A 57,671-nucleotide genomic window follows, 5' to 3' on the forward strand; every position below is an offset into this window, starting at 1 on the left:
CCATAACCAGTTGTTGATAATGTGGAACTGGGTCATTTGTGGGCGGCTCTCTTTTAACGCGATAGCGCCTTTCCAGGGCCAGCAAACCACACGTAACCGTTCCAGCGAGGCCTGCAGACGAAGAAAATGCGCCTGCGGGGTTTCTTGCCCACAGCACGCGCCAGCGCAGCGCTTCAGAGCGAAACGAAAACAGGCGCGCCCACGGCTTACCGGTTCAAGCCCCAGCAGGCCATAACACAATTTTTGTTCATCGGCGAGGTTCTGTAAGCTTTGCAGCGCCGCCCGACGGTTGGCGAAGAGGCCAAACAGGTTTGGCTCATGGGAAAAATCGACGCTGCGGGCGGAAACGACCTCAATCTTTTGTTCGCTCAACTGTAGAGAGCAAAGCTGGCGATTACGACGTAACCGCTTGTTAAACAGCGGCTGTTGTTCTTTGATCAGCCGTGCCTCCAGCAGCAACGCGCCCATTTCCCCAGCGGTGCAGATCCAGCTTATCCGCCGCGCCTGTCGCAGCATAGTGGCCTCGTCAGGCGTTCGCAGATGTGAAAGCACCCGGCTGCGAATATTCACGCTTTTACCGATATAAAGCGGCAGCGTATCGCTTTCGCTATAAAATACATAGACGCCCGGGAAGGCTGGCAATTCGCTGAGGAAAGGACGTAAATGTTCTGGATATTCGTAAATGGCCGCCGCTTCAAACTCAAGGCGGGGGGCTGATTGACGCCGTACCACAGTGATCTCCGTTAACTGGTTATTCATCCAGTATAACAGCGGATGGGTGATTAAAAAAGAGGCTGGGAAGAGAGGAGGCCGGATAGACGAGCGATATCCGGCACAACAGTAGAAGTACGCTTACCTTTTCCAAAAGTCGTCGAATACCGTAATCGGTAAACGGCGCTTATGTTCAGTTTTTACATACCAGCCTTCGATAGTTTTAGCGATGGCGGGGTCCAGCGTTTTGCCTTCCAGGTAATCGTCAATATTGTCATACGTTACGCCCAGCGCGGCTTCATCAGGCAGTGAAGGGCGGTCGTCTTCCAAATCGGCAGTGGGGACTTTTTTATACAGATGCTCAGGACAGCCCAGCGCTGCGAGAAGCTGTTTGCCCTGGCGTTTGTTAAGGCGATGAAGCGGGTTAATATCGGTACCGCCGTCGCCATATTTGGTGAAGAACCCGGTTATCGCTTCCGCCGCATGGTCGGTGCCCACCACGACGCCGTGAGTCATACCGGCGATGCTATATTGCGCTTTCATTCGCTCACGCGCTTTTTCATTGCCGCGAACAAAATCGCTCAGCTCAATTCCCGCTTCGCGCAGCGCCTGTTCGCTGGCGAGGACGGCGCCTTTAATATTGACGGTGAGTACTCTGTCCGGCTGAATAAAAGCAATGGCGTCCTGGCAATCCTGTTCATCGGCCTGTACGCCATAAGGCAGACGAACGGCGATAAACTGCAGCGCATTATCACCGGTCTCTTCTCGCAATTCGGCGATAGCCATCTGGCTGAGTTTCCCGGCCAGCGTCGAATCCTGCCCGCCGCTGATGCCTAACACCAGCGATTTCAAAAAGGGATAGGTTTTCAGGTACGCTTTAAGAAAATCCACGCTGCGGCGAATTTCTTCTTCAGGGTTGATATGCGGTTTCGCGCCAAGCGCCTGGATTATCTCTTGCTGCAGAGTCATTTAACCCCCTTCGACATTAAAAAAATGAATCTTTACCCTGTTAAAGCTAACCCTTCGCCGCTGAAACGACAAGGTTTGGCGGGCTAAGCGGTGTTTAAAACAACATATCGCTGCGTTAGAGAATTTTCCGAAAGACTTTTTGTGGCGAGGCGCGGCTTGAAAAATGTTCTGATGTATTCCAGGCTTACATAACACGCTGATAAACAAGAGGACGGAAAATGAACAAGAACGTAGCAGGAATTTTAAGCGCAGCGGCGGTAATGACTATGCTGGCAGGCTGTACGGCGTATGATCGTACAAAAGACCAATTTGTTGAGCCTGTCGTTAAAGATGTTAAAAAAGGAATGAGCAGGGCGCAAGTTGCGCAGATTGCGGGCAAACCGTCATCTGAAGTGAGCATGATTCATGCGCGCGGTACTTGTCAGACCTACATCCTGGGTCAACGTGATGGTAAAGCGGAAACCTACTTTGTTGCGCTGGATGATACTGGGCACGTGATTAACTCCGGCTATCAGACCTGTGCGGAGTACGACACTGACCCACAGGCGCCGAAGCAGTAACAACTGTACATTGCCTGAACATTCAAGGAAACCGGCCTGCGAGCCGGTTTTTTTGTGCCTGCCATAACCTTATTTATTATCGCGAATTATTTGCCCGAAATGTGAGGGGGGTCATAACGCCAGGTCAATGAGAGACAATTTAGTGGGTCAAGGAAATACCATCCGGCGGTCCGATCCCGTATACTCATTTCAGCCACCTAAAAAAGTAAATCCGGTTACGCAAGTCGCCCAGAGTATGGATGCAGGTTGAGGCTTGCGGCGTATCTGGTTGACAGATAATCGCACATGAGGAAGGTTTTTATGGAAAAGAAACACATTTATCTGTTTTGTTCTGCGGGCATGTCAACATCGTTACTGGTATCAAAAATGCGCGCTCAGGCTGAAAAATATGAAGTGCCGGTGATTATTGAAGCATTCCCTGAAACCCTGGCCGGTGAAAAAGGCCCGGCAGCGGACGTCGTGTTATTAGGCCCGCAAATTGCTTATATGCTCCCCGAAATTCAGCGTTTATTACCCGGTAAACCGGTAGAAGTCATTGATTCAATGTTGTACGGCAAGGTAGATGGCTTAGGCGTGCTTAAAGCTGCGGTAGCGGCAATTAAAAAAGCCGCCGCGAATTAATTATTTTTTAATTTTTCCCGTCAAAGAGTTATTTCATACACTAACCGCAATATTTTATTGCGGTATTTAAGGGTATTTTTCTATGAGTAACGTTATTGCTTCACTTGAAAAGGTACTCCTTCCTTTTGCTGTAAAAATAGGAAAGCAGCCACACGTTAATGCAATCAAGAACGGCTTTATTCGTTTAATGCCATTAACCCTTGCGGGGGCGATGTTTGTATTAATTAATAACGTTTTCCTGAGCTTTGGGGAGGGGGCGTTTTTTTATTCCATGGGCATTCGGCTTGATGCCTCAACCATTGAAACTCTTAATGGATTGAAAGGTATCGGCGGGAACGTCTATAACGGCACATTGGGCATTATGTCGCTCATGGCGCCATTTTTTATCGGCATGGCGCTGGCGGAAGAGCGTAAGGTTGATGCGCTGGCCGCCGGACTGCTCTCCGTGGCGGCATTTATGACCGTAACGCCGTATAGTGTCGGCGAGGCCTATGCCGTAGGCGCTAACTGGCTGGGCGGCGCGAATATTATCTCCGGTATTATTATTGGCCTGGTGGTCGCGGAGATGTTTACATTTGTTGTCCGGCGTAACTGGGTGATTAAGCTACCGGACAGCGTACCGGCTTCGGTGTCTCGTTCATTCTCAGCATTAATTCCCGGCTTTATTATTCTCTCTATTATGGGGATTATTGCCTGGGCGCTGTCTAATTACGGTTCTAACTTCCATCAGATTATTATGGACACTATCTCTACGCCGCTGGCATCGCTGGGTAGCGTGGTAGGGTGGGCATATGTCATTTTTGTACCGCTGCTGTGGTTCTTTGGTATTCATGGTTCGCTGGCGCTGACCGCGCTGGACAGCGGCATCATGACGCCCTGGGCGCTGGAAAACATCTCTATTTACCAACAGTATGGCTCCGTCGATGCGGCGCTGGAAGCCGGTAAAACGTTCCATATCTGGGCGAAACCGATGCTGGATTCTTATATCTTCCTCGGTGGTAGCGGCGCAACGCTGGGTCTGATCATCGCTATCTTCCTGGCATCCCGTCGCGCGGACTATCGCCAGGTGGCAAAACTGGCGCTGCCGTCAGGTATCTTCCAGATTAACGAACCCATCCTGTTTGGCCTGCCGATTATTATGAACCCGGTGATGTTTATCCCCTTCATTCTGGTTCAGCCGATTCTGGCGGCGATTACGCTGGTGGCTTACTATTTGGGTATTATTCCACCGATTACCAATATTGCGCCGTGGACCATGCCAACCGGGTTGGGGGCGTTCTTTAACACCAACGGCAGTGTCGCCGCGTTGCTGGTTGCGCTATTTAACCTGGCGGTCGCTACCCTGATTTATCTCCCCTTCGTGGTGGTGGCTAACAAAGCGCAGAACGCCATCGAGCAGGAAGAAAGCGAAGAAGATATCGCTAACGCACTGAAATTCTAAACTCCGCGTCGGCATGGGATGCCATGCCGGGCTGAATCAGAGGAAAGACTATGTTTGATCTTGAAAATGTTGTAGATAACCAGACAGCGGCTGAGGAACTCGAAGAAGTCGTTATGGGGCTTATCATCAATTCTGGTCAGGCGCGCAGCCTGGCATATGGCGCGCTCAGAAAAGCGAAAGAAGGCGATTTTGAGGCGGCGAAAGCGATGATGGACCAGTCGCGCATAGCGCTCAATGAAGCGCATCTTGTGCAGACAAAACTCATCGAAGGCGATCAGGGCGAAGGTAAAATGAAAGTCAGTCTGGTCCTGGTTCACGCTCAGGATCATTTGATGACATCAATGCTGGCTCGTGAACTGATCGCTGAGTTGATTGAGCTCCATGAGAAACTGAAATAACAGGGGGCGGATGATGCAGCTACAGGTTAACGCAACGGAAATCAAAACGGTTTATGAGCAGCAGCTCTTCAATGGCAAAAATTTCCATGTGTTTATCTATAACAAGACGGAAAGCGTCACCGGGCTGCATCAGCACGACTACTATGAATTTACCCTGGTATTAACCGGACGTTATTACCAGGAGATCAACGGGAAGCGTGTGCTGCTGGAACGTGGAGATTTTGTTTTTATCCCGGTGGGGTCGAATCACCAAAGTTTCTATGAGTTTGGCGCAACGCGTATTCTGAACGTAGGAATTAGTAAACGTTTTTTTGAACAGCATTATCTTCCGTTACTGCCGTTTTGTTTTGTGGCATCGCAGGTATACAGGGCGAATAGCACCTTCCTTACCTATATTGAAACGGTGATTGCGTCGTTGAATTTTCGCGGCAATGGGCTCGACGAATTTATCGAAGTGGTGACATTTTATATTATAAACCGCTTACGTCATTACCGCGAAGAGCAGGTTTATGATGATATTCCACAATGGCTGAAAGCAACCGTGGAGATAATGCATGATAAAACGCAGTTTGGCGAACATGCGCTGGAAAATATGGTGCGCCTGTCGGCAAAATCCCAGGAGTATCTGACGCGCGCCACCCGACGTTATTACAGCAAAACGCCGATGCAAATCATTAATGAGATTCGCATTAATTTTGCCAAGAAACAGTTGGAAATGACCAACTATTCGGTTACGGATATTGCTTATGAAGCCGGGTATAGCAGTCCAAGTCTGTTTATTAAAACGTTTAAGAAGATGACCTCATTTACGCCGAATAGTTATCGGAAGCGATTGACGGAAATTAATGAGTAACGGTTTACATTGCTCGATTAGTTACATTTCACGCTTGCCCCAATAGCGCGGGGAACGTCACGCTATTTCTTACGAGCGGGCATAGCGTAATACATATCAGTGTCATACACTGAAGGGAGATATTATGAGCCAGAAATTAAAAGTCGTCACTATTGGTGGCGGGAGCAGCTACACCCCTGAATTACTTGAAGGCTTTATTAAGCGCTACCATGAATTACCTGTCACCGAATTATGGCTGGTTGACGTTGAAGACGGGAAAGAGAAGCTGGGCATTATTTATGATCTCTGCCAGCGAATGATTGATAAAGCAGGCGTTCCGCTAAAATTGTATAAAACGCTGGATCGCCGGGAAGCGCTGAAAGGCGCTAATTTTGTCACTACCCAGCTACGCGTTGGTCAACTCAAAGCCCGTGAGCTGGACGAGCGTATCCCGCTTAGCCACGGCTATCTGGGGCAAGAAACCAACGGCGCTGGCGGTTTATTTAAAGGGTTGCGTACCATTCCGGTTATTTTTGACATCATTAAGGATGTTGAAGAATTATGTCCGAATGCGTGGGTCATTAACTTTACTAACCCGGCGGGGATGGTGACGGAAGCGGTTTATCGTCATACCAACTTTAAAAAGTTCATTGGCGTATGTAATATTCCTGTCGGCATGAAAATGTTTATTCATGACGTGCTGGCGCTGAATGAGAATGACGATCTCTCCATTGACCTGTTTGGTCTAAACCATATGGTCTTTATTAAAGACGTGCTGGTGAATGGCACCTCACGGTTCGCAGAATTACTGGATGGCGTGGCGTCCGGTCAGTTGAAAGCGTCAACCGTAAAAAATATCTTTGATCTGCCGTTTAGTGAAGGATTGATTCGCTCGCTGAACATGCTGCCGTGCTCTTATTTGTTGTATTACTTCAAGCAAAAAGAGATGCTGGCGATTGAAATGGGCGAATATTACAAAGGCGGCGCGCGCGCTCAGGTCGTACAAAAAGTGGAGAAACAACTCTTCGACTTGTACAAAAATCCTGAGCTAAACGTGAAGCCGAAAGAGCTTGAGCAACGCGGCGGCGCTTATTATTCCGATGCCGCTTGTGAAGTCATTAACGCTATTTATAATGACAAGCAGACTGAGCATTACGTTAATATTCCACATCATGGGCATGTCGAGAATATCCCGGCGGACTGGGCGGTGGAAATGACCTGCATTCTGGGACGCAATGGCGCGACGCCGCACCCGCGTATCACCCGTTTTGACGAAAAAGTGCTGGGGCTTATCCACACTATTAAAGGATTTGAGGTCGCGGCCAGCAATGCGGCGCTGAGCGGAAACTTTAATGATGTGCTGCTGGCGCTTAACCTGAGTCCGCTGGTGCATTCCGACCGCGACGCAGAAGTCCTGGCGCGTGAGCTCATTCTGGCGCATGAAAAATGGCTGCCTAATTTTGCCGCTTGCATCGAAGCGCTTAAAGGTAAGCACCACTGACAGAGGTAGGCTATGGAACGCGTGTTGATTGTGAATGCCGATGATTTTGGCCTGAGTAAAGGGCAAAATTACGGCATTGTTGAAGCATATCGCAACGGCGTTGTGACCTCCACGACGGCGCTGGTCAATGGCGAGGCTATTGACCATGCGGCGCAGCTTAGCCGCGAGCTGCCTGCGCTTGGGGTGGGAATGCATTTTGTTTTGACGTTAGGCAAACCGGTGTCAGAGATGCCGGGCCTGACGCGAGACGGCCTGTTGGGGAAATGGATCTGGCAAATGGCGGAGGAGGATACGCTTCCGCTGGATGAAATTGCGCATGAACTGGCGTGTCAGTATCAGCGTTTCATCGACGTATTTGGCCGCGAGCCAACGCATCTCGACAGTCACCATCATGTGCATATGTTCCCGCAAATTTTCCCCATCGTCGCCCGCTTTGCGGCGCAGCGCGGGATTGCGTTACGTATTGACCGCCAGACGGTGTTGAACGCCGACGATCTGCCGTCGGATTTGCGCAGCACTCAAGGATTTAGTAGTGAATTTTACGGCGAGGAGATCACCGAAGCGTGCTTTTTACGCATTCTGGATGCCTCGGCGCATCGAGGAGAAGCCTCTCTGGAGGTGATGTGTCATCCGGCGTTTGTGGACAACATTATTCGCCAGAGCGCCTATTGTTACCCCCGCTTAACTGAACTGGAGGTGTTGACGTCTGCGTCACTCAAGGCAGGGATTGCGGAACGTGGATATCGTCCTGGCAGTTTTCTTGATATTTAGCTCCTGAGTTTGCGGCGCAAGAATGCGCCGCATTTTTTGCCGTTTATGCAGGAATCGCGTTAATTTTCCCCGCACGCGACCAGACACGGTGTGCCGCCATCAGCGTCAGCAGAGTGTCCATAAAGTGGTGGTCAACGTTATCGGCCTCAACAAGTCCTTCTTCCCCCTGGCTATCAATGTTTAAAAGCGCCTTAAACCGTCGGGCGTCGCCTGCCAGTGCGATGGGCTTCAGATGTTTGTAGGCTTCCAGAAGGTAGTAACGGGCATCGCCGCAACTCTCGATATCGGCAATATTGCCGCACGGTACTATTACCGCATCGACCGTTAGCGACGGCGCGCCGGCAAAGGTTGCCGCAATAGTTAATGTTGAACCGTCATCAGCCGTTACTTCACCCATCCGTGAATAGAGCAGTTTTGCGTGGACGCCTTTGGCTTTTAAAGCCTGCAAAATGGTCAACAGTTCGGCGGCGTTAACCTTGTCGTTCAGCAGGATAGCGACCACGCGGCCTTTAACATCGCCGTCCGGCACCGCATACAGGCTGAGCGCCGGATCTTTTTTCAGACCGTTGACATCAGGAGGCGGGGCAATTTGCGTTTGCTCATGGGTGAGTGCAAAACCGAGATTATGCGCGACGCCCTCAGCCAGCGTAACATCAATATGCGCTAACTGATCGACCACCCGCTCCCGAATATACGCGCGGGCGACTTTACCCAGTTCAAAGCTGAACGCGTCAATAATATGCTGCTGTTCTATCGGCGTCTGACTGAGCCAGAACAGGCGAGGATGCGAGTAATATTCACCGAAAGAGGGGCTGCGTTCGCGGATTTTATTGCCATCCACGCGTTCCTGGTATGATTCGAAGCCGCCGCGTTTTGGCGCTGGCGGCGTTTCGCGCGGCCAGTTGTCATTAATGGAGTTTGGTTCATAGTTCGCCGGATTGGTGTCGATATCCATCCGGTGCATACCGTCACGCTGGAAGTTATGGTAGGGGCAGGTAGGGCGGTTAATCGGAATTTCGTGGAAGTTTGGCCCGCCCAGACGACTGATTTGCGTGTCGGTATAAGAGAACAGACGCCCCTGTAACAGCGGATCGTTGGTAAAATCAATGCCGGGAACAATATGTCCTGGATGAAATGCCGCCTGTTCGTTTTCAGCGAAAAAGTTATCCGGATTACGGTTTAACACCATTTTGCCGACGCGTTGTACTGGCACCAACTCTTCCGGAATCAGTTTGGTCGGATCGAGCAGATCAAAATCGAATTTAAATTCATCCTCTTCGGCAATGAGTTGTAGGCCCAGCTCGTATTCCGGGAAATCGCCCGCTTCGATGGCCTCCCACAGATCCCGGCGGTGAAAATCCGGATCGCGACCGGTCAGTTTTTGTGACTCATCCCATACCAGCGAGGCTTTACCTGCCAACGGTTTCCAGTGGAAACGGACAAAGGTCGCTTTCCCTTGTGCATTGATCAGACGGAAGGTGTGAATGCCGAACCCTTCCATCGTCCGATAACTCCGTGGAATACCGCGATCCGACATTGCCCACATGACGTTGTGCAGCGTCTCAGGCTGTAAGGAAACATAGTCCCAGAAGGTGTCGTGCGCGCTCTGCCCTTGCGGAATAGCCCAATGTGGTTCGGGCTTAACGGCGTGCACAAAATCCGGAAACTTATGCGCATCCTGGATAAAAAAGATCGGCGTGTTATTACCGACGAGATCGAAAATTCCCTCTTCGGTATAAAATTTGGTCGCAAAACCGCGGATATCACGTACGGTATCAGCAGACCCCGCGCCGCCCTGTACTGTCGAAAAGCGAACAAAGACCGGGGTAATTTTCTGTGGATCGCACAGAAACGCGGCTTTCGTGATGTCGCTCAGGTCTTTATATGGCTGGAAATAGCCGTGCGCTGCAGATCCGCGGGCGTGAACGATCCTCTCCGGGATGCGCTCATGGTCAAAGTGGGTAATTTTCTCGCGCAGGATAAAATCTTCCAACAGCGTAGGGCCGCGGCTGCCGGCGCGAAGAGAATTTTGATCGTCGGCGATGCGCACGCCCTGATTGGTGGTCAGCGCATAATTTTCGCTGCCTTTACGAAAGGCGTCGAGGGCAGTGAGCTTATCATTCGCGGTCTCGGGCGCTTTTAAGCTGCCGGGGGCCGTTGGTTGCGCGCCCGGCGGCGTCGGTTCTGGCGTGGGGCGATGTGAACCGTCTGACGGCGCCAGGGAGTCCAGGCCGGGCTGTGATTCACGGGTATCATGCACGGGGGACTGATGGGGGGATTTCTCATTATGCGACATTGAACTCGTCTCCTGCTTTCATCACTGAAATGGGCGTGGTAGTAGTCAAAATCACTCTAACTATAGAACATTTCAGCAATTATGCCGGGGGAGAGCGGAACGGCAGACAAGGCTCAATAGGGAAATCGCACGCGCGGAACAGGACGTCGGGGGCGAAGATCGGCTAAAATAGTGTTTTTCTGATTTTTAGCCTTAGAGCCTATCCCAGTAGGCGTTATTGGCGCAGCCAGTTTGGACACGGACAGCGCGCAAAAACCGGAGCGTACACGTAGTACGTGAGGATTTTGAGCACTGCCCAGGACCAAAATGGCAAGTAAAATAGCCCTAATGGGATAGGCTCTTAGCCTCTTTTAGTGAAGCATTAATGATGAAACCTCTTCGCCAGCAAAATCGCCAGATTATTAGCTATATTCCGCGTGTTGAACCCGCGCCGCCGGAACATGCGATAAAAATGGATACGTTTCGCGACGTCTGGATACTGCGCGGTAAATATGTTGCCTTTGTTCTGACGGGGGAGTCATTTCAACGGTCGCCCGCCTTTAGCGTGCCAGAATCGGCGCAACGTTGGGCGAATCAGGTTCGCCAGGAAAACGAAATCGCTGACTAAGAAAAAACAAAACGCCGGTACTGGAGACCGGCGTTTTTAGTGACAGACATTTTGAGTTGCTGATCGTCATGTCTCAGACGATGTGAACGCCCGATAATGTATTATCGATGCGCCAGTTCAGCGTCTTCTTCGCTATCGAGAATGGTTTTATCGGTCTGCTTCAGCCACTGGCTGGTCAGCGTACCAGCGGTCATTGAGCCACTCACGTTCAGCGCGGTACGGCCCATATCAATCAACGGTTCGACGGAGATTAACAGCGCGACCAGCGTGACCGGTAAGCCCATGGCAGGCAGCACAATCAGCGCGGCGAAGGTCGCGCCGCCGCCAACGCCGGCAACACCCGCCGAACTTACAGTAACGATACCCACCAGCGTGGCTATCCATACGGGGTCTAAGGGGTTGATGCCGACCGTCGGCGCAACCATTACCGCCAACATCGCAGGATAAAGACCGGCACAACCGTTTTGGCCGATGGTCGCGCCAAAAGAGGCAGCAAAGCTGGCGATGGACTCCGGCACGCCCAGGCGGCGGGTTTGCGCTTCGACATTAAGTGGAATGGAGGCGGCGCTGGAGCGGCTGGTAAAGGCAAATGTCAGCACCGGCCACACCTTGCGGAAATATTTCAGCGGGCTAATCCCGTTCACGCCCAATAGTATGCCGTGAACCACAAACATTATCGCCAGACCAAGATATGACGCTACCACGAAGCTTCCAAGCTTAATGATGTCCTGCAAATTAGAGCCGGCAACCACTTTCGTCATCAGCGCCAGTACGCCGTAAGGCGTAAGTTGCATCACCAGACGCACCAGCTTCATCACCCAGCTTTGCAGGGTATCGATAGCAACAAGCACACGCTCGCCTTTTGGCGCATCATCTTTCAGCAGTTTAAGCGCGGCCACGCCCAGGAATGCGGCGAAAATCACCACGCTGATAATAGACGTAGGATTTGCGCCAGTCAGATCCGCAAACGGATTTTTCGGTACAAAAGATAGCACCAGTTGCGGCACGCTGAGATCGGCCACTTTGCCGACATAGCTCGTCTCAATGGCATTCAGACGCGCGGTTTCCGCGCCGCCCTGAACCAGACCTTCCGCCGTCAGTCCGAACAGATTGGTGACCAGCACGCCCACCAGCGCTGCGATAAGGGTAGTAAACAGCAGCGTGCCGATAGTCAGAAAACTGATTTTCCCCAATTGAGAGGCGTTATGCAGTCGTGCCACGGCGCTTAAAATAGAGGCGAATACCAGCGGCATCACAATCATTTGTAGCAATTGCACATAGCCGTTGCCGACAATATTGAACCACTGAATGGAGTCTTTTAACACCTGACTGTCAGCGCCATAAATGGTGTGCAGGGCCAGACCAAAGACCACGCCCATCACAAGGCCGACAAGCACTTTTTTAGCCAGACTCCACTGTTTATGACGGGCCTGCGCCAGTACAAACAGCAGAATGACGAACACCGCAATGTTCGCAATTAATGGAAAATTCATCCCCGTTCTCCTGATTTTTTTATTATGAAGCGCTGTGTTTTAGCGATTCTGTTCGCGCAAGATTAGCAGAACTGTGAGCTGGCTCTTATATTCAAATGGAATGGTTTATACCAAAAATGATTTTGGCGTTGATTTACTAATCAATCTGGTGATTTATAAAACGATTGAACTGCATTTGCAGGATAGTAATCATCTGCGAAGACCAGCGTATGACGTTGTTTTCCGGCATGGACTGTGGCATCCACACCGCCCAGGCAAACAACGCCATGCATAAAAATCGCTCCAGTTGATTGCCTTTGCGCGGCGCCAGAATAGGCAGGCGGAAACGCCAGCGGCACGGCCACAGTAAGGGAACGCCTGCGGGGGTGAGCATATCCGCGACGATATGGCTTAAATAGCCAAGTACCATGCCTTGCAGCGCATCCGCCGGGATAATCCACGTATCCGGTACCTTGAGATAAAAGGTCGCCAGTAGGGCAAAGACCGCCAGCAGACTATGGGTAAACCCCCGGTGACCAAACGCGCGGGCGATCGGTTTCGATACCCATTTCAGGCGCTGGCCAAGAAAAGATTTGGGGTGGTCGATATCCGGCAGCAGACAGGTCAAAATAGCCGAAGGAATAATATGCCACCAGTCGCCGTGCGCAAGGACGGGCGTTAACTCGGCATTCTTGGCGAAAACCGCGCTGGCTATAGAAAAAAGAAGATGTCCTTCCGCCGTCATGATAAAACCCATTAAACTGTCAATTCATACAGTATAGGGTTTTTATACAGTAGGCGGAAGTGGTGACGTTGTAACTCTTTGTCTCTGTCAAAGCCGCTTGCCGTCTGGCTCAGCGGCTAATTGCCCGTTGACTTTGTTTCGGAAACATCTTAACCGAGTAGATGCGCCGCCGTCAGCTCTGTCAGTGAGTTAAGTTTGACATTCGCCAGCGCAAAGCGCGGATCATGCTGGTTTTCTTCTGCTGGCACCACAATGGCGCGCATTCGCGCCGCCTTTGCCGCGATTAGACCATTCACCGAATCCTCCAGCGCCACGCAGGTTAATGGATCAACACCTAATTTGGCCGCACAATCCAGATAGACCTGCGGGTGCGGTTTGCTGTAGGGCAATTTTTCTGCAGAAGCCAGCGCGTCAAAACTGTCGCGCAGTTCGAACATGGTGAGCACTTTTTCCAGCATATGCAGCGGCGATGCCGAGGCAAGCCCCACTAATAGCCCCTGCGCTTTACACAGCGCCACAGCTTCGCGCACACCCGGCAAAAGAGGGCGCGTCTCTTCGATAAGCGTAATCGCGCGGGCAATAACACGGTTTGTCACTTCCTGGCGATCGGGGCCGCTCCACGGTTGCTGCGCGAACCAGAGATCGACAACCATATCAATGCGTAGCCCAAGCGTGTCTGGCAGTTCATGGCGCCGAGTAATATCTACGCCTAAACTTGCCATCACGTCCAGTTCAGCGCGATCCCAGAGCGGTTCGGAATCGATCAGTAGTCCATCCATATCGAAAATTGCAGCAAGAATTTGACGTGGGGTTGACATCACAACCTCTCCTGTTGAGATTAAAAAATAACGAATTAAGCGTTCATTATGACCATGTTCTTAGTATATCGCCCTTAAAGATCAGGCGAAAACGGGAATCAACAGGTAGACTTAGGCCAAAACGACGCGTCTTTATCAAGGGGAACTCATGACGTATCAACAAGCTGGACGCATTGCAATCCTAAAAAGAGTTGTTGGGTGGGTTATTTTTATTCCGGCACTGCTTTCCACGCTCATCTCAGTCCTTAAATTTATGTATGCGCACAGTGAAAAGCAGGAGGGGATAAATGCGGTAATGCTGGATTTTACCCACGTAATGATAGACATGATGCGCGTGAATACGCCGTTTCTGAATGTTTTTTGGTACAACTCGCCGACGCCGAATTTTCAGGGAAGCCTGAATATCGGTTTCTGGCTCATTTTTATTCTGATTTTTGTCGGGCTGGCGATGCAGGATTCCGGCGCCAGAATGAGCCGCCAGTCACGTTTTTTGCGTGAAGGCGTGGAAGATCAGTTGATCCTGGAAAAAGCAAAAGGCGCGGAAGGGCTAACGCGTGAGCAGATAGAGTCACGTATCGTGGTGCCGCACCATACCATCTTTTTACAGTTTTTCCCGCTCTATATTTTGCCGGTCATTATTATCGTGCTCGGCTACTTTTTCTTTTCCTTGTTAGGCTTCATGTAAACTGAAAAATGCCGGATAGTCCGTATCCGGCATGGGCTGTACCTATACCGCAAGCAGCCGATCCATCGCTTTTTGCGCAGTAGCCAGGTGCTGACCGCCAAACAGCCTTGCCCGATTAAGCAGGGTGTAGAGCTGGTAAATCGGCTGCCTGTCGAGAAAATCCAGCGGTAGCGGCGAAACGGACTGATAGCCATCATAAATCTGCGGTGGCTGATCGGTATGCAGCGGTAGCATCGCCAGATCGCATTCTCTGTCGCCCCAATAGCAGGCTGGATCGAAGATATAGGGGCCGTCAGGGCCAAGCGCGCAGTTCGCCGACCATAGATCGCCATGCAAAAGAGAAGGCTGCGGTTGATGCGACGCCAGACGTTGCTGAACATGTTCAACAATGGCGTCAATATTACCAAAAGTAATGCCTTTTTCCGCGGCGAGTTCAAGCTGCCAGCCAATGCGCTGTTCGGCGAAAAAAGTCGACCAACGGCGTTGCCAGGTATTCGGCTGCGGCGTGGTAGAGAGCGCGTTATCAAAATCGAGGCCGAATTGAGGTTGGTCGCTCCATTGGTGCAGGCGCGCCAGCTGTTGCCCAAGAATAAACGCATTATGGGCATCCAGCGGGCGGGGCGAGAGGTAGTCCATGACTAAAAAGCTGTAATCCCGATCCGAACCTACCGCCCATACCTTAGGCACAACAACGGTTTTACTGCGGGAGAGCAGCTCCAGCTGATCGGCTTCTGCGGTAAAACCGCGGAGCATTTCTCGTTCATCGCACTTCACGAAAAAATCATGGCCTGCATAACGTAAATGCCATGCGGCATGAACTTCTCCGCCTGGCAGTTCATTACGCAGTTCGATTTCGCCTTCACCGACTTGCTCGCTTAAAAGACGACTGATAGCTTGCCACATAATGTCTCTCCCCACGTTGTCTGCCAGATCATAAGGTTAGCGCAAAAATGCGGTTAAAAAATACGAACTAACGCACATCGCGGACGCGCCGCGGCGGGAATGGCACTTATTGTGCGTTTTTACTCCACGCCTCCCAGGTCGCCACGGTAATGTCGACATCCTTATCTAACGCGCTTTTCGCAAGTCCGGCGACAAGCGCTTTGATTTCATCAGCGCTCTGAGCGCTAACAAAGCCAAACGTATTGGTGCCGAGCTCATGCACATTCCCTTCATCGTCCGTTAATGTCAGCAAAAAACCGCTGCGCGTCAGATGGTTATTGAGTTCGTTAATCTCGGTCAGGGAATCTTCATGGAAGGTTACGGTAATAACATAACGGGTAATATCGCCACTGGCCATCGTTCACCTCGTTGGGAGCAACTGTGTTTTTAACAGCGGCGGATGCGCCGCCCGTTAACCGATTTTCCGGTATCCCCCTCGGCGAGGGGGAAACGATTATTGCGCGGAAAGATAGGCGTATATTTTTTGGGTATCGTCATGAGAACACAGACGCGTACCTTGATTGAGCGTAGCGGCGCTGCCTGCCGCCACACCGAAGCGCACCATCTCTTCCAGCGACGCGTCTTGCGCCAGTTTTAACGTCATCGCGCCTACCATACTGTCGCCTGCGCCGACAGTACTTTGACTTTTCACCGGGGGAGGAACAACCTGGATGCAATTCTCACTATCTATGCCCAGCGCCCCTTGCGGCCCCAGAGAGACCACTACCCGGCGAGCTTTGCCGCTTTGCACTAATTCCTGGGCCGCTTTACGCACATCATCAGGCTGCGTCAGATCGCGATTGACCAACGCGCTCAATTCTTTCAGGTTAGGTTTTACCAGTTCGATATCGCCAAGCGCCAGCGCGGCGGTGAGCGCCTCGCCAGAGCTATCAATAATGCAGTGAATGCCTTGCTTCTGTGCGGCGGAAATCAGTTGCGTGAGTTTCTCGACCTTAACGCCGGGCGGAAGGCTGCCGCTGATAACCAGAATTGCCCCGGATTCAATTTCCAGTACCTGTTCTTCAAGCTGGCGAAATTCGTCATCGTCCAGCGTGGCGCCGGGCATAACAAAACGATACTGTTCGCCGCTGGACTCGACGTGGACGTGCAGGTTCTGACGCGTCCAGTCCTTCGCATCGACGGTAGACACGGGGACATTTTCGTCAGCCAGTAGTGCGACCAGATGTTCGCCGGTAGCGCCGCCAGCCGGGAAAATTGCGGTCGCGGTGCCGCCAAGATGCGCAATGGCGCGAGCGACATTAATACCCCCGCCGCCGGGTTCGAATACCGGCGCGGAGCACCGCAGTTTACCTTCGGGATAAATTTGCGGCGTGATTGTTGCGCTATCGAGAGAGGGCGCAAGCGTCAACGTATAGATACGTACCATCGTTACCTCCTGTTAGGCTGATTTCAGTCTGGCACTTAATCCCCGGAAAGTGAAGGAATTAACAATATGATTTTCCGGATCTTTATTTAAAGAAGTGCGATGTAAAGTTATATAAATAAATGAATGCTTCGGGAGGGTTCTTATTCAAAAAATGAAATAGTAATTGATTGCTATGTTATTCGGGGCTTCTTATAATTCGCTACCTTTCCAGGGGCGTTTGTCATTGATCCCTATGAAAGTTTCCGGGACCGTCGTGGTCTCTTTTTTAGTTGTACGGACTCTATATAAATGAAGCTTTTGAAGGCAGTACCCGCTGTAGTTATGCTGGCGGGTGGCGTGTTCGCGTCTCTGTATGCCGCCGCCGATGATTCCGTTTTTACTGTCATGGATGATCCCTCCACCGCGAAAAAACCTTTTGAAGGTAATCTGAATGCGGGCTACCTTGCTCAGTCAGGCAATACTAAAAGTTCTTCCTTAACGGCTGACACGGCGATGACCTGGTATGGACAACGTACCGCCTGGTCATTATGGGGCAATGCCAGCAATACCTCCTCTAATGATGAACGCTCTTCAGAAAAATATGCGGTAGGCGCGCGTAACCGTTTTAATATGACGGATTATGATTATACCTTTGGCCAGGCCAGTTGGCTGACAGACCGTTTCAACGGTTATCGTCAGCGCGACGTACTGACCGCCGGTTACGGGCGGCAGTTCCTTAATGGTCCAGTGCACAGCTTCCGTTTTGAATTCGGTCCTGGGGTTCGCTATGACGAACATACGGACGATACCACTGAAACGCAGCCGTTGGGTTATGCTTCCGGCAGCTATGCCTGGCAGTTAACTGACAATGCTAAGTTTACACAGGGGGTGTCAGTATTTGGCGCAGAAGACACCACACTAAATTCGGAAACAGCCCTCAATGTCGCCATTAACGAACATTTTGGTCTAAAGGTGGGGTATAATTTAACGTGGAACTCGCAGCCGCCTGAATCTGCGCCTGAACATACCGATCGTCGCACTACGGTAACGCTGGGCTATAAGATGTAATATTGTACCGGGTTACGTTACGTAACCCGGTTATTCCGTGGTGACGCCTCAGAAGAAGAAGGTGATGTCTCCGTTGATATAAGAATAGTCGTCTCCGGTGCGAAATTCCGACGTGACTTTGTTTAAAGAAAGAGAAAATGCGACGGGAGAATAGCCGATGGTGGCACCGACGCGATATTCATCCACGGTTTTATTAATATCCACCGTTTCCATTTTTGTTTGCAGCGTTTTCCCCTGTAACGTGTAGTTTTTATCAACTTCCCTGCGCTCAACGCCAGCAAATACCTTATAGATCAATCCCTCTTTTTGAGTGTGTATTAACCCTCGGCGGGACAGTAACCCAAACCCATTATCAGAGTTGAAGGTCTTATCATTTCCCAGCGCAACGGTTGCGCCGTACCCTAAATACTGGAAGAGATTGCCGCCGACAGCAGAGACTTCTGGATAGAAGCCCACATTGACGCCCAGAATATCAATAGCTGGCGTAAGGGACACCATTCCTTTTGCTGTATAACCATAACGGTTTTCAATTTGATCCTGCCAGGCAGGGTATTTTTCTGCGCCTATTATTCGATGCGCCCGATTCTGAACCTCCTGACCACCTGCGTCAGGACCAATAACACCGATATCGGTACCTAAACGATAACGTAACCAATTGGTGGCTAATGAATTCCACTCCAGTCCGGTATGAAGAAAGGCGCTGAACGCGCGGTCGCCTTTGACGGCTTCAGGCTTTCTCTTATTGGCACCTGATGGAGAATAAATATCTTGCGCGATATGAAAAGAGAGTTGACTGGCGTCAGTGAGATCGTGGCTGTAGCCTAAAAAGAGCCCGGCAGTATAATCACCCCGGTCTGCAGCCGGGTGCCCATAAAGGGCATTTAAGGATGGTTGAAATATACCTGCATCATCATTCGCCACTGAAATAGCAAGGCTACTGGCATTGGCCATTGTGGTCGTACTGAGTATGGCGGCAATCATCGTTGCGCAATAGCTGTATTTGTTCACTTTTTACCCCTGAATATGAAAGTGAATACTCTTATTTTTACAAAGTAATAAGCACAGCAGCATGATGCGCAGTGCCTATTAAACCTTTAAATATAACTAAACTCCTGCCAGCAGCGAGTCATTGAGAGGATACGTTGCCTTAATGTTGAAAAATGGTGTTAAAAAACATGCGCCAGATATTATTGAATATCCATTTTTCATTCGCTATCTGAGTGCGAGAAATTATTGGCTTCACGATTATGCATATAATACGATGTTTTTTGGTATCAATATGAATATCACGTTGTATTCTTTTGAGCTCATTTTCTATGATGGCTTCGATGTTTATCTGTTATTAATTTTTACCGTGATAGTGTTGTCTTTAATGATGAGCGCATCTAACGGCTGGCAGGGTAATATAACCAAATTATTGCTACCTGAATTATCAGGGCAGTTATTATTAAGAAAGAAAAAATGAATAAAACCATTAATCTGCTAAAATTACTGCCCGTAGTATTATTAAGCGCATGTACTACATCGTATCCTCCCCAGGATACAACATCGGCACCCGAGTTACCCCATCGTAACGTACTCGTTCAGCAACCTGATAACTGTAGCGTTGGCTGTCCTCAAGGAGGAAGTCAACAAACAATCTATCGCCATGTCTATACGCTCAATAATAATAGCGCCACGAAATTTGCCAACTGGGTTGCCTATAGCGTGACAAAGACCAGCCAGGCAAGCGGTCGCCCGCGGAACTGGGCGCAGGACCCCGATTTACCGCCCTCGGATACGTTGGCCCCTTCGGCCTATAAAAATGCCCATACGCTATTAAAAGTCGACAGGGGACACCAGGCGCCGTTGGCAGGATTGGGCGGCGTTTCGGACTGGCCGTCGTTAAATTATTTATCGAATATTACGCCGCAGAAATCCGCCCTGAACCAGGGAGCATGGGCTGCACTGGAAAACCGGGTGCGCGAACTTGCCAAACAGGCTGATGTATCTGTAGTGCACGTAGTGACCGGCCCCCTTTTTGAGCGGCATATCGCCACATTGCCAGAAGATGCGACGGTAGAAATTCCCAGCGGGTACTGGAAGGTTTTATTCACCGGAACGGCGCCGTCAAAAAGTGAAGGAAATTACGCTGCGTTTATTATGGATCAGAATACACCCCGTTCGGCGAATTTTTGCGACTATCAGGTTACCGTGGAGGCTATCGAACATAAAACGAAGCCAGTGCTGACGCTGTGGTCTGCCTTGCCTGAAGCGGTAGCCAGCGAGGTGAAAACGACAAAGGGGAGTCTGGCGCAGAAGTTAGGTTGTCGATGAGAAGCGCTATACGGCGCGTGGAAAGATAATGGAGAAACTCTGTCAAGGGCCTTGATTTGCTACAGAGTGATGCAATCTCCCTTTTTTTAGTGTTACCATCGTCATGCCGGACGAAAATAGCGATTTTCGTCTGTGTCGAAGGTTGTGCGCCAATTTAGCAATGGTTGGCTAGATGGATACACAACTCACTGTCAATAAATTCATTTTCTCTTTGTATGTGATCTTGCGTATGGGTCACCACTGCAAATAAGGATATTACATGCCTGTTATTACTCTTCCTGATGGCAGCCAACGCCATTATGACCACCCTGTAAGCCCGATGGATGTTGCTCTGGACATTGGTCCTGGCCTGGCGAAAGCCACCATTGCGGGCCGTGTGAATGGCGAGCTGGTTGATGCTTCCGATCTGATTGAAAATGATGCGACGCTTGCCATCATCACCGCAAAAGATGAAGAGGGTCTGGAGATCATTCGTCACTCTTGCGCGCATCTGTTAGGTCACGCAATCAAGCAACTTTGGCCGCACACGAAAATGGCGATCGGCCCGGTTGTCGACAACGGTTTTTACTATGACGTTGATCTTGACCGCACGCTAACTCAGGAAGATGTCGAAGCGCTCGAAAAGCGGATGCATGAGCTCGCCGAGAAAAATTACGACGTTATCAAGAAAAAGGTGAGCTGGCATGACGCGCGCGAAACCTTCGTGAAGCGCGGCGAGACTTACAAAGTCGCTATTCTTGATGAAAATATCGCCCATGATGATAAGCCAGGCTTGTACCATCATGAAGAATATGTCGACATGTGTCGTGGTCCGCACGTGCCGAATATGCGTTTCTGCCATCACTTTAAACTGATGAAAACTGCCGGCGCATACTGGCGCGGTGACAGCAATAATAAGATGCTGCAGCGTATTTACGGTACGGCATGGGCAGATAAAAAAGCCCTGAACGCTTATCTGCAGCGCCTGGAAGAGGCCGCAAAACGCGACCACCGTAAAATTGGTAAGCAGCTCGACCTGTATCATATGCAGGAAGAAGCGCCGGGCATGGTGTTCTGGCATAACGACGGCTGGACTATCTTCCGCGAGCTGGAGGTCTTTGTTCGTTCTAAACTCAAAGAGTACCAGTATCAAGAAGTTAAAGGCCCGTTCATGATGGACCGTGTGCTGTGGGAAAAAACCGGGCACTGGGACAACTATAAAGATGCGATGTTCACCACATCCTCAGAAAACCGCGAATATTGCATCAAGCCGATGAACTGCCCGGGCCACGTTCAGATCTTTAACCAGGGTCTGAAATCCTATCGTGATTTGCCGCTGCGTATGGCGGAATTCGGTAGCTGCCACCGTAACGAGCCATCAGGCGCGCTGCATGGTCTGATGCGCGTACGCGGCTTTACGCAGGATGATGCGCATATCTTCTGCACCGAAGAGCAGATCCGCGATGAAGTTAACGCTTGTATTCGTATGGTCTACGATATGTACAGCACCTTTGGCTTCGAGAAGATCGTCGTCAAGCTTTCCACTCGTCCTGACAAGCGTATCGGCAGCGATGAGATGTGGGATCGTGCTGAGGCGGATCTGGCGGTTGCGCTGGAAGAAAATAATATCCCGTTTGAGTATCAACTGGGTGAAGGCGCATTCTACGGTCCGAAAATTGAATTTACCTTATATGACTGCCTCGATCGTGCATGGCAGTGCGGTACAGTACAGCTGGACTTCTCCTTACCGTCTCGTCTGAGCGCCTCCTATGTAGGCGAAGACAACGAGCGTAAGGTGCCGGTAATGATTCACCGTGCGATTCTTGGGTCGATGGAACGCTTCATCGGTATCCTGACCGAAGAGTTCGCTGGTTTCTTCCCGACATGGCTCGCGCCTGTTCAGGTAGTCGTGATGAATATTACCGATTCGCAGTCTGAATACGTTAACGAATTGACGCAGAAACTACAAAATGCGGGCATTCGTGTAAAAGCAGACTTGAGAAATGAGAAGATTGGCTTTAAAATCCGCGAGCACACTTTACGTCGTGTCCCTTATATGTTGGTCTGTGGTGATAAAGAGGTGGAAGCAGGCAAAGTTGCCGTTCGCACCCGCCGCGGTAAAGACCTGGGCAGTCTGGACGTAAATGACGTGATTGAGAAGCTGCAACAAGAGATTCGCAGCCGCAGTCTTCAACAACTGGAGGAATAAAGTATTAAAGGCGGAAAACGAGTTCAAACGGCGCGTCCGAATCGTATTAATAGCGAAATTCGCGCGCAAGAAGTTCGCTTAACAGGTCTGGAAGGCGAGCAGCTTGGTATTGTGAGTCTGAGAGAAGCTCTGGAAAAAGCTGAAGAAGCCGGAGTAGACTTAGTCGAAATCAGCCCTAACGCCGAGCCGCCGGTTTGTCGTATAATGGATTACGGCAAATTCCTCTATGAAAAGAGTAAGTCTTCTAAGGAACAGAAGAAAAAGCAAAAAGTTATCCAGGTGAAGGAAATTAAATTCCGTCCTGGGACAGATGAAGGCGACTATCAGGTAAAACTCCGCAGCCTGATTCGCTTTCTCGAAGAGGGCGATAAGGCCAAAATCACGCTGCGTTTCCGCGGTCGTGAAATGGCCCACCAGCAAATCGGTATGGAAGTGCTTAATCGCGTGAAAGACGATTTGCAAGAACTGGCAGTGGTCGAATCCTTCCCAACGAAGATCGAAGGCCGTCAGATGATCATGGTGCTTGCTCCTAAGAAGAAACAGTAAGGCCTTCAAGTAACAATTCTGTGAAGCCTTCGGGCTTCACAGGTTTTGTTCGCCTATGTTTCGTTTATTAACAATGCGAAGTGGAAGTTATTAAAATGCCAAAAATTAAGACCGTACGCGGAGCTGCTAAGCGCTTCAAAAAAACCGGTAAAGGTGGTTTTAAGCACAAGCACGCTAACCTGCGTCACATTCTGACCAAAAAAGCGACTAAACGTAAACGTCACCTGCGTCCGAAAGCCATGGTTTCTAAAGGCGATCTGGGCCTGGTTATCGCGTGCCTGCCGTACGCATAAGCCGTTAACGTTTTTAACTTTTTAATTAGAATAGATACAGGAGAGCACATATGGCTCGCGTAAAACGTGGTGTAATTGCACGCGCACGTCACAAGAAAATTTTGAAACAAGCCAAAGGCTACTACGGTGCGCGTTCTCGCGTATACCGCGTTGCCTTCCAGGCAGTTATCAAAGCTGGTCAGTATGCTTACCGTGACCGTCGTCAACGTAAGCGTCAGTTCCGTCAACTGTGGATTGCGCGTATCAACGCAGCAGCACGTCAGAACGGTATTTCTTACAGCAAATTCATCAACGGCCTGAAAAAAGCCTCTGTTGAAATCGACCGTAAGATCCTGGCTGATATCGCCGTATTCGACAAAGTCGCGTTCACCGCGCTGGTTGAAAAAGCGAAAGCAGCTCTGGCATAAGCCAGTGAAAAGAGGGAGCCTGGCTCCCTCTCTTTTATTTACTGTTCAGTGAGTTGACAATTGACCTGTAACCCTTTTCAATAAAGGATATCTGGTTTTACCACATAAGGTAACGCAAGCATGAACGCTGCTATTTTCCGTTTCTTTTTTTACTTTAGCACCTGATTCCAGGAGGCTAGCGCGTGAAAAACGAAACGAAAAACAGCGCAAAAAAGCCTCCTGATGGAGGCTTTTTTTGTATCTGAAATCGAGAGATTACGTCCAATGAACCGGTGTCTTCACCGACACAATGAGGAAAACCATGTCACATCTCGCAGAGCTGGTTGCCAATGCAGCGGCCGCCATTAACCAGGCGTCAGATGTTGCCGCGTTAGACAATGTACGCGTCGAATATTTGGGCAAGAAAGGGCATTTAACCCTTCAGATGACGACCCTACGCGATCTGCCGCCGGAAGAGCGTCCGGCAGCCGGGGCAGTCATTAACGCCGCGAAAGAGCAGGTACAACAGGCGCTTAACGCGCGTAAAGCCGAGCTGGAAAGCGCAGCGCTTGACGCCCGTCTGGCCGCTGAAACCATCGATATCTCCCTGCCGGGACGCCGTATTGAGAACGGCGGTCTGCATCCGGTCACGCGTACCATTGACCGTATTGAAAGTTTCTTCGGCGAGCTTGGTTTTACCGTGGCGACTGGCCCGGAAATCGAAGATGACTACCATAACTTCGATGCGTTAAACATTCCGGGTCATCACCCGGCCCGCGCCGATCATGATACCTTCTGGTTTGACGCGACCCGTCTGCTGCGGACCCAGACGTCTGGTGTCCAGATCCGGACGATGAAAGCGCAGCAACCGCCGATCCGTATTATTGCGCCGGGCCGTGTATACCGTAATGACTACGACCAGACGCATACTCCGATGTTCCATCAGATGGAAGGTCTGATTGTTGATACCAACATCAGCTTCACCAACCTCAAAGGTACGCTGCACGACTTCCTGCGTAATTTCTTTGAGGAGGATCTGCAGATTCGCTTCCGTCCTTCTTATTTTCCGTTTACCGAACCTTCTGCAGAAGTGGATGTGATGGGTAAAAACGGCAAATGGCTGGAAGTGCTGGGCTGCGGGATGGTGCATCCGAATGTGCTGCGTAATGTCGGTATCGATCCGGAAATCTATTCTGGCTTCGCTTTTGGTATGGGGATGGAACGTCTGACCATGTTGCGTTACGGCGTCACCGACCTGCGTTCATTCTTCGAAAACGATCTGCGTTTCCTCAAACAGTTTAAATAAAGGCAGGATAAAACAATGAAATTCAGCGAACTGTGGTTACGCGAGTGGGTTAACCCGGCAATTGATAGCGATGCGTTGGCTAACCAGATTACGATGGCTGGCCTGGAAGTAGACGGCGTTGAGCCGGTCGCGGGAAGCTTCAATGGCGTTGTGGTTGGGGAAGTGGTTGAGTGCGCCCAGCATCCGAACGCTGACAAATTGCGTGTAACGAAAGTCAACGTCGGCGGAGAACGCCTGTTGGATATCGTCTGCGGCGCGCCAAACTGTCGTCAGGGGTTGAAAGTAGCGGTGGCCACCATTGGCGCTATTCTGCCGGGCGATTTCAAAATTAAAGCGGCGAAACTGCGTGGCGAACCGTCTGAAGGAATGCTGTGCTCCTTCTCCGAACTGGGGATTTCCGACGATCACAGCGGCATTATCGAACTGCCGGCGGATGCGCCGCTGGGTACCGATATCCGTGAATACCTGAAGCTCGACGACAATACCATCGAAATTAGCGTCACGCCGAACCGTGCGGATTGCTTAGGTATCATCGGCGTTGCGCGTGATGTGGCGGTACTGAACAAAGCGCCGCTCCAGGAGCCTGAAATGGTGCCGGTTACGGCAACCATCAGCGATACGCTGCCGATTACGGTAGAGGCCGCTGATGCGTGTCCTCGCTATCTTGGTCGGGTGGTAAAAGGCATCAATGTTAACGCGCCGACGCCGCTGTGGATGAAAGAGAAACTGCGTCGCTGCGGTATTCGCTCCATCGATGCGGTGGTTGACGTCACGAACTATGTGCTGCTCGAACTGGGTCAGCCAATGCATGCTTTCGATAAAGATCGCATTGATGGCGGTATTGTCGTGCGGATGGCAAAAGAGGGTGAAACCGTCGTCCTGCTGGACGGTAGCGAAGCGACGTTAAATGCGGACACGCTGGTGATCGCCGATCACCATAAGGCGCTGGGGATAGCCGGTATTTTTGGCGGCGAACATTCCGGCGTGAACGGCGAAACGCAAAATGTGCTGCTGGAGTGTGCGTACTTTAATCCGCTGTCTATCACCGGTCGCGCTCGCCGCCACGGTCTGCATACCGATGCGTCTCACCGCTACGAGCGCGGGGTGGACCCGGCGCTGCAATATAAAGCGATAGAGCGCGCTACTCGTCTGCTTCTTGATATCTGTGGCGGTGATGCGGGTCCGATAATTGATGTGAGCAACGAAGCAACGTTGCCGAAACGCGCCACCATTACTCTGCGTCGCAGTAAACTGGATCGCCTGATCGGGCATCATATTGCGGATGAGCAGGTCAGTGATATTCTGCGTCGTCTGGGCTGTGAAGTGACCGAAGGGCAGGACGAGTGGAAAGCCGTGGCGCCGACCTGGCGTTTCGATATGGAGATTGAAGAAGATCTGGTGGAAGAGGTGGCCCGCGTTTACGGCTATAACAATATTCCGGACGAGCCAATCCAGGCCGGTTTAATCATGGGGACGCACCGTGAAGCCGATCTGTCGTTGAAGCGGGTTAAAACCATGCTGAACGACAAAGGCTATCAGGAAGTGATTACCTATAGCTTTGTCGATCCTAAAGTACAACAGCTCATCCATCCAGGCGCAGAAGCGCTGCTGCTGCCAAACCCTATCTCCGTTGAGATGTCGGCGATGCGTCTGTCGCTGTGGAGCGGATTGTTGGCGACGGTGGTCTATAACCAAAACCGTCAGCAGAATCGCGTGCGTATTTTTGAAACCGGTTTACGTTTCGTTCCGGATACACAAGCCAATCTGGGTATTCGACAGGATCTGATGCTGGCTGGCGTGATTTGCGGCAACCGCTATGATGAGCACTGGAACCTGGCAAAAGAGACCGTTGATTTCTATGATTTGAAAGGCGATCTGGAAGCAGTATTGGATTTAACCGGCAAACTGGGTGATATCCAGTTTAAGGCGGAGATGAATCCGGCTCTGCATCCGGGACAGTCTGCGGCGATTTATCTGAAAGATGAACGTATTGGTTTTATTGGGGTTGTTCACCCTGAACTGGAACGTAAACTGGATCTGAATGGTCGTACGCTGGTGTTTGAACTGGAATGGAATAAGCTCGCAGACCGTATCGTGCCGCAGGCGCGGGAGATTTCACGCTTCCCGGCCAACCGTCGCGATATTGCGGTTGTTGTTGCAGAAAACGTTCCCGCAGCGGATATTTTATCCGAATGTAAGAAAGTTGGCGTAAATCAGGTAGTTGGCGTAAACTTATTTGACGTGTACCGCGGTAAGGGTGTTGCGGAGGGTTATAAGAGCCTCGCTATCAGCCTGATCCTTCAGGATACCAACCGTACACTCGAAGAAGAGGAGATTGCCGCTACCGTCGCCAAATGTGTAGAGGCATTAAAAGAGCGATTCCAGGCATCATTGAGGGATTGAACCTATGGCGCTTACAAAAGCTGAAATGTCAGAATATCTGTTTGATAAGCTTGGGCTTAGCAAGCGGGATGCCAAAGAACTGGTTGAACTGTTTTTCGAAGAGATCCGTCGTGCTCTGGAAAACGGTGAGCAGGTGAAACTCTCTGGTTTTGGTAACTTCGATCTGCGTGATAAAAATCAACGTCCGGGGCGTAACCCGAAAACGGGTGAAGATATTCCTATTACAGCACGGCGCGTGGTGACCTTCAGACCCGGGCAGAAGTTAAAGAGCCGGGTCGAAAACGCTTCGCCCAAAGAAGAGTAATCAGATCCAGGCATAACATCCATCAGGGTGTATTGCGGCAGATACGCTGCCATCCCGAAAGTAGATCAGCGGGATGACAGCGTATCTGTCAGCCTGAAAGATGACCCGTATAACTAAAAAGGCCGCATTGCGGCCTTTTTTCTTTCAAGTAAAGGATACCCACCGTAAAATCACGCTACCTCTTTTCAGCTGAATGGATAACATGCTGACTTTTGCCCGCCAACAACAGCGACGAAACGTTCGCTGGCTTCTGAGCCTGTCACTGCTGGTGCTACTGGCTACACTTCTGAGCTTATGCGCAGGCGAACAGTGGATTGCCCCCGGTGACTGGTTAAGCGCCCGGGGGGAACTGTTTGTCTGGCAAATTCGCCTTCCCCGCACGCTTGCGGTATTGCTGGTTGGCGCTGCGCTGGCGCTATCTGGCGCTGTGATGCAGGCGCTGTTTGAAAACCCACTTGCTGAACCGGGTCTGCTCGGCGTTTCGAATGGGGCCGGTGTTGGGCTTATTGCCGCCGTCTTACTGGGGCAGGGGCAACTGCCAGGATGGGCGCTGGGACTGTGCGCTATAGCCGGCGCGCTCATTATTACGTTAATTCTGCTGCGTTTTGCGCGTCGCCATCTTTCTACCAGCCGCTTGTTGTTGGCGGGCGTCGCGCTGGGCATTATCTGTAGCGCGCTGATGACGTGGGCTATCTATTTTTCCACCTCTTTCGATCTGCGGCAATTAATGTACTGGATGATGGGAGGATTCGGCGGCGTTGACTGGCAGCAGAGCTGGCTAATGATTGCGCTCATCCCGGTACTGATCTGGATATGTTGCCAGTCGCAACCGCTGAATATGCTGGCGCTAGGGGAAACCTCGGCGCGGCAGCTTGGCCTGCCGCTGTGGTTCTGGCGCAATTTGTTGGTCATCGCCACCGGCTGGATGGTGGGCGTCAGCGTGGCGATGGCGGGGGCGATTGGTTTTATCGGTCTGGTTATTCCGCACATCCTGCGCTTATGTGGTTTAACCGATCACCGGGTTTTACTTCCCGGCTGCGCGCTGGCCGGGGCTATCGCCCTGCTATTGGCTGATGTGGTCGCCCGACTGGCGCTGGCGTCGGCTGAACTGCCTATCGGGGTGGTCACCGCCACATTGGGGGCACCAGTGTTTATCTGGCTGCTACTCAAATCCGCGCGTTAGCGCATCGGTAAACAACTGCTTTCATCATTCGCAGTCTATGATTAAAGGCTAACGATGAAACCCGCTATTCTACCGACATCAGGGAGACACCATGCAAAACTCGCTTCTTAATACTCACGTTACGACGATTGATGGAGAGGTCACTACACTTGAAAAATACGCCGGAAAAGTGCTGCTCATTGTAAACGTCGCCTCCAGATGTGGCCTGACGCCGCAATATGAACAGTTGGAAAATATCCAGAAGGCGTGGGCAGATCAGGGGTTTGTCGTGTTGGGTTTTCCCTGCAACCAGTTTATGGGGCAGGAGCCAGGCAGCGAAGAGCAGATTAAAACCTATTGTGCCAGCACCTGGGGCGTCACGTTCCCGATGTTCAGTAAAATTGATGTGAATGGCGACGCGCGCCATCCGCTGTATCAAAAACTGATAGCCGCTGCGCCAACGGCAGTCGCGTCGGAGAAGAGCGGCTTTTACGAACGGATGGTAAGCAAAGGGCGTACGCCACTCTATCCGGATGATATTCTGTGGAATTTTGAAAAATTTTTGGTAGGCCGGGATGGTCAGGTGGTACAGCGTTTTTCGCCGGATATGACGCCTGAAGATCCTATTGTGATGGAAAGCATAAAAATCGCGTTGGCAAAATAATGTCTCAATTGATGCAATTAAAGGACGTCGCCGAGAGCACCCGCCTGGGGCCGCTTTCCGGCGAAGTAAGCGCAGGAGAGATCCTTCATCTTGTCGGGCCGAACGGTGCCGGGAAAAGCACGCTACTGGCGCGTATGGCGGGGTTAACCTCCGGCGAGGGGAGCATCAGGTTTGGCGGAGCGCCGCTGGAGGCATGGGCGACGGCAACGCTTGCCCAACACCGCGCTTATCTTGCGCAACAGCAAAATCCGCCGTTCGCCATGCCGGTCTGGCATTACCTGACATTGCATCAACCTGATAAAACGCGAACCGGGCAGCTTAACGAGGTGGCCGATATGCTTGGATTGGGCGACAAACTGGGGCGAAGCGTGAATCAGCTTTCCGGTGGCGAGTGGCAGCGTGTTCGCCTTGCTGCCGTTGTACTACAAATTCATCCCGACGCTAATCCGGTCGGTCAATTATTGCTGCTTGATGAGCCGATGAACAGTCTCGATGTTGCGCAACAAAACGCTCTGGATCGGGTATTACATCATTTATGTCAGGCAGGAATTGCGATTGTGATGAGTAGCCACGATCTGAACCACACGCTGCGCCATGCGCATAAAGCCTGGTTACTAAAGCGCGGTAAACTCATTGCCTGCGGCCGCCGGGAAGAGGTGCTCACCCCCTCTTATCTGGCGCAAGCCTACGGTTTGCGCTTTCGACGACTCGACGTCGAGGGGCATCCAATGCTCATTTCGGCCACTTAAGTAAAATCGTTTCTTGAAAAGCAGGTAATTTCGACGCTAAATTAATACCAAAATAAAAACAGAGGATTGTTGCGGCATGCGTTTTTGGCTTCTTGTTATCACAGCATTGTTCCTGGCAGGATGCAGTACTCATCGGGCACCGGCGCCAAATGCCAGATTATCAGACTCCATTACCGTCATTGCGGGTCTGAACGATCAGTTGCAGTCCTGGCGCGGTACGCCATACCGTTACGGCGGCATGAGTCGCAGAGGCGTGGACTGTTCCGGCTTTGTGGTGGTCACTATGCGCGACAAGTTTGATTTGCAGTTGCCTCGTGATACGCGTGAACAATCAAAAATCGGCACCAGAATCGATAAAGATGAATTGCTGCCCGGGGATTTGGTTTTCTTTAAAACCGGTTCGGGCGAAAGTGGTTTACATGTTGGTATTTACGATACAAATAATGAGTTTATTCATGCCTCTACCAGTCGTGGCGTGATGCGTTCATCGCTGGATAATGTGTACTGGCGAAAAAACTTCTGGCAGGCACGGCGAATTTAACCTCGCAGACGATATAAATTTTATAGTCTATTTTTAACATATCGCCGGTTGAACTTATGACATCTGTTGTCATCATATATAATGATATAACCGTAGCATTTACAAACGTACTTTTATTAAAAACGGGCGTGTTCACGCCCTGTGAAAAGTACAACATTGGATATTGGTTTATAATCAGAGTAAGTTAAAAAAAGGAACCGGTTTACCGGTAAACAAGAAAAATGATGACGCTTCAATTAGTATCTGAAGTTACGTCTGTTTCCGTCCGTAGTGACTGGATGGCGAATAGCGCCCTAACCATGGGACTGGCGTAATGATTGCTTCACTTGATGAGCTTTACCATTCCGAACTCTTTTTCCTTCCCGTCATGGATGAAAACGCTCGGCTTGTTGGTTTGGAGATTATTGCAACATTTGCCGCTGAAGACGGCGCCGTGCGGATGCCGACTGAGTTGGTAGCGCCTCGCCTTTCGGTGGAGGAACAATACTGTCTGTTTGTTGAAAAACTGGCGTTGTTAGAAACCTGTCAGCACTTTTTTATTCAGCATAAACTTATTGCATGGCTTAATTTACCGCCCGCAATTAGTGACTTATTATTATTAGATAGCGAACTTTTTTCCCGGGCAGCGCGCTTTCCGTTTCTTGAATTAGCTATAAATGAGAACTATCCTGGGTTAAACCAGGGCAAAAACAATGAAACGTTAGCTAATCTGGCAATGCATTTCCCATTAATGCTGGCAAATTTTGGGGCAGGCGAGGCGTCGACTAAAGCTATTTTCGATGGGCTTTTCAAACGAGTCATGTTGGATAAAAATTTTATTCAGCAGCGAGCTGAAATGATCTCATTCGAACCATTCATGCACGCTATTGTTGCCCAGATCTCCTCCAGCTGCGAGTCGCTGATGATTGCCGGTATTGATAATGAGGCGATGTTTTCGCGCGCAGCGCCATTGGGATTTAGCGCATTCCAGGGCGGACTATGGCCTCCGGTGCCGGTAAGCCAGCTCATTAAACTCGTTCAGCGATAACCTTTCTGTTTGCCGGTGTTTAACCGGTGATTAACCGTCTACACTGAAGACAGGAGGCCCTATGACCCTGTCTTTTACTGCCCGTTGGCGCGATGAACTGCCAGCAACGTATACCGCGCTTTTACCCACACCGTTAAAAAATGCGCGACTGATTTGGTATAACGACAAACTGGCGCAGCAGTTAGCCATTCCCGCGTCGTTATTTGACGCTACCAATGGCGCTGGCGTTTGGGGCGGCGAAACCTTATTACCCGGTATGTCGCCTGTCGCGCAGGTATATAGCGGGCATCAGTTCGGCGTCTGGGCGGGACAACTCGGCGACGGACGCGGTATTTTGCTGGGCGAACAGCTCCTGGCGGATGGCTCGACCCTCGACTGGCATCTGAAAGGCGCCGGATTAACACCCTATTCGCGAATGGGGGATGGACGCGCCGTCCTGCGTTCAACCATACGAGAAAGCCTTGCCAGCGAAGCCATGCATTATCTGGGTATTCCCACTACGCGCGCGTTATCTATCGTAGCCAGCGATACGCCGGTTCAGCGAGAGACGCAGGAAACGGGCGCGATGTTAATGCGTCTGGCGCAAAGTCATATGCGTTTTGGTCATTTCGAACATTTCTACTACCGCCGTGAGCCGGAAAAAGTTCAGCAACTGGCTGATTTCGCTATTCGTCATTACTGGCCGCAATGGCAGGATGTAGCGGAAAAATATGCTTTGTGGTTTGAAGAGGTGGCGGCGCGTACCGGAAGACTCATCGCCGAGTGGCAAACTGTCGGTTTTGCGCACGGCGTTATGAATACGGATAACATGTCGATTCTGGGGCTGACCATCGACTATGGCCCCTTTGGTTTTCTCGACGACTACGATCCCGGCTTCATTGGTAACCATTCCGATCATCAGGGACGTTACCGCTTCGATAATCAACCGTCGGTGGCGCTGTGGAATTTACAACGTCTGGCGCAGACGTTAACCCCTTTTATTGAGATCGACGCGTTAAACAGAGCGCTGGATCGTTACCAGGACGCGTTGTTAACGCACTATGGGCAGCGAATGCGCCAGAAGCTGGGTTTCTTTACCGAGCAAAAAGACGATAACGCTTTACTGAATGAATTGTTTAGTCTGATGGCGCGCGAAGGGAGTGATTATACCCGTACATTTCGGATGTTAAGCCATACGGAGCAACAGAGCGCTTCCTCGCCGTTGCGGGATACGTTTATCGATCGCGCGGCGTTCGATGCCTGGTTCGACCACTACCGGGCGCGATTGCGCACAGAGGCGGTGGATGACGCGCTGCGCCAACAGCAGATGCAACGCGTGAATCCTGCGATTGTGTTGCGCAACTGGCTGGCGCAACGCGCGATAGATGCGGCTGAACAAGGAGACATGGCGGAACTGCATCGGTTGCATGAAGTTTTACGTCAACCTTTTACCGATCGAGATGATGACTATGCCAGCCGACCGCCGGAGTGGGGAAAGCGGCTGGAGGTCAGTTGTTCAAGTTAGCCAGATGCCAGCAGAATCGTCTGCTGGCGGGAGCGCTATTTGGTTAACAGTAGCTTACCGGCCTGAGTTTTACGCAACAGATACTCCTGACCGTTGTGATCGATAATGACTTTGCCGTCCGGACCTAATAGCGCCTGACTGTTGACGCGCCGTTCAGCGGCAGGGAGAAGCGTTTCATTGTCTATTTCCTTAGGGTGAGGCAGCTCGGTGTTATCCATACGCGACATGTTATTTATTAATAATCAAACTCACAATGATTATTATTATCAATAATTAATGCGATAACAGCAAGTGCTAATTCTGTGGAGTGATATACGCGCGCGTAGAGAAAAGGGTGGGTAACGCATCGAAGAAACGCCCATCCCGGCAGGATGGGCGAGCTATTAAAAGCGGCTGTCTACCGCCGCGGCAAGTTTTTCCAACAGAACTTCCGTATCTTCCCAGTTCAGGCAGGGATCGGTAATGGATTGACCATAGATTAACGGTTGACCGCTGATAATTTTTTGCGTGCCTTCCCGTAAAAAACTCTCTGCCATAATCCCGGCAATTGCCGTGGAGCCATTACGAATCTGCTGGCAAATATCATCACATACGTCCAACTGGCGGCGATGCTGTTTTTGACAGTTGCCGTGGCTGAAGTCGACGACCAGATGTTCCGGCAGATCAAATTCATGCAACGTATCGCAGGCGGCGGCAATATCTTCAGCGTGGTAGTTCGGTTTTTTACCGCCGCGCATGATGATGTGCCCATACGGGTTGCCACTCGTCTGGTAGATGGTCATCTGTCCGTCTTTATCCGGCGAGAGAAACATATGGCTGGCGCGGGAAGCGCGAATAGCGTCAACGGCAATGCGAGTATTGCCATCTGTACCATTTTTAAAGCCGACCGGACAAGAGAGCGCAGAAGCCATTTCCCGATGGATTTGGCTTTCGGTGGTACGCGCGCCAATCGCTCCCCAACTGATCAGATCGGCAATAAACTGGCCAGTGACCATATCAAGAAACTCTGTGGCGGTCGGTACTCCCAGTTCGTTCACCTGCAATAGCAAGCGACGCGCCAGTTCAAGCCCATAATTGACGCGGTAACTTCCATTCAAGTCGGGATCGGAAATCAGGCCTTTCCATCCCACGACGGTGCGCGGTTTTTCAAAATAGGTGCGCATGACGATTTCCAGACGCGCCTGATGCTTTTGGCGTTGTGCCTGGAGCTGCGTCGCGTATTCCATGGCAGCATTCAGATCGTGAATCGAACAGGGGCCAATGACGACCAGTAGCCGTGGATCTTCACCATTTAAAATCTTTTCTATCCGGCGTCGGGAGTCGGTAACGTGACTGGCGACGGAGGACGATACAGGATACCGCTGCGCGAGTTCGGTCGGTGTTACCAGGCTGTCGATACGCGCAGTACGGAGTTCATCGGTTCTGTTCATTACAAGTCTCAGAAATTTGTTGCTTCAACGGCAGGACTACCGGGAAGTGATGGGCATCACGATAAACCAATCCCTGCTGATTTCAAGTGCGAGGCGTGTCACACCTCGCAGGCAGAACGGCATGATAACAAAAACCAATCCATTAAACTAGTTTGCTAGTACATTCTGCGGTTAAGCCCCATAATATCGAGAATCTTGGTGGCTATCTCTTCAACGGAATAATTGGTGCTGTTCAGGCAGGGGATCTGATTTTTACGATACAGCGCTTCGACCTCTGCCACTTCCATGCGGCACTGACGCAACGAGGCATAGCGACTGTTTTCACGGCGTTCTTCGCGAATTGCCGCCAGGCGTTCAGGGTCAATTGTCAGGCCGAACAGTTTATGTTGTAGCGGTTTTAACGATGTGGGCAGCGTCAAATTATCCATATCATCGGCGATGAAAGGGTAGTTAGCCGCACGAATACCGAATTGCATCGCCAGATAGAGGCTGGTGGGCGTTTTTCCACAGCGCGAAACGCCAAGTAAAATGACCTGAGCCTGATCGAGGTTGCGCAATGAAATGCCATCATCATGCGCCAGGGTATAATCGATAGCGGCAATACGGGCGTCATACTTGTTCAGGTTACCCGGATTAAGCCCATGAGTACGATGAGCGATCGGCGTCGGATCCAGTTTCATCTCCTGCTGAAGCGGCGCCACCAGCGCCTGGACGATATCCTGGCAGAAACCTTCGCTCTGTAAGATGATGGCGCGAATTTCAGGTAAAACAATCGAGTAAAACACCAGCGGGCGAACGCCGGTTTGCTGATAAATGGCGTCAATTTGGTCTTTGACGGCGCGGGCGCGACTTTCGTTTTCCACGAATGGCAGCGTGATGCTGCTGATCGTCACCGGAAACTGCGACATAACCGCGTGACCCAGGACCTCGGCGGTGATGGCGGTACCATCAGAAATATAGAAAACATGGCGATCAACAACATTATCCATTCTGTTCATCCTGAAGAGTAAACATAATTATCTGAAAGCATAAATTAAAAGTAACGGGAAACGTATAACTTGTCGCTTATTTTATAAAATGACAGGCACTTTTTATAATTAATGAAAAGTGTGTTTCATTTCCTGGAAACGCAGTTTATACCGTGGGTGATTAAGGGAATGCCGTGCTATGCGCGGGTTTGCGCAACTACGTAAACAATCTGAAAAAATGAAAAAATAAATTTGCTTGAACGATTCACCGTTTTTTTCGCGGGTTTAAGTATGCCAGGATAAATACGCAACTATGTGTTTCTTAAACTCGTTCATTTATCACAAAAGGATTGTTCGATGTCCAACAATGGCTCGTCACCGCTGGTGCTTTGGTATAACCAACTCGGCATGAATGATGTAGACAGAGTTGGGGGCAAAAATGCCTCCCTGGGTGAAATGATTACTAACCTTTCCGGCATGGGCGTATCCGTTCCGAATGGTTTTGCAACCACTGCCGATGCGTTTAACCAGTTTTTGGATCAAAGCGGCGTAAACCAGCGCATTTATGAGCTGCTGGATAAGACAGATATTGATGATGTCTCCCAGCTGGCGAAAGCGGGCGCGCAGATCCGCCAGTGGATTATCGACACTCCTTTCCAGCCGGCGCTGGAAAACGCCATCCGCGATGCCTATGCGCAGCTTTCGTCGGATGATGAAAATGCCTCTTTTGCCGTGCGTTCCTCCGCCACGGCGGAAGATATGCCAGATGCTTCGTTTGCGGGCCAACAGGAAACGTTTCTTAACGTTCAGGGCTTCGACGCGGTGCTGGTGGCAGTGAAACACGTATTTGCTTCTCTGTTTAACGATCGCGCCATCTCTTATCGCGTTCACCAGGGATATGATCATCGCGGCGTAGCGCTTTCCGCTGGCGTGCAGCGGATGGTTCGCTCCGATCTCGCCTCGTCAGGGGTGATGTTCTCTATCGATACCGAATCCGGCTTTGACCAGGTGGTCTTTATCACCTCGGCATGGGGACTGGGTGAAATGGTGGTGCAGGGCGCGGTTAACCCGGATGAATTTTATGTCCATAAGCCAACCCTGGCGGCAGGCCGTCCGGCCATCGTACGCCGCACCATGGGGTCGAAAAAAATCCGCATGGTTTACGCCGCCACCCAGGAGCACGGTAAGCAAGTGAAGATTGAGGATGTGCCGCAGGAACAGCGCGACATTTTCTCGCTCACCAACGAAGAAGTGCAGGAACTGGCGAAACAAGCGGTGCAGATTGAGCAGCACTATGGTCGTCCGATGGATATCGAATGGGCGAAAGACGGTCATACCGGTAAGCTCTTTATTGTGCAGGCACGTCCGGAAACCGTGCGCTCCCGTGGCCAGGTGATGGAGCGTTATACGCTACATGCGCAGGGGAAAATCATTGCCGAAGGTCGCGCCATTGGGCATCGTATCGGCGCAGGTACGGTAAAAGTTATTCACGATATCGGCGAAATGAACCGTATTGAGCCTGGCGATGTGCTTGTCACCGATATGACCGACCCGGACTGGGAACCGATCATGAAAAAAGCGGCGGCGATTGTCACTAACCGTGGCGGGCGCACCTGTCACGCGGCGATTATCGCCCGCGAATTGGGCATTCCGGCGGTAGTCGGCTGCGGCGACGCCACCGAACGCATGAAAGATGGCGAAAAAGTAACCGTCTCCTGCGCAGAAGGTGATACCGGTTATGTTTATGCCGACATGCTGGATTTCAGCGTAAAAAGCTCCAGCGTAGACACCATGCCAGAGCTACCGCTGAAGGTCATGATGAATGTCGGCAACCCGGACAGGGCATTTGACTTTGCCTGCCTGCCGAATGAAGGCGTAGGTCTGGCGCGACTGGAATTCATCATTAACCGTATGATTGGCGTTCACCCGCGCGCGCTGCTGGAGTTTGACGACCAGGATGCTGCGCTGCAAAACGACATTCGTGAGATGATGAAAGGGTTCGACTCGCCGCGTGAATTTTACGTTGGTCGACTGACGGAAGGGATCGCGACGTTAGGCGCCGCCTTCTACCCGAAACGCGTCATCGTTCGCCTGTCTGACTTTAAGTCCAACGAATACGCCAACCTGGTCGGCGGCGAACGCTATGAGCCGCATGAAGAAAACCCGATGCTGGGCTTCCGCGGCGCGGGTCGTTATGTCGCAGAAAGTTTCCGCGATTGTTTTGCGCTGGAATGCGAAGCGGTGAAACGCGTGCGCAACGATATGGGCCTTACCAACGTCGAAATCATGATCCCGTTCGTGCGAACGGTCGACCAGGCGAAAGCGGTCATCGAAGAGCTGGCGCGCCAGGGGCTTAAACGCGGCGAGAACGGGCTGAAGATCATCATGATGTGCGAGATCCCGTCCAATGCCTTGCTGGCTGAACAGTTCCTCGAGTATTTTGATGGCTTCTCGATTGGTTCTAACGACATGACGCAGCTGGCGCTGGGGCTGGATCGCGATTCCGGCGTGGTGTCTGAACTGTTTGACGAGCGTAACGACGCGGTGAAAGCGCTGCTGTCGATGGCGATCCGCGCGGCGAAAAAACAGGGCAAATATGTTGGAATTTGTGGTCAGGGTCCGTCCGACCATGAAGACTTTGCCGCCTGGCTGATGGAAGAGGGGATCGACAGCCTGTCGCTGAACCCGGACACCGTGGTTCAGACCTGGCTGAGTCTGGCGGAACTGAAGAAGTAGTGTAATACCGGATGGCGGCGTTAACGTCGCCATCCGGCAATTTATACCGCAGTGTGCTCCTGGCGCAGCCGCTCAATAATATCCTGCCGCAACAGAAACTTCTGCACTTTGCCAGAGGCGGTTCTGGGCAGTTTTTCTACGATGACGATCCGTTCCGGATATTTATACTTCGCTACCCGTTTTCGACTGAAAAAAGCGATCACCTCTTCCAGCGTCAGCGAAAGGTGTGGCGGTTTTAAGACTACATACGCGCATGAACGTTCGCCTAAGCGTTCATCAGGCATAGCAACGACGCAAGCATCGTGTATGCGGGGGTGTTGCAATAAAATATCCTCCACCTCGCGACTGCTGATATTTTCACCTCCACGTATAATAATATCCTTTTTGCGCCCGGTAATTTTGATATAACCGTCTTCATCCATGCGGCAGAGGTCGCCGCTGTAATACCAGCCCTCATTATCCAGTGCGCGGGCGGTAAGTTCCGGCTCGTCCAGGTATCCCATAAAAACGTTCGGCCCGCGCGAGGCTTCTTCGCCTTCGTGGCCTGCTGGAAGCGTATTGCGATCTTCATCCACGATTTTAATTTCTACACCGGTGGCGGCATAACCATCGGTGTTCATCATGCGTGAAGTCGAATCACCCAGATTAACCATAGAGTGTGGAGAACTTTCTGTAGAACCGTAAATACTCAATAATTTGATACCGCGCTGCTGGCAGTCGCGGGCAACCTTTTTGGGAATAGTCGTGCCGCCGCATAAGAAGAATCGCAGTGAGGAGAGGTCGGCAGGCTGTTGCTCAACGGCACAAAGCAGATCGTAAATAAACGGCGTCGCGCCTGACATACAGGTACAGCGTTGCTGCGCTAATAAGGTAAGGCAGGCTTCTGGGGTAAAGATGTCCAGCAATACGCTACGCGCCCCGATTAAAAAGGGCGCGGTGACGCCGTGTAAAAATCCGGTGGCGTGGCCCAGTGGCGCAGGCATCAGGAACACATCTTGCCAGGTTAAATTCAACCGCGCGCAATACGCCCGTTCGCTGGCAAGAATATTATTGTGGGTCAACATCACCCCTTTCGGCATTCCTTCTGTGCCGGAGGTAAACAGCACTGCCGCCAGCTCATCACCGTGAATGTTAATGTCTGACTGCAACGGTTCGCTGCGGTCGATGATTTGACTAAGCGCAAGCGCTGTGGTGGCAGGCGCCAGTTTATCCACGCCGACAATATGCGTCAGATGGCGCAGTTGATTTTGTAGCGGAAGGATAAGATCGACCGGACGATTCTGTTTGAATACGGTGGGGGCGAAGAATATTTTAGCCTGACATTTGTTCAGCACCCAAACCAGCTCTGCTTCTCGCCAGGCGGGAAGTAGCGGGACAGATACCGCGCCCGTTTTCAGGCAGGCCAGATAAATGAGGGTAAACTCACACCAGCCCGGAAGCTGAAAGGCCACGCGATCGCCCGGTTGAATCCCCTGAGACAGTAACCAGTTTGCCAGGCGGCTTGCCGCGTAGTCGAGCGCGGCGTAGGTCCAGGACGCGCCATGATTATCGACCACGGCGATTTTATCGGGTACGGCGCGTGCGGTTTGCCGCCAGTAGTCGCCCAGTGAAGCATCGCCCCAGTAGCCGGACTCGCGATAGGTTTTCCGCCTTGCGGCGTCAAACGTTAATGTAACACTCATTGACTTGTTCTCTATTAATACAAATGACGTAATCTCTGGGGACAAGCCGAATAAGACGCCGTAGCGTCGTTATCCGGTGTTTCAGAGCGTCAGCCGTAGCGAAACTCAACGCCGAACGTTCCCGCCGGGTATTCCCATTTTTCGAGAAGAGTATTGCCGCAGAGAACCCTGCAGGTCCCGCATTCCAGGCAGCCCGCGGAGTCAAAATGAATATTTCCCGCATCGTCCAGCTTATAGAGTCCGGCAGGGCAGGCTTTTATTAATTTATTAAACTCCAGCATGTCAGGCGAGGAGCGCAAAATGATATGTGGGTGTCCTTCATCTACGTAAAATTTATTTACGCCCAATTTGACGTCAACATTCACCTTATTGTCCGAACTCATAATGCCGTAGCCCCTTTTATGCCGTCTTTTAATAGATTCACCAGTCCAATTTTTTTCGCATGTGACAGGATAGTTTTACGCAACGGTGGGACTGGACCGCCATCAACGGTGAACAGATCGCCCACAATGTTTGCCGCCATTCGCGGGTACTCGGTAAAAAGCCGTGGGTTTTCCATTAATCCGGGGAGTTTGCGGAAATGCCGCATATCGCGTAACACGCCGTTTTTCTCCAGCGCGCGTTTGTAACCGGCAAGACTCGCGGCGGAAAAATCTTGCCGCGCTTTAGCGTCAATGGCGGTTTGAGCGGCCGCTTGCGCGGACGCGATGGCTAAATCCATGCCGCGGACGGTATAACCGAGATTCAGGCAAAGACCGGCGGCGTCGCCGACAATCATCACGCCGTCATTTGCCAGCTCCGGCATCATTGCTATGCCGCCTTCGGGCACCATATGAGCGGAGTATTCAAGCAGCGTTCCCCCCTGAATCAAAGGGCGTATTGCCGGATGCTGTTTAAAATCTTCCAGCATTTGCGGTACGCTTTTGGTCGCGTGAGCAATGTCGCCCAGGCCACATACCAGCCCCAGAGAAACCGAATCGCGGTTGGTATAAAGAAACCCGCCGCCCATGAGCCCGTTGGAGGGCGCGCCAGCGAATAACCAGGCGGCGCCTTCATGGGACGCCAGATTAAAGCGCTCTTCAATAAGTGCCGGAGAGAGCCCAATCAACTCTTTTACGCCGACGGCATAGTGATGCGCAGAAGAGACAGGCACCATGTCCAGCGAACGGCCCAGCATGGAATTCACGCCGTCCGCGAGAATCACAATATTCGCATCCAGAATATCATCCCCGGCCTGAACGCCAGTGACGCGATTGCCTTCACGTACCAGAGCGTCGACCCGTACACCTGGGATAAACTGCGCGCCAGCCTGTTCCGCCTGCGCCATTAGCCACGGGTCCAGTTTGTTGCGCAGTACGGTATATGACGTAAGGGGCGGAGTAGGGGGCGCGCGGTGAAAATCAAGTGTGACGGCGCTTTCTTCGGTTAAAAAGGAGATTTTTTCACGGGTAACGACACGTTCGATGGGGGCGGACGTTGCGAATCCCGGCATAATACTTTCGATACTGTGAGCGTAGAGCCGCCCACCGGTCATATTTTTGCTGCCCGCGCTGTTTCCGCGTTCAATAACCAGTACATCCAGTCCCGCTTTTGCCATCACATACGCGGCGACCGTTCCTGCTACGCCTGCGCCCACCACAATAGCGTCAAATTTATCATCCGACATGCTTTATGCTCCTTTCCCGCCGTATCGACGACGGGAGATGTGCGTTGAAAAAGGAATTAGCGGCTTAACTGGTCGATGAGGGCAGGAACAACCTTATAGATATCGCCCACCAGACCATAATCGGCATAATTGAAAATGGGCGCGTTTTTATCTTTGTTTATTGCGACAATAATTTTTGCGCCGTTTCCACCCACCATATGTTGAATTTGGCCGGAAATGCCCAGCGTCAGATAGAGATCGGATTTCAACAGAACGCCGGATACGCCAATATAACGCTCGCGTTCCATCCAGTTTTCACCTTCCGCAATGGGGCGGGAACAGCCCACTTCTGCGCCGAGGACGGTCGCCAGTTTATGCACCATATCCAGATCGCTTTGCGCCGCCAGACCTCGTCCTACGCCGATGACCCGTTTGGCTTTGCTCAAATCGACGCTGCTTAACGATTTCGCGCGCCGCTGCTGGCACAATACCTCGTGGCGTGGGGCAATATATGCCAGCGTGGTCTGCGGGCAAGTATGACCGGGGAGAGGGGCGGCGGGTTCCAGCACGCCGGGTGCCAGCGTAATAATCGCCTGCGGACTGTTTAATTTCTCTTTGCCGAAAGCAAGTCCGCCGTACATGCGATGCTCTGCGTGTAGCGTCCCGTCGAGGAGGTCAATAGACGTCGCGTCGTTCACCATCACGGCGTCAAGCTGGATGCTCAGCCGGGCGCCCAGCGCTTTACAGCGCTTGGTCGCCGCCATGAGCAGCAGCCCATTTTTGTCGCCTAATAACGAGGCCAGCGTTTCGGCATAGTTTTCCACGCGCTGCAAATCCGTATGCGATTCAAGAATGACTATCTCATCAGCGCCAAGCGCTTTCACGTAGTCGATCTCCGTGTTTCCTTGCACGATGGCGTAAACTTTTTCTCCCCACTGCCGCGCGCCGGTCATTAATTCGGCATAACGCTCTACGTTATCGCTAAATACCCATACGTTAGCTAAATGATTCATGATAATTTTTCTCCGTTGGGCTTAGTTCAGGGATTTTTTCAAATGGTCGGCCAGTGCGGTGATGGCTTCCGGCGAATCGTTATCGAGAATGATATGCTTGCGTTCTGTCTGCGGCGGTACCGAGATGGCGACCAGTTCCGCCATTGGCGTGGTTGGGGTCCAGTGGATATCGCTCGCCAGCCACGACGTAACGGCTTTTTTCCCGGCGCCGAGAATGGCTTTCATTGACGGGATGCGTGGAACGTTAATATCTGAGGTCACGCAAAGCACCGCGGGCAGCGTGAGCTCGATAATTTCAACGTCTTCTTCCAGTGTGCGTTCAACGATGATTTTGTCGCCGTCGCGTTGAATATGGCTTACTGCGTTGATGACGGGGAGTTTCAGGAGTTCGCCAGTCAGCAGGCCCACCTGTTGGGCATAAATATCGCCGGAGCCCTCCCCGAAGAGCAGCAGGTCAAAGCCGATTTTCTCCGCCGCGGATGCTAGCGCCAGCGCGGTTTCTTTGGGCAGGGCGTGCTCCAGTTGCGCATCCTGAACCATAAAAAGCGCATCTGGCCCGCGGGATAACACATCTTTGCGGACTTTTGAATTTTGTAACAGAGAGCCGCCGACGGTGAGCGCGGCGATCTCGTCGCCATCGCCAGCTAACTGCGCGGCGGCTTCAATTGCATTTAAATCAAACTGGCTGATTTTGGCCTCGGCACGATCAAAATTGAGCGAATGCTCCGGGGTCACGGTAATGTCCTGTTCTTCAGGCACCAACTTAAAGCAGGTTATTATTTTCATTGCATCTCCAGTGAGTCGCGTGCGGATAAGTAACGTAAATCTGACTGAAAATAGTCTGCGGCAGTCTGAAGAGGTTTTCGATGGGTCAATCTGTTTTCCTTGCCAACAATCTTGCACGAAAAATCTGCGAACAGAGAATCGTTAGCAACCATCTGAAAAGGGCGTCATAAAAATATAAATACGGTAGTGAGAATAATAAGTGCGAAGCATATCATCATTTTTTAACATGAAACGTGCGATGTTGTTTCTGTGAGGTTAAAAGAAAACATCAAAGATATGTCGGCTATGTATTTTTGTCTGATAATACGCTATCGACAGGTAATCAGAACTGTCTGCAAAAGAACATAATATCTTGCATTCGGAACGAATAATCTTGTTTTGCTGGTAATCTCCACGGTTGTACAACACTGACGCTCGCTTTATTTTATCCTGGTTATCTTTTTAAACCTGACAGAGGTTATTATGTATCAGCGCTGTTTTGACTCCGCCGCGGAGACGATTTTTGAACAGGACAAGACCCCTCGATTTTCACGTTTTGTCATTAGCGATGATCCAAACTGGGAGTCTGGCCATCATATGCATGATAATGAAACAGAGCTTATTTACGTCAAAAAAGGGATAGCCAGGTTAATTATTGACTCTTCACTCTACGTCGCGCATGCGGACGATATTGTCGTCGTTGAGCGGGGGCGGCTACACGCTGTAGCATCCGACAGCAATTCGCCGGCTACCACCTATACCTGTGCGCTGTATGGGTTTTGTTTTCCAGGTTGGGAAGAAAACCAACTATTGCAGAGTCATTCCTGTCCGGTGGTTTCCGTGGTTCAGGGGAAAGAGGTCATTAAAAGTATCTTTAATGAATTAAGCGTGTTACTTCCGCAGGGGAAAAACGTATTGGCTTCCTCTGTATACGATGCATTTGCTTACACTCTGACCGCGCTTTATTATGAAAATTTTAAAAATGCCTATCGTTCTGAACAAGGCTACATTAAAAAAGATGTATTAATTAAGGATGTACTTGTTTATCTCAATAATAATTATCGTGAAAAAATCACGCTTGACCAGCTATCGAAAAAATTTCGCGCCAGCGTCAGTTATATATGCCATGAATTTGCCAAGGAATATCATATATCTCCTATCAACTATGTTATTCAACGACGTATGACCGAGGCCAAGTTTGCGCTGACAAACACTGAGTCGCCACTGGCAGAAATTTCATGGCGGGTAGGATATGAAAATGTGGACCATTTTGCCAAATTGTTTATGCGGCATGTAGGATGTTCTCCCAACGATTATCGTAAGCAATTTAAAAATAGTCTGGTTGAGCAGGCGTATTTGCTGCCAAATACCTGACGGCGAAATTTATCTGATTTATTCGGCCTGATGCCGTAAAGCAGTCAGGCCGAATAAGACGTTCCGGTACGATCCTTACTTGTTCTGATAGTCTTTCAGAATCTGGCGTCCTGCCACATAGATCATAATTTCATCCGTGCCGCCACCGATACGTTCGCAGCGAACATCGCGCCAGAAGCGGGAGACACGGGCTTCGTCAGTATAACCAAGCCCACCCATAATCTGAATCGCATCGTCAATCACTTCCATCGCTGTGCGTGCGCAGTACAGCTTAGCCAGCGCGGCGCTGGTACGCAGTGACTCTTCCCGATCGGCCTGCCAGGCGACTTTCAACACCATATTGCGCATGTTTTCGATTTTGATGGCCATTAACGCCAGCTTTTCCTGGATCATCTGGTTATGGCCGATGGGTTTACCAAAGGCGATACGCTGGTTGGCGTAACGGGCGGCATCTTCAAATGCGCATTCGGCGAAACCTGTACTGCGCGCCGCATTAATCAAACGCTCCATCTCAAAATTGTACATGACATTGAGGAAACCCATGCCTTCTTCACCGACCCGGTCGCTTTCGTCCACCTCGACATTATCGAGATAAACTTCGCATGTACTCAACATGTGCCAGCCAATTTTGTGCAGCGGATTAATCTTTATGCCCGGTTTATTTGAGTCCACCCACCAAAGCGTGAACGCTTTTTTAGGATCTTTTGGCTCCGTATCGCGCGCCAGAACCAGCATGTAAGGATATTCTTTTGCACCGGTGATAAATGTTTTTTGGCCGTTAAGATAAACCTTGCCGTTTTTACGCGTCCAGGTTGTTGTGGCGCTATTATTATCAGAGCCCGCGCCAGGTTCTGTTAAGGCTAGCGCATATGCTGGATCGCCGGTGGCCAGAGTACTTTCTGCTGTTTTACGCAGTTGTTCTGCGGAACCAAAACGGCGCATACTGTGAATGCATTGGCCGTTGGTAATCAAAAAGGCCGGAGCGCCGCATTTTGAGATTTCCATCAGCGCCAGCATTTGCGTTACATAGTCAGCCGGAATGCCGCCGAATTCTTCCGGGACGCCCAGCATCGAAATACCGTTTTCCGCCAGCGCCTGCATAAATTCTTTGGGATAGGTGCCCGTTTGATCGCAGGTACGGAAATACTCTTCCGGAAAATTGCTGGTGATTAACTCGCGAATACTGGCCAGTAATAGTTCTTGTTCTTCAGTTAATGAAAAATCCATATTTGTACTCCTTTTAATGTGTTGCGTCAGGAAGCGTGAATCCCATAGTGCTATCGGTAAATAATCTTGTGTCCATCAGTTTTAAATCTGGTGAGATAACCGGTGAAAAATCCATCTTGTCAAGAATATCCCGTTGCAGATCGACGCCAGGCGCAATTTCAATTAAATGCAGGCCATCTTGTTTGAGAGTGAAAACCGCACGTTCAGTGATGTAACGCACGTCTAACCCGCGCTCAAGCGCAATTTTTCCACTGAACGTAATTTCCGGCAGTTCGCTGACGAATTTTTTCACGCGACCTTCCTGCAGAATATTTAATTTGCCATCGGTAATTTCAGTTTTTAAACTTCCGGCCGTCAGAGTTCCGCAGAAAATAATTTTTTGCGACGTTGCGCTAATATCGATAAACCCGCCGGTGCCCATAATTTTGCCGTTGAATTTATGTACACCGACATTACCGTGTTGATCCACTTCGGCAAAACTTAAATAGCAGACATCGAGCCCACCGCCGTGATAAAAATCAAATTGTGAGGTCATATCAAGGATCGCGCGGGTATTGACATTGGCACCGAAGGCCACGCCCTGAGAGGTAATACCGCCCACCGGGCCTGTTTCCACGGTCAGCACGAAGTCATCGGCGCAGCCTTCCTCGCGAGCGACCAGACCAATACCGTCGGCAATGCCTACGCCCACATTGCCTACCGCGCCTTTACGCATTTCAAACAGCGCGCGTCGGGCTACCAGCTTGCGCTGATTAAGGGGCAGGGTAAGCTGGGTACTGTCATCAAGAGTAAAATCCCCGGAGATAAATCGGTTCACCGGCGCGCCGCCATAGAGTTGCGTCTGGTCGGCGTCGACAACCACAATATCCACCAGATAGCCGGGAATACGCACGGATTTTGGATGCAGCGTGGCTTTTTTTACCATTTTCTGCACCTGCATCATTACAATACCGCCATTATTGTGAACGGCCTGGGCGATCACCAGCGCATCAAGATACATCACCTCATCTTCAAATGATGCATAGCCTTCGCTGTCGCAGGTGGTGGCGCGGATAAAAGCCACATTAGGCGCTATCGCTTTATAATAGAGATATTCTTTATTATCGATCTCTACCAGCTTAATGAGATCTTCTTTAGTCACGTCGTTTAATTTTCCGCCCTGTTGGCGAGGGTCGACAAAGGTACCAATACCAATATCGCTCAGAATACCCGGCTGGTGTGCGGCGCTGGCGCGCAGCGTCTGGGTTAATACGCCTTGTGGGTAGTTATAGGCGGCGATTTTATTTTGTTCAGCCAGTTCAGAAATACGGGGAGATTGCCCCCAATGTCCGCATAGCGCCCATTTTACCAGCCCCTCCTGCGCCAGCGGGCTGATGCCGCGATCGGCGCGGTCACCTAATCCGGTAGGGCTAATAATAGATAAATCTCGTGGTGACTGGGTTGTTTGATATTTATCTGCCAGTGCGGTAATTAATGTTGTCGCTTCGAGAATACCGCCGCCTGCGCCCAGAATACATAAAGTGGCCTCATCTGGAATATAATTTACTGCTTCTTGTGCAGAGAGCACGGGAACGCGGCCATTAATGCGTGATGGCTTATTGATTTTCATATTTACTCCACTATTATCCCTGAAAGCAATATCGATATAACCGTGTTAAGGTAATAAAGACAGCGGCTTTCAATGAATATGGAACATATTCATGTCAGATAACTATTTATTTTATTGTGGCAGAAAGAGAATATTCCGCCACACGATAAAGTATTACGCCTGGTGCAATATAGTTAATACGGTACGCAGATCGGCTACCGATATTTGTCCCGGCGCAGATGCTTTTTTCACCGCGCCAAACGTTGCCGCAGAACCGAACACTTCGCCGGCAAGACGAGATATTACCCCGGTTTTCGACATCGACATGGTAATAATCGGACGATCCGCATAGCGCTCCTGCATTTCTACAGTGGCGGTAAGTAAGGTCAGGACATCGGCTTTAGTCTGTGGCATGACGGCGATCTTCGGAATATCGGCGCCCAGTTCCTGCATTTTACGCAGACGCTGAACAATCTCTTCCGCTGCGGGCGTTTTATGAAAATCATGGTTAGACATGATCACCGCAACATTGTGTTGATGAGCATAGCCGACGGTGGCTTTCACCTCATCGTCGCCGGTAAAAAGCTCAAGATCGATCATATCGACCAGACCGCTGTCAACCGCTGCACGATTCAGAGCGATATACTGTTCGGTGGTTAGTGCCTGTTCGCCGCCTTCTTTCGCGCTGCGGAAGGTAAATAGCAAGGGTTTATCGGTGATAATCTCCCGGATGGCGCCGGCGGCCTCAAGTACGCTTTCCGCCGTTGTCACGTTGGCAAAATGGTCAACGCGCCACTCCAGAATATCGAAATCCGCTTCACGGTAGGCGAGTGCTTCCGATTTCACATCGGTAATGGTTTTTCCCATTAGCGACACAATGATCTTTGGCGCGCCTTCGCCAACCACGAGATCTCTTACAGTTACGGTTTTCATTTGGTACCCTTCATTGTCATTCGTCGCAATTATAATTTTACCGGTCAGGCTGTGAATCCCATCACCTGCTTCACATAGTCCAATGGAAATGCTTTTCCTGTCCACAGTTCAAACTGTTCGGCTCCTTGCCATAACAACATGCCGTAACCATCAATTGTTTTGCAACCAGCTTGTTGCGCCTGCTGCAATAACTTTGTCATATGCGGATTATAAACACATTCGGTGACCAGCAATTCAGGGCGGAGCAGGGAAACATCGCCGATCAGGGATTCGTTCTCCAATGGTTTCATGCCAACTTTGGTACCGTTCGTCAGAATATCTGCGCTGGCAAGCGCTTCAGTAAAAGCGTGCTGATCGGCAAGATCGGTGACGGTAACGACGCAATCGGTGTTTTCATTCACCCGCTTCGCAAAGGCAACCGCTTTTTCGAAAAAGTCATCTTTACGGTTAAACAGTTTAATTTCCTTAATGCCTTCAATGGCTGCCTGGGCGCCAATGGCGGTAGCCGCGCCTCCCGCGCCGAGCAGCACCATGGTTTTTCCCCGAATATCGAAACCGCTTTCTTTAATTGCCCGAATATGGCCCGTACCATCCGTGTTGTAGCCGCGTAGATAGCCGTCATCGTTAACAATGGTGTTGATAGCGCCAACCAGTTTTGCTGCTGGCGTTAATTCATCGACATACTCACACGCGAGCTGTTTGTTTGGCATGGAGACGCCCGTACCGCGCATTTTTAATGCTTTCAGTCCTTCAATGGCGCTGGCAAACGTCGTGTTATCCACTTCGAAAGCCATATAGGTATACGGTAGCCCCGCTTTTTCTAACGCTTTGTTTTGCATTTCGGGCGATAAGCTATGACGGATAGGATACGCCATAAGACCAATTAATTCATATTTTGCGGTAACATCCATTTTATACTCCTTAATAAGTGGACAGTGCAGAGCAGGGCGCATGCCTGTTGCGCATCGTTAACATTTTTACTGGAAATAACGCTCGCCAAATCGGACATCGTTTTGCGGGATCTTAAATACGCGATAATAGCGAATAAATACAATAATGGCGGTGATAAATGTCAGTAGTGCAAAGGCAAAATCTAACAAAATGATATATTGCAGGCCAATAGTAGAGAGATAACCGGTGATCAGTGGAATAATAAAGTTAGCTACGCCCCCCATCATCATATATATACTGGTGACTTTAGCTTTACTCTTAGGGAAAAATTCCGACATTACCGATACACCTAATTGTAAAATACCTCCAGCAGCGGAAAAACCAATCACGAAGGCGCCAGCATTACAGATCAGTGGAGAGGGATACAGGTAAATTGCCGCAGCGGTGAGTGTCGCCAGCCCGGCATTGAAAACATTGGCCCAGATAGGGCGAACCATTTTTTTCAGCAATGCGGCAAAAATAAACACGCAAACCAACGATCCCATACTGTAATAAGAGATGGTTTTCAGCGCGTCGGATTCCGCCATTCCGGCGAAGGCCATCGCATATTTAGGCATCCAGACCACAATCACATAGAAGGTTGAGAACGCGGCGACGCCAAATAAAACGGAAGCTACGCCTTCCAGCCAGACGAGGGGAGAACTGTTCATCTGGGGTAATTCTTTCGCAATACTGGCATCGACAAGTTGGCTGGGAAAACGGCTTTTCAACAGCATCAACGTGATGAGGACGAAAAGGATACCGGGGATTACCACCGCGTAGCCGTACCAGATATGGTTGACTAACAAGGCGCTGACAATAAGGGGATAAATCATTTGCCCAAAAGAGACCATCGCTTTAACCAGAATAACTGCCGAGCCCGATGCTTTGGGAAAACACTCCATTAATGCAGGGTATCCGCCGGTATCCAGCGCGGAGTTCGCCACGCCGACACACACCGCTAATATGAAAGCGATCATCAGATTAGGACTGGCGGGAATACCGAAGAAAAACAGCATATATAGTACGGCGCCAAGCAGTATTATTGCCCGACGGCCAAATTTATCGGACAGTACGCCAAAGAATAAAATACTGACCAGACGGCCAAGACCAATGCCAGAGATTAAATAGGCGATACCGGCACTATCCGTGGAGAATTTCTGTGCAAGGGAGGTCATGTTCTGGGCTAGTGTAATAACACTCATGCCGTGGAGAAAGTAACTAAAATAAATGCAGATAACAGCCAGCAAATATGGCATGTTGCGAGCCTTGTTCTGAGACATTTGTTCACAGCTCCTTGCTGATGGTTTGATTCAATGTCCTGCTTATTACTGCTTTACTACATGCAGCGATTGTTCAGTAACACTATAAGTCGGTACTGTCGTTATATGTACATAACATGGCGTTTAAAATGCCAGGTTTATTGCATTGATAGCATTTCATTTGTTAGCCAGGAAATATAAAAATTGCTGCGAATTTGTTGTTTAATACATATAACTCGTGATGCTCATCGCAATTTTTCTGATAAGTGTGAAGATAATGAATAATAATTAACACGAAAATTACATTTTTTGTTTCCAGGTGATAATGGCTAACGTTTTATTTTGCATAGCAAGGCAATAATATTGCAGTTGGCACGCTAACATTTATTACGCAGTTGACGCTGCTTCAGCGTGATGTTGTGATTCAGCCCGACTTCGGTAACCGATGAACAGTGCGAGGAGAAATCCCACTGCGGCGATACCGGTATCAAACCACATAATATGTGCAATGCTCATTTCTGAAATCCGCGCTGTGATCAACGGAATAGTGAACGTCGCGATACTGCCGGCGCTGTAATAAATGCCGGTCGCTTTACCTTTCTCCTGTGGAAAACGGGCCGCCATCAGCGTCAGGCCGATTTGTACTACGCCACCGGCGGAAGAGAATCCAATGACGAATGCGAAGATCATAACAACATAGGCCTGAGGATGCAGGCAGACCGTCAGAAGCGCAATAAAAGAGATAAAGGTATAAAACATCAATAATGTGGTAGAGCGAATTGTTTTTCTGACCAGCGGGGCGGTTATAAAAACGCAGAGTAGCGAGCCGCAGGTATAAATACTTAACAGTTTGATGGATTGGGTATACGACATTCCTGCGACGAACTGTCCATACTGCGCCAGCCACTGGCTGATAAGGTAAAAGGTTGCCATCGAGATATAGCCATAAAGGGTGTAGCTGATCAGATCGATGAGGGAGCAATGATGTACGCCTGCGACAGGCGCTTGCGAGATTTTGGGTTTCAATATCCGACCTGGATAGGGTGGAAAAGGGCAGCGTAATAAAAACAGAGCATTAATAAGCATGATCGCCCCGGCAAGCAGGAAGGACCAGCCAAACCACATATTAGCCCAGACTAATAAACTGATAATAATGGGCAACAAGAATTGCCCGCCAGAGACAAATGCTTTGATCAGAATATTTGCCGTACTGGGGGAGCGAGGGAAGGCTTCCATCAAACTGGGATAGGTACCTGCATCTAAAAAACTGTTGGCCATACCCGCTAAAAAGCCACAGGCATAAGCGACAAAAATCGTCTGAGCATAAAGAATGCCAATGAAAAAAATCAGGTAACAGGTGGTCCCCAGAATGATAAAAGGACGGCGACCAAAGCGATCGGAAAGCATACCGGCGATTAACAAAACGCTTAGCCGGCCAATACCAAGCGAAGAGATCACAATAGATACGCCTGCGGCACTGGTATGCCATTGCTGTTCAAGCGATGGCATGTTCAGGCTCATCAGGATAACCCCCATGCCATGTACAAAGTAATTAAAATACAACCCTACAGCGGTAGGGAAATAACGATTTTTCATATTATCTGACTCAGAGATGCCGCCTGAACGTTACAGTGGTATACACAGGCAGGAAGCATATTGGATAGGGTGACAAGTCAATGTCGTGATTGTGTGGCTTTCTATCCGGTATCAATACGATGCGGCGATAAAGTTTACGTCTAACACAGCCGCTCCAGATCATGTGCGAAAAGTTCGGCAGCAACAGATTGATAAATTTTCCACTCGATAAAATCCCCCTCTGTATAAATGGACTGAAAAGAAGATAAATCAGGGAAGTAACGCATTGTATTATTGCCGATGCGGTTATTTATTTTGTCAACAATGGCGTTAATTCGTCGCTGTCTCCTGGCTTTCATTTCCTTTAGCCTGGCAATGATTTCTGGAGAGATGGGTATGTCGCCAGCTTCCCATCGTTGCCAGGTTGCCGAATTATTATCCTGGGTGATATAGATTGTGCATTCTTCAATCGTCATATCAAAAATACGCCGTAGTGCTTGTAGTTCTAACGCGTTCATCATTTTTTAGGCTTTTATATGAAAAAAGTGATGCTATAAATAGCACCACCGACACCGTTTCGACTTGAACAGAATCACACTATTTTGTGCAATATTATTTGTTCGTTGCAGATATCGCGGTGTTGAAGGGAAACGGGAGCTGGCTTATGTAACAATGCAGCGAAAAAAGTTAAAAAAAAAGCCCATCGTAGGAGACGGGCAAAGACTACACACAGCAATTCGTTGTTTCACTCAGGGGATTTCCATGCTTATAAATCAATGTGTTGATTTATAACCGTGTGCTAATAGTAGGCATGAGCACTTTTTGCGTCGATCAGATTCGTCTCAATAGTTTAAAAACTGTAACGGATTTGCGACAGAAATGAGATGCGGCGGGGAACAGACGGGCGAATCAAAATGGAGTGTGCGTTGAATTGATAAACGTCGCTAAAGCATCGGGCGGCAATGCCGCCCGACGGGATTATGACTGCTTGTTGGCTTCCTCGATGTCATCCAGCTCTTCAAGGATCTCCTCTGGTTCATTCGTCGGCGCCGGAACTTCATGTACCCATGCGGAGAACAAACGCCAGGTCACGGCCAGAAGCACCGGTCCAATAAACAGACCAATCATACCGAATGCAATCAGGCCGCCGATTACCCCGGAAAGGATCAGAAGCAGCGGTAAATCGGCGCCCATGCGGATGAGTACCGGGCGAATCACGTTATCCAGAGTGCCGACGACGGCGCTCCAAACCAGCAGCACGGTGCCCCAGGTGGTGTCGCCTGTCCAGTAAAGCCAGATAATGGCTGGAATCAATACCGGCAACGGCCCCAACTGAACCAGGCACGAAAGGATCATCACTACCGTCAACAGGGTAGCGTAAGGCACGCCGGAAATCGCCAGCCCGACGCCGCCAAGTACCGCCTGTACCAGCGCGGTGACCACCACGCCAAGCGCCACGGCGCGGATCGCCTGGGCAGCCAGCAGAACCGCCGCATCGCCGCGTTTAGCCGCGAGACGACAGGCAAAATGGCGTATTCCCATCGCCACTTGTTCGCCGCGCCAGTAAAGCAGGGCGCTAAACAACAGCATCAGGGCGCAGTGCATCATAAAGCGTCCGATATGCGCCGCCTGACCGACAAACCAGGTCGTGGTTGTGCCGATATAAGGCCGCACTTTCGCCATAATAGCGCTACCGCCCATATCCAGCAGGCTATGCCATCCGGCATACAGTTTGGCGCCAACCAACGGAATATTATTTAACCATGCCAGATCGGGTAGCGTCATATCGCCGCCGGTCACTGCATGGATGAGCGGGCCGCTACCGTCGACAATGCTGTTCACCAGCAAGGCGACGGGAATAACGAAGAGCAGCACTAACAGCAGCGTCATGACCAGTACGGCAAGCGAGCGGCGTCCCCACAATATTTTTTGTAATTTCAGCAAAACGGGCCAGGTCGCGATAACAATCGTACCTGCCCATGCAAACCCCAAAATAAAAGGCTGTACTATCCACAAACAGGCCACAATCATGATGGCTAAAAACAGCACCGATAGCAGCACTTGCGCAATATCCCTGGGCTGACGAACATTTACCATAAATACTTTTCACCTTTGTCTTTGCGCCAGAACGTTGGCGCGACGTGAACATGCAAACCACACCCTATAATGATGAGCAATTTCAGCGGTTTTTAACAGGCCGATTCTGCATGTAATTCTGTTGGGCGCACAGGAAAAAAATGTGATACAACAAATAACGCAACACGCAAACGATTAAGCATCCCTTCCTGTGCGTAGACCGCTCGCGCTCGCCGGGTTGGGCGCCACCGTTCACAACATAGACCGCAGGAAAAGGTCAATATAATGATTCCACAAATTTCTCAGGCACCCGGCGTCGTTCAGCTGGTGCTCAATTTTTTGCAGGCGCTGGAGCAGCAAGGGTTTACGGGCGATACGGCAACCAGCTATGCCGACCGTCTGACAATGTCGACCGATAACAGTATCTACCAGCTTCTTCCCGATGCTGTTGTGTTTCCCCGTTCTACGGCGGATGTCGCGCTTCTTGCCCGTCTGGCGGCGGAGCCGCGCTTTACGTCGCTGATATTTACCCCTCGAGGCGGCGGTACTGGCACGAATGGCCAGGCGCTAAACCAGGGCATTATTGTTGATATGTCCCGCTATATGAACCGCATTATTGAAATTAATCCTGAAGAGAGATGGGTGCGGGTAGAGGCGGGGGTGATAAAAGATCAGCTTAATCAGGCGTTAAAGCCGTATGGCTATTTTTTTGCGCCGGAACTTTCCACCAGTAATCGCGCCACGCTTGGCGGTATGATTAATACCGATGCCTCTGGTCAGGGTTCGCTGGTCTATGGGAAAACGTCAGATCACGTCTTAGGCATACGGGCCGTATTGTTGGGGGGCGATATCCTTGACACGCAATCGATGCCCGTAGAGCTTGCCCGGACGCTGGGTGAAAACACGACGATGCCAGGCCGCATCTATCAGACCGTCTATCAGTCCTGCCTGGAAAACCGTCAACTTATCCTCGATAGCTTTCCAAAGCTCAATCGTTTCCTGACAGGCTACGATTTACGCCACGTCTTTAACGATGACATGACCCGCTTCGATCTTACCCGCATCTTAACGGGGTCGGAAGGGACGCTGGCGTTTATTACTGAAGCCCGGCTGGATATTACCCCGATACCCAAAGTCCGCCGTCTGGTGAATGTAAAATACGACTCCTTTGATTCCGCGCTGCGTAACGCCCCTTTTATGGTTGATGCGCGCGCCTTATCCGTCGAGACGGTCGATTCCAAAGTCCTTAACCTCGCGCGGGAAGATATTGTCTGGCACTCCGTTAGCGAATTGATTACCGATGTGCCGGATAAAGAAATGCTTGGCCTGAATATCGTGGAATTCGCGGGTGACGATGAAGCGCTTATTGACGGACAGGTCGAGGCGCTGTGCCACCGGCTGGATGGTCTGATGGCGCGAGCGGAAGCGGGCGTGATCGGCTGGCAACTTTGTACCGATTTGACGGGTATTGAGCGTATTTACGCGATGCGCAAAAAAGCGGTAGGGCTGCTGGGTAATGCGAAAGGTGCTGCCAAACCGATTCCTTTTGCGGAAGATACCTGCGTGCCGCCTGAACATCTGGCCGATTACATCGCCGAATTTCGCGCCCTGCTGGATGGTCATGGCTTAAGTTACGGCATATTCGGCCACGTGGATGCCGGGGTGCTGCATGTGCGTCCGGCGCTGGATATGTGCGATCCGCAGCAGGAACTGTTGATGAAACAGATCTCCGATGAGGTCGTCGCGCTGACCGCCAGATACGGCGGGCTGTTGTGGGGCGAGCATGGAAAAGGTTTTCGTGCGGAATACAGCCCGGCCTTTTTCGGCGAAGTCCTGTATGGCGAGCTGCGCAAAATAAAAGCGGCTTTTGATCCGCATAATCGACTTAACCCGGGTAAAATCTGTCCACCGCAGGGGATAGAGGCGCCGATGATGAAGGTGGATGCGGTAAAACGCGGCACCTGGGATCGGCAAATCCCGCTGGCGGTACGGCAGACCTGGCGCGGCGCTATGGAGTGTAATGGTAACGGCCTGTGCTTTAATTTCGATGCGAAAAGCCCAATGTGCCCGTCGATGAAAATTAGCCTTAACCGGATCCACTCGCCGAAAGGGCGGGCGACGCTGGTGCGGGAATGGCTCCGTCTATTGGCCGATCGCGGCGTCGATCCGTTGAAGCTGGAAAAGGAGTTGCCAGAAAAACGCGCCAGCTTACGCACGCTGATTGCCCGCACCCGGAATAGTTGGCACAAACGCAAAGGCGAGTATGACTTTTCCCATGAAGTTAAAGAGGCCATGTCCGGCTGTCTGGCGTGTAAAGCCTGTACGACCCAGTGCCCGATTAAAATCGATGTTCCGGAGTTTCGTTCACGTTTCTTACAGCTTTACCATACGCGTTATCTGCGTCCGGTACGCGATCATCTGGTGGCGACGGTCGAGACCTACGCGCCGCTGATGGCGCGTGCGCCAAAGACCTTTAACTTTTTTATTAACCAACCGGTGGTTCGTAATCTGGCGAAAAAACATATCGGTATGGTGGATTTACCTCTGCTTTCTGCCCCTTCATTGCAACAGCAACTGGTGGGCCATCCGTCCGCTAATATGACGCTTGAGCAACTGGAGCGCATGAGCGCCGAGCAAAAAGCGAAAACGGTACTGGTGGTTCAGGACCCGTTTACCAGCTACTACGACGCTCGGGTCGTAGCGGACTTTATCCGCCTGGCGGAAAAACTGGGCAGGAGGCCGGTATTGTTACCGTTCTCGCCGAATGGTAAGGCGCAGCATATTAAAGGTTTTCTTAATCGCTTTGCGAAAACGGCGAAAAAAACCTCTGAGTTCCTTAATCGGATCGCCGCGTTGGGGATGCCGATGGTGGGTGTCGATCCGGCACTGGTTCTGTGTTATCGCGACGAATACAAACTGGCGCTGGGCGAACAGCGCGGCGATTTTCATGTGTTGCTGGTGAATGAATGGTTGGCGCAGGAAATAAATGCAAGACTGTCCGTCGAGGTGAGCGGCGAACCGTGGTACTTTTTTGGTCATTGTACGGAAGTCACGGCTTTACCCGGCGCGCCTGCGCAGTGGGCCGCCATCTTTGCCCATTTTGGCGCGAAGCTGGAAAATGTCAGCGTAGGCTGCTGCGGTATGGCGGGCACTTATGGACATGAACTCACCAATCATAAAAATTCGCTGGGAATTTATGAGCTATCCTGGCATCAGGCGATGCAACGTCTACCGCGAAACCGTTGCCTGGCAACCGGCTATTCCTGCCGAAGCCA

At 50.7% G+C, this 57,671-nt stretch carries 55 protein-coding genes, 1 other RNA gene and 1 other annotated feature (2 of these 57 cut by a window edge); of the genes, 29 read left to right on the forward strand and 27 right to left on the reverse strand.

The genetic code is table 11. The annotated features are described in order from the left end of the window. Both cho and nadE read right to left on the reverse strand, forming a co-directional pair. On the reverse strand, nucleotides 1–732 hold the 5' portion of the coding sequence (gene cho, locus ACLJRS_RS02560; RefSeq protein ID WP_001670464.1) for an excinuclease Cho. The gene continues 150 nt to the left of window position 1, outside the view; 732 of the gene's 882 nt are visible here — the first part of the coding sequence; it begins with the start codon at nucleotides 730–732; its stop codon lies beyond the left edge, outside the window. Nucleotides 733–852: 120 nt separating this feature from the next. Further along, nucleotides 853–1,680, reverse strand: a complete 828-nt coding sequence (gene nadE, locus ACLJRS_RS02565) for an ammonia-dependent NAD(+) synthetase (RefSeq protein WP_000174981.1) — start codon at nucleotides 1,678–1,680, stop codon at nucleotides 853–855. A 218-nt stretch (nucleotides 1,681–1,898) separates the two neighbouring features. Between nadE and osmE the strand changes: the two genes are divergently transcribed. From osmE to chbG, 7 genes are all read left to right on the forward strand, one after another. Next, nucleotides 1,899–2,240: an osmotically-inducible lipoprotein OsmE gene (gene osmE / locus ACLJRS_RS02570; protein WP_001039301.1), complete on the forward strand. Its 342-nt coding sequence runs from the start codon at nucleotides 1,899–1,901 to the stop codon at nucleotides 2,238–2,240. A 300-nt stretch (nucleotides 2,241–2,540) separates the two neighbouring features. Then, nucleotides 2,541–2,861, forward strand: coding sequence for a PTS N,N'-diacetylchitobiose transporter subunit IIB (chbB, locus tag ACLJRS_RS02575; RefSeq protein ID WP_000412161.1), 321 nt, complete (start codon nucleotides 2,541–2,543; stop codon nucleotides 2,859–2,861). Between the two features lie 82 nt (nucleotides 2,862–2,943). Next, nucleotides 2,944–4,302, forward strand: a complete 1,359-nt coding sequence (gene chbC, locus ACLJRS_RS02580) for a PTS N,N'-diacetylchitobiose transporter subunit IIC (protein WP_000073016.1) — start codon at nucleotides 2,944–2,946, stop codon at nucleotides 4,300–4,302. A 50-nt stretch (nucleotides 4,303–4,352) separates the two neighbouring features. Beyond that, complete coding sequence (gene chbA, locus ACLJRS_RS02585; protein WP_000459883.1) at nucleotides 4,353–4,700, forward strand: PTS N,N'-diacetylchitobiose transporter subunit IIA; 348 nt, start codon at nucleotides 4,353–4,355, stop codon at nucleotides 4,698–4,700. A 10-nt stretch (nucleotides 4,701–4,710) separates the two neighbouring features. Continuing rightward, on the forward strand, nucleotides 4,711–5,553 hold the full coding sequence (gene chbR, locus ACLJRS_RS02590; RefSeq protein ID WP_000983393.1) for a transcriptional regulator ChbR: 843 nt from the start codon (nucleotides 4,711–4,713) through the stop codon (nucleotides 5,551–5,553). Between the two features lie 124 nt (nucleotides 5,554–5,677). Further along, a complete protein-coding gene (locus ACLJRS_RS02595) occupies nucleotides 5,678–7,033 on the forward strand; it encodes a 6-phospho-beta-glucosidase (RefSeq protein ID WP_000078785.1) in 1,356 nt (451 codons plus the stop codon). Nucleotides 7,034–7,045: 12 nt separating this feature from the next. Further along, nucleotides 7,046–7,804, forward strand: coding sequence for a chitin disaccharide deacetylase (gene chbG, locus ACLJRS_RS02600; protein ID WP_000442731.1), 759 nt, complete (start codon nucleotides 7,046–7,048; stop codon nucleotides 7,802–7,804). A 43-nt stretch (nucleotides 7,805–7,847) separates the two neighbouring features. On the opposite strand, the gene katE is transcribed toward chbG, so the two are convergent. Continuing rightward, a complete protein-coding gene (gene katE / locus ACLJRS_RS02605) occupies nucleotides 7,848–10,100 on the reverse strand; it encodes a catalase HPII (protein ID WP_000019102.1) in 2,253 nt (750 codons plus the stop codon). 364 nt (nucleotides 10,101–10,464) lie between these two features. On the opposite strand from katE, the gene cedA reads away from it, so the two are divergent. Beyond that, a complete protein-coding gene (cedA, locus tag ACLJRS_RS02610) occupies nucleotides 10,465–10,707 on the forward strand; it encodes a cell division activator CedA (protein WP_000977510.1) in 243 nt (80 codons plus the stop codon). Nucleotides 10,708–10,808: 101 nt separating this feature from the next. On the opposite strand, the gene tcyP is transcribed toward cedA, so the two are convergent. The 3 genes from tcyP to hxpB form a co-directional block, all read right to left on the reverse strand. Beyond that, a complete protein-coding gene (gene tcyP, locus ACLJRS_RS02615) occupies nucleotides 10,809–12,200 on the reverse strand; it encodes a cystine/sulfocysteine:cation symporter (RefSeq protein ID WP_001010662.1) in 1,392 nt (463 codons plus the stop codon). Between the two features lie 136 nt (nucleotides 12,201–12,336). Next, a complete protein-coding gene (locus ACLJRS_RS02620; RefSeq protein ID WP_000505804.1) occupies nucleotides 12,337–12,936 on the reverse strand; it encodes a metal-dependent hydrolase in 600 nt (199 codons plus the stop codon). Nucleotides 12,937–13,073: 137 nt separating this feature from the next. After that, nucleotides 13,074–13,742: a hexitol phosphatase HxpB gene (gene hxpB, locus ACLJRS_RS02625; RefSeq protein ID WP_000106854.1), complete on the reverse strand. Its 669-nt coding sequence runs from the start codon at nucleotides 13,740–13,742 to the stop codon at nucleotides 13,074–13,076. 148 nt (nucleotides 13,743–13,890) lie between these two features. On the opposite strand from hxpB, the gene ACLJRS_RS02630 reads away from it, so the two are divergent. Continuing rightward, nucleotides 13,891–14,427, forward strand: a complete 537-nt coding sequence (locus tag ACLJRS_RS02630; RefSeq protein WP_000222158.1) for a YniB family protein — start codon at nucleotides 13,891–13,893, stop codon at nucleotides 14,425–14,427. A gap of 42 nt (nucleotides 14,428–14,469) precedes the next feature. On the opposite strand, the gene ACLJRS_RS02635 is transcribed toward ACLJRS_RS02630, so the two are convergent. The 3 genes from ACLJRS_RS02635 to pfkB form a co-directional block, all read right to left on the reverse strand. Then, nucleotides 14,470–15,330 (reverse strand): fructosamine kinase family protein, encoded by an 861-nt coding sequence (locus tag ACLJRS_RS02635; RefSeq protein WP_000267686.1) that lies wholly within the window; start codon nucleotides 15,328–15,330, stop codon nucleotides 14,470–14,472. A 106-nt stretch (nucleotides 15,331–15,436) separates the two neighbouring features. Further along, entirely contained in the window at nucleotides 15,437–15,727 is a 291-nt protein-coding gene (gene ghoS / locus ACLJRS_RS02640; protein ID WP_000146133.1) for a type V toxin-antitoxin system endoribonuclease antitoxin GhoS, read from the reverse strand. Between the two features lie 96 nt (nucleotides 15,728–15,823). Next, complete coding sequence (gene pfkB / locus ACLJRS_RS02645) at nucleotides 15,824–16,756, reverse strand: 6-phosphofructokinase II (protein ID WP_000251705.1); 933 nt, start codon at nucleotides 16,754–16,756, stop codon at nucleotides 15,824–15,826. A gap of 288 nt (nucleotides 16,757–17,044) precedes the next feature. On the opposite strand from pfkB, the gene ACLJRS_RS02650 reads away from it, so the two are divergent. Next, nucleotides 17,045–17,803, forward strand: a complete 759-nt coding sequence (locus ACLJRS_RS02650) for a YdiY family protein (RefSeq protein ID WP_000770981.1) — start codon at nucleotides 17,045–17,047, stop codon at nucleotides 17,801–17,803. A gap of 48 nt (nucleotides 17,804–17,851) precedes the next feature. Here ACLJRS_RS02650 and ACLJRS_RS02655 read toward each other — a convergent pair whose 3' ends face one another. Then, the gene (locus tag ACLJRS_RS02655) at nucleotides 17,852–18,811 is read right to left on the reverse strand and encodes a lipid A deacylase LpxR family protein (protein WP_001046438.1); all 960 of its coding nucleotides are present in this window, start codon (nucleotides 18,809–18,811) and stop codon (nucleotides 17,852–17,854) included. 142 nt (nucleotides 18,812–18,953) lie between these two features. Between ACLJRS_RS02655 and ACLJRS_RS02660 the strand changes: the two genes are divergently transcribed. The 16 genes from ACLJRS_RS02660 (at nucleotide 18,954) to selO (ending at nucleotide 33,192) form a co-directional block, all read left to right on the forward strand. Further along, nucleotides 18,954–19,268: a hypothetical protein gene (locus tag ACLJRS_RS02660; RefSeq protein ID WP_000916618.1), complete on the forward strand. Its 315-nt coding sequence runs from the start codon at nucleotides 18,954–18,956 to the stop codon at nucleotides 19,266–19,268. Continuing rightward, on the forward strand, nucleotides 19,265–20,119 hold the full coding sequence (locus ACLJRS_RS02665) for a DNA/RNA non-specific endonuclease (RefSeq protein ID WP_001044093.1): 855 nt from the start codon (nucleotides 19,265–19,267) through the stop codon (nucleotides 20,117–20,119). Before ACLJRS_RS02660 ends, ACLJRS_RS02665 begins: the two co-directional genes overlap by 4 nt. 259 nt (nucleotides 20,120–20,378) lie before the next feature. Next, nucleotides 20,379–22,307 (forward strand): threonine--tRNA ligase, encoded by a 1,929-nt coding sequence (thrS, locus tag ACLJRS_RS02670; protein WP_001144217.1) that lies wholly within the window; start codon nucleotides 20,379–20,381, stop codon nucleotides 22,305–22,307. 3 nt (nucleotides 22,308–22,310) lie between these two features. Then, on the forward strand, nucleotides 22,311–22,853 hold the full coding sequence (gene infC / locus ACLJRS_RS02675) for a translation initiation factor IF-3 (protein ID WP_001574431.1): 543 nt from the start codon (nucleotides 22,311–22,313) through the stop codon (nucleotides 22,851–22,853). Between the two features lie 95 nt (nucleotides 22,854–22,948). After that, nucleotides 22,949–23,146, forward strand: coding sequence for a 50S ribosomal protein L35 (gene rpmI / locus ACLJRS_RS02680; protein WP_001124225.1), 198 nt, complete (start codon nucleotides 22,949–22,951; stop codon nucleotides 23,144–23,146). 50 nt (nucleotides 23,147–23,196) lie between these two features. Then, nucleotides 23,197–23,553, forward strand: a complete 357-nt coding sequence (rplT, locus tag ACLJRS_RS02685) for a 50S ribosomal protein L20 (RefSeq protein WP_000124850.1) — start codon at nucleotides 23,197–23,199, stop codon at nucleotides 23,551–23,553. 115 nt (nucleotides 23,554–23,668) lie between these two features. Beyond that, nucleotides 23,669–23,792, forward strand: a sequence feature (Phe leader region). Beyond that, nucleotides 23,674–23,718: a pheST operon leader peptide PheM gene (gene pheM, locus ACLJRS_RS02690; RefSeq protein WP_001386830.1), complete on the forward strand. Its 45-nt coding sequence runs from the start codon at nucleotides 23,674–23,676 to the stop codon at nucleotides 23,716–23,718. It overlaps the preceding feature by 45 nt. A gap of 62 nt (nucleotides 23,793–23,854) precedes the next feature. Further along, nucleotides 23,855–24,838 carry a phenylalanine--tRNA ligase subunit alpha gene (gene pheS, locus ACLJRS_RS02695; protein WP_000018567.1) on the forward strand — a complete coding sequence of 328 codons (984 nt, stop codon included), beginning with the start codon at nucleotides 23,855–23,857 and terminating at the stop codon, nucleotides 24,836–24,838. Nucleotides 24,839–24,853: 15 nt separating this feature from the next. Next, on the forward strand, nucleotides 24,854–27,241 hold the full coding sequence (gene pheT / locus ACLJRS_RS02700; RefSeq protein WP_000672408.1) for a phenylalanine--tRNA ligase subunit beta: 2,388 nt from the start codon (nucleotides 24,854–24,856) through the stop codon (nucleotides 27,239–27,241). 4 nt (nucleotides 27,242–27,245) lie between these two features. Next, a complete protein-coding gene (ihfA, locus tag ACLJRS_RS02705; RefSeq protein WP_001229266.1) occupies nucleotides 27,246–27,545 on the forward strand; it encodes an integration host factor subunit alpha in 300 nt (99 codons plus the stop codon). A 202-nt stretch (nucleotides 27,546–27,747) separates the two neighbouring features. After that, nucleotides 27,748–28,728, forward strand: coding sequence for a vitamin B12 ABC transporter permease BtuC (btuC, locus tag ACLJRS_RS02710; protein WP_000954982.1), 981 nt, complete (start codon nucleotides 27,748–27,750; stop codon nucleotides 28,726–28,728). A gap of 91 nt (nucleotides 28,729–28,819) precedes the next feature. Next, a complete protein-coding gene (locus ACLJRS_RS02715; RefSeq protein ID WP_001181571.1) occupies nucleotides 28,820–29,371 on the forward strand; it encodes a glutathione peroxidase in 552 nt (183 codons plus the stop codon). Beyond that, on the forward strand, nucleotides 29,371–30,120 hold the full coding sequence (btuD, locus tag ACLJRS_RS02720) for a vitamin B12 ABC transporter ATP-binding protein BtuD (protein ID WP_000080607.1): 750 nt from the start codon (nucleotides 29,371–29,373) through the stop codon (nucleotides 30,118–30,120). Before ACLJRS_RS02715 ends, btuD begins: the two co-directional genes overlap by 1 nt. A gap of 76 nt (nucleotides 30,121–30,196) precedes the next feature. Then, the gene (locus ACLJRS_RS02725) at nucleotides 30,197–30,661 is read left to right on the forward strand and encodes a C40 family peptidase (protein WP_001213256.1); all 465 of its coding nucleotides are present in this window, start codon (nucleotides 30,197–30,199) and stop codon (nucleotides 30,659–30,661) included. A 313-nt stretch (nucleotides 30,662–30,974) separates the two neighbouring features. Beyond that, on the forward strand, nucleotides 30,975–31,688 hold the full coding sequence (gene ydiV / locus ACLJRS_RS02730) for an anti-FlhDC factor YdiV (RefSeq protein ID WP_000562003.1): 714 nt from the start codon (nucleotides 30,975–30,977) through the stop codon (nucleotides 31,686–31,688). A gap of 61 nt (nucleotides 31,689–31,749) precedes the next feature. Further along, on the forward strand, nucleotides 31,750–33,192 hold the full coding sequence (gene selO / locus ACLJRS_RS02735; protein WP_000175677.1) for a protein adenylyltransferase SelO: 1,443 nt from the start codon (nucleotides 31,750–31,752) through the stop codon (nucleotides 33,190–33,192). Nucleotides 33,193–33,227: 35 nt separating this feature from the next. Here the strand turns inward: selO and hemP are convergent, their stop codons facing one another. The 3 genes from hemP to ppsR all read right to left on the reverse strand — a co-directional run bounded on the left by hemP (nucleotide 33,228) and on the right by ppsR (nucleotide 35,611). Beyond that, nucleotides 33,228–33,419 carry a hemin uptake protein HemP gene (hemP, locus tag ACLJRS_RS02740; RefSeq protein WP_000089115.1) on the reverse strand — a complete coding sequence of 64 codons (192 nt, stop codon included), beginning with the start codon at nucleotides 33,417–33,419 and terminating at the stop codon, nucleotides 33,228–33,230. Nucleotides 33,420–33,575: 156 nt separating this feature from the next. Next, nucleotides 33,576–34,622: a 3-deoxy-7-phosphoheptulonate synthase AroH gene (aroH, locus tag ACLJRS_RS02745; RefSeq protein WP_001082194.1), complete on the reverse strand. Its 1,047-nt coding sequence runs from the start codon at nucleotides 34,620–34,622 to the stop codon at nucleotides 33,576–33,578. A 155-nt stretch (nucleotides 34,623–34,777) separates the two neighbouring features. Next, nucleotides 34,778–35,611: a posphoenolpyruvate synthetase regulatory kinase/phosphorylase PpsR gene (gene ppsR, locus ACLJRS_RS02750; protein WP_000370992.1), complete on the reverse strand. Its 834-nt coding sequence runs from the start codon at nucleotides 35,609–35,611 to the stop codon at nucleotides 34,778–34,780. A gap of 336 nt (nucleotides 35,612–35,947) precedes the next feature. On the opposite strand from ppsR, the gene ppsA reads away from it, so the two are divergent. Beyond that, entirely contained in the window at nucleotides 35,948–38,326 is a 2,379-nt protein-coding gene (ppsA, locus tag ACLJRS_RS02755) for a phosphoenolpyruvate synthase (RefSeq protein WP_000069333.1), read from the forward strand. Nucleotides 38,327–38,367: 41 nt separating this feature from the next. On the opposite strand, the gene fadK is transcribed toward ppsA, so the two are convergent. From fadK to ACLJRS_RS02780, 5 genes are all read right to left on the reverse strand, one after another. Next, nucleotides 38,368–40,008, reverse strand: a complete 1,641-nt coding sequence (fadK, locus tag ACLJRS_RS02760) for a medium-chain fatty-acid--CoA ligase (protein WP_000117500.1) — start codon at nucleotides 40,006–40,008, stop codon at nucleotides 38,368–38,370. An 89-nt stretch (nucleotides 40,009–40,097) separates the two neighbouring features. Then, nucleotides 40,098–40,391, reverse strand: a complete 294-nt coding sequence (locus ACLJRS_RS02765; protein ID WP_000093359.1) for a ferredoxin family protein — start codon at nucleotides 40,389–40,391, stop codon at nucleotides 40,098–40,100. Next, the gene (locus ACLJRS_RS02770; RefSeq protein WP_001278565.1) at nucleotides 40,388–41,674 is read right to left on the reverse strand and encodes an FAD-dependent oxidoreductase; all 1,287 of its coding nucleotides are present in this window, start codon (nucleotides 41,672–41,674) and stop codon (nucleotides 40,388–40,390) included. Before ACLJRS_RS02770 ends, ACLJRS_RS02765 begins: the two co-directional genes overlap by 4 nt. Nucleotides 41,675–41,730: 56 nt before the next feature. Further along, nucleotides 41,731–42,666, reverse strand: coding sequence for an electron transfer flavoprotein subunit alpha (locus ACLJRS_RS02775; protein WP_001015877.1), 936 nt, complete (start codon nucleotides 42,664–42,666; stop codon nucleotides 41,731–41,733). Nucleotides 42,667–42,687: 21 nt separating this feature from the next. Next, on the reverse strand, nucleotides 42,688–43,452 hold the full coding sequence (locus ACLJRS_RS02780; protein ID WP_000692096.1) for an electron transfer flavoprotein: 765 nt from the start codon (nucleotides 43,450–43,452) through the stop codon (nucleotides 42,688–42,690). 462 nt (nucleotides 43,453–43,914) lie between these two features. On the opposite strand from ACLJRS_RS02780, the gene ACLJRS_RS02785 reads away from it, so the two are divergent. Further along, complete coding sequence (locus ACLJRS_RS02785; RefSeq protein ID WP_000284832.1) at nucleotides 43,915–44,805, forward strand: AraC family transcriptional regulator; 891 nt, start codon at nucleotides 43,915–43,917, stop codon at nucleotides 44,803–44,805. Between the two features lie 75 nt (nucleotides 44,806–44,880). Here ACLJRS_RS02785 and ACLJRS_RS02790 read toward each other — a convergent pair whose 3' ends face one another. The 9 genes from ACLJRS_RS02790 to ydiK all read right to left on the reverse strand — a co-directional run bounded on the left by ACLJRS_RS02790 (nucleotide 44,881) and on the right by ydiK (nucleotide 54,417). Beyond that, entirely contained in the window at nucleotides 44,881–46,032 is a 1,152-nt protein-coding gene (locus ACLJRS_RS02790) for an acyl-CoA dehydrogenase (protein ID WP_000347819.1), read from the reverse strand. Between the two features lie 13 nt (nucleotides 46,033–46,045). Further along, nucleotides 46,046–47,641: an acyl CoA:acetate/3-ketoacid CoA transferase gene (locus tag ACLJRS_RS02795; protein WP_000700599.1), complete on the reverse strand. Its 1,596-nt coding sequence runs from the start codon at nucleotides 47,639–47,641 to the stop codon at nucleotides 46,046–46,048. A 153-nt stretch (nucleotides 47,642–47,794) separates the two neighbouring features. Beyond that, nucleotides 47,795–48,553 carry a type I 3-dehydroquinate dehydratase gene (aroD, locus tag ACLJRS_RS02800; protein WP_000860221.1) on the reverse strand — a complete coding sequence of 253 codons (759 nt, stop codon included), beginning with the start codon at nucleotides 48,551–48,553 and terminating at the stop codon, nucleotides 47,795–47,797. A gap of 44 nt (nucleotides 48,554–48,597) precedes the next feature. Further along, nucleotides 48,598–49,464 (reverse strand): quinate/shikimate dehydrogenase, encoded by an 867-nt coding sequence (gene ydiB / locus ACLJRS_RS02805; RefSeq protein WP_000383488.1) that lies wholly within the window; start codon nucleotides 49,462–49,464, stop codon nucleotides 48,598–48,600. A 66-nt stretch (nucleotides 49,465–49,530) separates the two neighbouring features. Further along, a complete protein-coding gene (locus ACLJRS_RS02810; RefSeq protein ID WP_000081207.1) occupies nucleotides 49,531–50,766 on the reverse strand; it encodes an MFS transporter in 1,236 nt (411 codons plus the stop codon). Between the two features lie 366 nt (nucleotides 50,767–51,132). Then, nucleotides 51,133–52,341 (reverse strand): MFS transporter, encoded by a 1,209-nt coding sequence (locus tag ACLJRS_RS02815; protein WP_000797660.1) that lies wholly within the window; start codon nucleotides 52,339–52,341, stop codon nucleotides 51,133–51,135. A 140-nt stretch (nucleotides 52,342–52,481) separates the two neighbouring features. Beyond that, nucleotides 52,482–52,841, reverse strand: a complete 360-nt coding sequence (locus ACLJRS_RS02820; protein ID WP_000980452.1) for a YdiL family protein — start codon at nucleotides 52,839–52,841, stop codon at nucleotides 52,482–52,484. A gap of 167 nt (nucleotides 52,842–53,008) precedes the next feature. Next, an RNA gene (gene rprA / locus ACLJRS_RS02825) (antisense sRNA RprA) lies at nucleotides 53,009–53,116 on the reverse strand. 182 nt (nucleotides 53,117–53,298) lie between these two features. Next, nucleotides 53,299–54,417: an AI-2E family transporter YdiK gene (gene ydiK / locus ACLJRS_RS02830; protein WP_000248615.1), complete on the reverse strand. Its 1,119-nt coding sequence runs from the start codon at nucleotides 54,415–54,417 to the stop codon at nucleotides 53,299–53,301. Nucleotides 54,418–54,681: 264 nt separating this feature from the next. Here ydiK and ACLJRS_RS02835 point away from each other — a divergent pair, with 264 nt between their 5' ends. Continuing rightward, nucleotides 54,682–57,671, forward strand: the 5' portion of a protein-coding gene (locus tag ACLJRS_RS02835) for an FAD-binding and (Fe-S)-binding domain-containing protein (protein ID WP_000612929.1). The gene runs 67 nt beyond the window's last position; the window shows 2,990 of its 3,057 coding nt (coding positions 1–2,990); its start codon is at nucleotides 54,682–54,684; its stop codon lies off the right edge, out of view.

Source organism: Salmonella sp. SAL00670 (assembly GCF_046552235.1).
Taxonomy (GTDB): Bacteria; Pseudomonadota; Gammaproteobacteria; order Enterobacterales; family Enterobacteriaceae; genus Salmonella; species Salmonella enterica.

Coding starts and splice junctions, on each gene's coding strand:
- ACLJRS_RS02650 (WP_000770981.1), top strand. CDS start 17,045: ATGAAGCTTTTGAAGGCAGTACCCGCTGTAGTTATGCTGGCGGGTGGC.
- ACLJRS_RS02665 (WP_001044093.1), top strand. CDS start 19,265: ATGAATAAAACCATTAATCTGCTAAAATTACTGCCCGTAGTATTATTA.
- cedA (WP_000977510.1), top strand. CDS start 10,465: ATGATGAAACCTCTTCGCCAGCAAAATCGCCAGATTATTAGCTATATT.
- hemP (WP_000089115.1), bottom strand. CDS start 33,419: ATGTCGCGTATGGATAACACCGAGCTGCCTCACCCTAAGGAAATAGAC.
- pheS (WP_000018567.1), top strand. CDS start 23,855: ATGTCACATCTCGCAGAGCTGGTTGCCAATGCAGCGGCCGCCATTAAC.
- thrS (WP_001144217.1), top strand. CDS start 20,379: ATGCCTGTTATTACTCTTCCTGATGGCAGCCAACGCCATTATGACCAC.
- ACLJRS_RS02765 (WP_000093359.1), bottom strand. CDS start 40,391: ATGAGTTCGGACAATAAGGTGAATGTTGACGTCAAATTGGGCGTAAAT.
- aroH (WP_001082194.1), bottom strand. CDS start 34,622: ATGAACAGAACCGATGAACTCCGTACTGCGCGTATCGACAGCCTGGTA.
- btuC (WP_000954982.1), top strand. CDS start 27,748: ATGCTGACTTTTGCCCGCCAACAACAGCGACGAAACGTTCGCTGGCTT.
- ACLJRS_RS02725 (WP_001213256.1), top strand. CDS start 30,197: ATGCGTTTTTGGCTTCTTGTTATCACAGCATTGTTCCTGGCAGGATGC.
- ACLJRS_RS02595 (WP_000078785.1), top strand. CDS start 5,678: ATGAGCCAGAAATTAAAAGTCGTCACTATTGGTGGCGGGAGCAGCTAC.
- ydiB (WP_000383488.1), bottom strand. CDS start 49,464: ATGGATGTTACCGCAAAATATGAATTAATTGGTCTTATGGCGTATCCT.
- ydiV (WP_000562003.1), top strand. CDS start 30,975: ATGATTGCTTCACTTGATGAGCTTTACCATTCCGAACTCTTTTTCCTT.
- chbA (WP_000459883.1), top strand. CDS start 4,353: ATGTTTGATCTTGAAAATGTTGTAGATAACCAGACAGCGGCTGAGGAA.
- pheT (WP_000672408.1), top strand. CDS start 24,854: ATGAAATTCAGCGAACTGTGGTTACGCGAGTGGGTTAACCCGGCAATT.
- ydiK (WP_000248615.1), bottom strand. CDS start 54,417: ATGGTAAATGTTCGTCAGCCCAGGGATATTGCGCAAGTGCTGCTATCG.
- chbR (WP_000983393.1), top strand. CDS start 4,711: ATGATGCAGCTACAGGTTAACGCAACGGAAATCAAAACGGTTTATGAG.
- ACLJRS_RS02790 (WP_000347819.1), bottom strand. CDS start 46,032: ATGGATTTTTCATTAACTGAAGAACAAGAACTATTACTGGCCAGTATT.
- selO (WP_000175677.1), top strand. CDS start 31,750: ATGACCCTGTCTTTTACTGCCCGTTGGCGCGATGAACTGCCAGCAACG.
- ACLJRS_RS02770 (WP_001278565.1), bottom strand. CDS start 41,674: ATGTCGGATGATAAATTTGACGCTATTGTGGTGGGCGCAGGCGTAGCA.
- ACLJRS_RS02820 (WP_000980452.1), bottom strand. CDS start 52,841: ATGATGAACGCGTTAGAACTACAAGCACTACGGCGTATTTTTGATATG.
- ACLJRS_RS02715 (WP_001181571.1), top strand. CDS start 28,820: ATGCAAAACTCGCTTCTTAATACTCACGTTACGACGATTGATGGAGAG.
- ACLJRS_RS02815 (WP_000797660.1), bottom strand. CDS start 52,341: ATGAAAAATCGTTATTTCCCTACCGCTGTAGGGTTGTATTTTAATTAC.
- ghoS (WP_000146133.1), bottom strand. CDS start 15,727: ATGGCCAGTGGCGATATTACCCGTTATGTTATTACCGTAACCTTCCAT.
- hxpB (WP_000106854.1), bottom strand. CDS start 13,742: ATGTCAACCCCACGTCAAATTCTTGCTGCAATTTTCGATATGGATGGA.
- ACLJRS_RS02635 (WP_000267686.1), bottom strand. CDS start 15,330: ATGTGGCAAGCTATCAGTCGTCTTTTAAGCGAGCAAGTCGGTGAAGGC.
- chbC (WP_000073016.1), top strand. CDS start 2,944: ATGAGTAACGTTATTGCTTCACTTGAAAAGGTACTCCTTCCTTTTGCT.
- ACLJRS_RS02780 (WP_000692096.1), bottom strand. CDS start 43,452: ATGAAAATAATAACCTGCTTTAAGTTGGTGCCTGAAGAACAGGACATT.
- ACLJRS_RS02795 (WP_000700599.1), bottom strand. CDS start 47,641: ATGAAAATCAATAAGCCATCACGCATTAATGGCCGCGTTCCCGTGCTC.
- ACLJRS_RS02630 (WP_000222158.1), top strand. CDS start 13,891: ATGACGTATCAACAAGCTGGACGCATTGCAATCCTAAAAAGAGTTGTT.
- chbG (WP_000442731.1), top strand. CDS start 7,046: ATGGAACGCGTGTTGATTGTGAATGCCGATGATTTTGGCCTGAGTAAA.
- nadE (WP_000174981.1), bottom strand. CDS start 1,680: ATGACTCTGCAGCAAGAGATAATCCAGGCGCTTGGCGCGAAACCGCAT.
- ACLJRS_RS02785 (WP_000284832.1), top strand. CDS start 43,915: ATGTATCAGCGCTGTTTTGACTCCGCCGCGGAGACGATTTTTGAACAG.
- rplT (WP_000124850.1), top strand. CDS start 23,197: ATGGCTCGCGTAAAACGTGGTGTAATTGCACGCGCACGTCACAAGAAA.
- osmE (WP_001039301.1), top strand. CDS start 1,899: ATGAACAAGAACGTAGCAGGAATTTTAAGCGCAGCGGCGGTAATGACT.
- ACLJRS_RS02775 (WP_001015877.1), bottom strand. CDS start 42,666: ATGAATCATTTAGCTAACGTATGGGTATTTAGCGATAACGTAGAGCGT.
- chbB (WP_000412161.1), top strand. CDS start 2,541: ATGGAAAAGAAACACATTTATCTGTTTTGTTCTGCGGGCATGTCAACA.
- tcyP (WP_001010662.1), bottom strand. CDS start 12,200: ATGAATTTTCCATTAATTGCGAACATTGCGGTGTTCGTCATTCTGCTG.
- fadK (WP_000117500.1), bottom strand. CDS start 40,008: ATGAGTGTTACATTAACGTTTGACGCCGCAAGGCGGAAAACCTATCGC.
- pfkB (WP_000251705.1), bottom strand. CDS start 16,756: ATGGTACGTATCTATACGTTGACGCTTGCGCCCTCTCTCGATAGCGCA.
- ACLJRS_RS02620 (WP_000505804.1), bottom strand. CDS start 12,936: ATGGGTTTTATCATGACGGCGGAAGGACATCTTCTTTTTTCTATAGCC.
- ACLJRS_RS02660 (WP_000916618.1), top strand. CDS start 18,954: ATGTTGAAAAATGGTGTTAAAAAACATGCGCCAGATATTATTGAATAT.
- katE (WP_000019102.1), bottom strand. CDS start 10,100: ATGTCGCATAATGAGAAATCCCCCCATCAGTCCCCCGTGCATGATACC.
- ihfA (WP_001229266.1), top strand. CDS start 27,246: ATGGCGCTTACAAAAGCTGAAATGTCAGAATATCTGTTTGATAAGCTT.
- ppsA (WP_000069333.1), top strand. CDS start 35,948: ATGTCCAACAATGGCTCGTCACCGCTGGTGCTTTGGTATAACCAACTC.
- aroD (WP_000860221.1), bottom strand. CDS start 48,553: ATGAAAACCGTAACTGTAAGAGATCTCGTGGTTGGCGAAGGCGCGCCA.
- btuD (WP_000080607.1), top strand. CDS start 29,371: ATGTCTCAATTGATGCAATTAAAGGACGTCGCCGAGAGCACCCGCCTG.
- ACLJRS_RS02810 (WP_000081207.1), bottom strand. CDS start 50,766: ATGTCTCAGAACAAGGCTCGCAACATGCCATATTTGCTGGCTGTTATC.
- rpmI (WP_001124225.1), top strand. CDS start 22,949: ATGCCAAAAATTAAGACCGTACGCGGAGCTGCTAAGCGCTTCAAAAAA.
- ppsR (WP_000370992.1), bottom strand. CDS start 35,611: ATGGATAATGTTGTTGATCGCCATGTTTTCTATATTTCTGATGGTACC.